General features: G+C 68.9%; 41 protein-coding genes and 2 pseudogenes (1 of these 43 running past the window's edge). 16 read left to right on the forward strand and 27 right to left on the reverse strand.

Features of this window, described 5'->3' with window-relative positions; genetic code table 11:
- Nucleotides 1-496: 496 nt before the first annotated feature.
- Nucleotides 497-733: pseudogene (locus ACFYXA_RS34440) on the forward strand (hypothetical protein); the annotation flags it as partial.
- Nucleotides 734-872: 139 nt separating this feature from the next.
- On the opposite strand, the gene ACFYXA_RS34445 reads toward ACFYXA_RS34440, so the two are convergent.
- A complete protein-coding gene (locus ACFYXA_RS34445; protein ID WP_389040440.1) occupies nt 873-3,482 on the reverse strand; it encodes a LuxR C-terminal-related transcriptional regulator in 2,610 nt (869 codons plus the stop codon).
- Nucleotides 3,483-3,971: 489 nt separating this feature from the next.
- Between ACFYXA_RS34445 and ACFYXA_RS34450 the strand changes: the two genes are divergently transcribed.
- Nucleotides 3,972-4,472, forward strand: a complete 501-nt coding sequence (locus ACFYXA_RS34450; RefSeq protein ID WP_389040445.1) for a GNAT family N-acetyltransferase — start codon at nt 3,972-3,974, stop codon at nt 4,470-4,472.
- Between the two features lie 172 nt (nt 4,473-4,644).
- Here ACFYXA_RS34450 and ACFYXA_RS34455 read toward each other — a convergent pair whose 3' ends face one another.
- Nucleotides 4,645-5,649 carry a threonine/serine dehydratase gene (locus ACFYXA_RS34455; protein ID WP_389040448.1) on the reverse strand — a complete coding sequence of 335 codons (1,005 nt, stop codon included), beginning with the start codon at nt 5,647-5,649 and terminating at the stop codon, nt 4,645-4,647.
- 150 nt (nt 5,650-5,799) lie between these two features.
- On the reverse strand, nt 5,800-6,021 hold the full coding sequence (locus tag ACFYXA_RS34460) for a hypothetical protein (protein WP_389040451.1): 222 nt from the start codon (nt 6,019-6,021) through the stop codon (nt 5,800-5,802).
- Nucleotides 6,022-6,443: 422 nt separating this feature from the next.
- Between ACFYXA_RS34460 and ACFYXA_RS34465 the strand changes: the two genes are divergently transcribed.
- Together ACFYXA_RS34465 and ACFYXA_RS34470 are read left to right on the forward strand one after the other, a co-directional pair.
- Complete coding sequence (locus tag ACFYXA_RS34465; RefSeq protein WP_389040454.1) at nt 6,444-7,325, forward strand: class I SAM-dependent methyltransferase; 882 nt, start codon at nt 6,444-6,446, stop codon at nt 7,323-7,325.
- Between the two features lie 307 nt (nt 7,326-7,632).
- Nucleotides 7,633-8,100 carry a GNAT family N-acetyltransferase gene (locus ACFYXA_RS34470; protein WP_389040457.1) on the forward strand — a complete coding sequence of 156 codons (468 nt, stop codon included), beginning with the start codon at nt 7,633-7,635 and terminating at the stop codon, nt 8,098-8,100.
- A gap of 120 nt (nt 8,101-8,220) precedes the next feature.
- Here the strand turns inward: ACFYXA_RS34470 and ACFYXA_RS34475 are convergent, their stop codons facing one another.
- Together ACFYXA_RS34475 and ACFYXA_RS34480 are read right to left on the reverse strand one after the other, a co-directional pair.
- Nucleotides 8,221-9,858 carry a cytochrome bc complex cytochrome b subunit gene (locus ACFYXA_RS34475; RefSeq protein WP_389040462.1) on the reverse strand — a complete coding sequence of 546 codons (1,638 nt, stop codon included), beginning with the start codon at nt 9,856-9,858 and terminating at the stop codon, nt 8,221-8,223.
- Nucleotides 9,855-10,271: a hypothetical protein gene (locus ACFYXA_RS34480; RefSeq protein ID WP_389040465.1), complete on the reverse strand. Its 417-nt coding sequence runs from the start codon at nt 10,269-10,271 to the stop codon at nt 9,855-9,857. The genes ACFYXA_RS34475 and ACFYXA_RS34480 overlap by 4 nt, the downstream gene beginning before the upstream one ends.
- A 165-nt stretch (nt 10,272-10,436) precedes the next feature.
- Here ACFYXA_RS34480 and ACFYXA_RS34485 point away from each other — a divergent pair, with 165 nt between their 5' ends.
- Nucleotides 10,437-11,156 carry a TetR/AcrR family transcriptional regulator gene (locus ACFYXA_RS34485; RefSeq protein ID WP_389040468.1) on the forward strand — a complete coding sequence of 240 codons (720 nt, stop codon included), beginning with the start codon at nt 10,437-10,439 and terminating at the stop codon, nt 11,154-11,156.
- Between the two features lie 684 nt (nt 11,157-11,840).
- Here the strand turns inward: ACFYXA_RS34485 and ACFYXA_RS34490 are convergent.
- The 3 genes from ACFYXA_RS34490 to ACFYXA_RS34500 all read right to left on the reverse strand — a co-directional run bounded on the left by ACFYXA_RS34490 (nt 11,841) and on the right by ACFYXA_RS34500 (nt 14,865).
- Nucleotides 11,841-12,446 carry a TetR family transcriptional regulator gene (locus ACFYXA_RS34490; RefSeq protein ID WP_389040471.1) on the reverse strand — a complete coding sequence of 202 codons (606 nt, stop codon included), beginning with the start codon at nt 12,444-12,446 and terminating at the stop codon, nt 11,841-11,843.
- A gap of 133 nt (nt 12,447-12,579) precedes the next feature.
- Nucleotides 12,580-13,440 carry a hypothetical protein gene (locus ACFYXA_RS34495; protein WP_389040474.1) on the reverse strand — a complete coding sequence of 287 codons (861 nt, stop codon included), beginning with the start codon at nt 13,438-13,440 and terminating at the stop codon, nt 12,580-12,582.
- 843 nt (nt 13,441-14,283) lie between these two features.
- Nucleotides 14,284-14,865 (reverse strand): TetR/AcrR family transcriptional regulator, encoded by a 582-nt coding sequence (locus ACFYXA_RS34500; protein ID WP_389040477.1) that lies wholly within the window; start codon nt 14,863-14,865, stop codon nt 14,284-14,286.
- 277 nt (nt 14,866-15,142) lie between these two features.
- On the opposite strand from ACFYXA_RS34500, the gene ACFYXA_RS34505 reads away from it, so the two are divergent.
- Nucleotides 15,143-16,690, forward strand: a complete 1,548-nt coding sequence (locus tag ACFYXA_RS34505; protein ID WP_389040480.1) for an MFS transporter — start codon at nt 15,143-15,145, stop codon at nt 16,688-16,690.
- Nucleotides 16,691-16,924: 234 nt separating this feature from the next.
- On the opposite strand, the gene ACFYXA_RS34510 is transcribed toward ACFYXA_RS34505, so the two are convergent.
- The 3 genes from ACFYXA_RS34510 to ACFYXA_RS34520 form a co-directional block, all read right to left on the reverse strand.
- Nucleotides 16,925-17,596, reverse strand: coding sequence for an enoyl-CoA hydratase-related protein (locus ACFYXA_RS34510; RefSeq protein ID WP_389040483.1), 672 nt, complete (start codon nt 17,594-17,596; stop codon nt 16,925-16,927).
- Nucleotides 17,597-17,653: 57 nt separating this feature from the next.
- On the reverse strand, nt 17,654-18,220 hold the full coding sequence (locus ACFYXA_RS34515; protein ID WP_389040486.1) for a winged helix-turn-helix transcriptional regulator: 567 nt from the start codon (nt 18,218-18,220) through the stop codon (nt 17,654-17,656).
- Between the two features lie 261 nt (nt 18,221-18,481).
- Nucleotides 18,482-18,757, reverse strand: a complete 276-nt coding sequence (locus ACFYXA_RS34520; RefSeq protein WP_389040490.1) for a hypothetical protein — start codon at nt 18,755-18,757, stop codon at nt 18,482-18,484.
- A gap of 152 nt (nt 18,758-18,909) precedes the next feature.
- Between ACFYXA_RS34520 and ACFYXA_RS34525 the strand changes: the two genes are divergently transcribed.
- Entirely contained in the window at nt 18,910-21,147 is a 2,238-nt protein-coding gene (locus ACFYXA_RS34525) for a LuxR C-terminal-related transcriptional regulator (RefSeq protein WP_389040493.1), read from the forward strand.
- A gap of 254 nt (nt 21,148-21,401) precedes the next feature.
- Here the strand turns inward: ACFYXA_RS34525 and ACFYXA_RS34530 are convergent, their stop codons facing one another.
- On the reverse strand, nt 21,402-21,959 hold the full coding sequence (locus ACFYXA_RS34530) for a CGNR zinc finger domain-containing protein (protein ID WP_389040496.1): 558 nt from the start codon (nt 21,957-21,959) through the stop codon (nt 21,402-21,404).
- Nucleotides 21,960-22,082: 123 nt separating this feature from the next.
- Between ACFYXA_RS34530 and ACFYXA_RS34535 the strand changes: the two genes are divergently transcribed.
- Nucleotides 22,083-22,982, forward strand: a complete 900-nt coding sequence (locus ACFYXA_RS34535; RefSeq protein ID WP_389040499.1) for a DMT family transporter — start codon at nt 22,083-22,085, stop codon at nt 22,980-22,982.
- A 301-nt stretch (nt 22,983-23,283) separates the two neighbouring features.
- Here the strand turns inward: ACFYXA_RS34535 and istB are convergent, their stop codons facing one another.
- From istB to ACFYXA_RS34555, 4 genes and pseudogenes are all read right to left on the reverse strand, one after another.
- On the reverse strand, nt 23,284-24,087 hold the full coding sequence (gene istB / locus ACFYXA_RS34540; protein ID WP_389040502.1) for an IS21-like element helper ATPase IstB: 804 nt from the start codon (nt 24,085-24,087) through the stop codon (nt 23,284-23,286).
- Nucleotides 24,084-25,481, reverse strand: a pseudogene (istA, locus tag ACFYXA_RS34545) (IS21 family transposase). Before istA ends, istB begins: the two are co-directional and overlap by 4 nt.
- Before the next feature lie 443 nt (nt 25,482-25,924).
- Nucleotides 25,925-27,055 carry an FAD-dependent oxidoreductase gene (locus ACFYXA_RS34550; protein ID WP_389040505.1) on the reverse strand — a complete coding sequence of 377 codons (1,131 nt, stop codon included), beginning with the start codon at nt 27,053-27,055 and terminating at the stop codon, nt 25,925-25,927.
- Between the two features lie 294 nt (nt 27,056-27,349).
- Nucleotides 27,350-27,670, reverse strand: a complete 321-nt coding sequence (locus tag ACFYXA_RS34555; RefSeq protein ID WP_389040602.1) for a WhiB family transcriptional regulator — start codon at nt 27,668-27,670, stop codon at nt 27,350-27,352.
- Nucleotides 27,671-28,470: 800 nt separating this feature from the next.
- On the opposite strand from ACFYXA_RS34555, the gene ACFYXA_RS34560 reads away from it, so the two are divergent.
- Nucleotides 28,471-28,686: a hypothetical protein gene (locus ACFYXA_RS34560; RefSeq protein WP_389040508.1), complete on the forward strand. Its 216-nt coding sequence runs from the start codon at nt 28,471-28,473 to the stop codon at nt 28,684-28,686.
- 406 nt (nt 28,687-29,092) lie between these two features.
- Here ACFYXA_RS34560 and ACFYXA_RS34565 read toward each other — a convergent pair whose 3' ends face one another.
- Nucleotides 29,093-29,737, reverse strand: a complete 645-nt coding sequence (locus tag ACFYXA_RS34565; RefSeq protein ID WP_389040605.1) for a hypothetical protein — start codon at nt 29,735-29,737, stop codon at nt 29,093-29,095.
- A gap of 544 nt (nt 29,738-30,281) precedes the next feature.
- Between ACFYXA_RS34565 and ACFYXA_RS34570 the strand changes: the two genes are divergently transcribed.
- Nucleotides 30,282-32,450, forward strand: coding sequence for an MMPL family transporter (locus tag ACFYXA_RS34570; RefSeq protein WP_389040512.1), 2,169 nt, complete (start codon nt 30,282-30,284; stop codon nt 32,448-32,450).
- Nucleotides 32,451-33,437: 987 nt separating this feature from the next.
- Here ACFYXA_RS34570 and ACFYXA_RS34575 read toward each other — a convergent pair.
- Nucleotides 33,438-34,271, reverse strand: a complete 834-nt coding sequence (locus ACFYXA_RS34575) for a LysR family transcriptional regulator (RefSeq protein ID WP_389040515.1) — start codon at nt 34,269-34,271, stop codon at nt 33,438-33,440.
- Nucleotides 34,272-34,343: 72 nt separating this feature from the next.
- On the opposite strand from ACFYXA_RS34575, the gene ACFYXA_RS34580 reads away from it, so the two are divergent.
- Together ACFYXA_RS34580 and ACFYXA_RS34585 are read left to right on the forward strand one after the other, a co-directional pair.
- Nucleotides 34,344-35,207, forward strand: a complete 864-nt coding sequence (locus tag ACFYXA_RS34580) for a PhzF family phenazine biosynthesis protein (protein ID WP_389040519.1) — start codon at nt 34,344-34,346, stop codon at nt 35,205-35,207.
- Nucleotides 35,204-36,214, forward strand: a complete 1,011-nt coding sequence (locus ACFYXA_RS34585) for an ornithine cyclodeaminase family protein (protein ID WP_389040522.1) — start codon at nt 35,204-35,206, stop codon at nt 36,212-36,214. The genes ACFYXA_RS34580 and ACFYXA_RS34585 overlap by 4 nt, the downstream gene beginning before the upstream one ends.
- A 439-nt stretch (nt 36,215-36,653) precedes the next feature.
- Here the strand turns inward: ACFYXA_RS34585 and ACFYXA_RS34590 are convergent, their stop codons facing one another.
- The 6 genes from ACFYXA_RS34590 to ACFYXA_RS34615 form a co-directional block, all read right to left on the reverse strand.
- On the reverse strand, nt 36,654-36,836 hold the full coding sequence (locus ACFYXA_RS34590) for a hypothetical protein (protein ID WP_389040525.1): 183 nt from the start codon (nt 36,834-36,836) through the stop codon (nt 36,654-36,656).
- A 156-nt stretch (nt 36,837-36,992) separates the two neighbouring features.
- Nucleotides 36,993-37,748, reverse strand: coding sequence for a GNAT family N-acetyltransferase (locus tag ACFYXA_RS34595; protein ID WP_389040528.1), 756 nt, complete (start codon nt 37,746-37,748; stop codon nt 36,993-36,995).
- Nucleotides 37,636-38,052 carry an HGxxPAAW family protein gene (locus ACFYXA_RS34600; protein WP_389040533.1) on the reverse strand — a complete coding sequence of 139 codons (417 nt, stop codon included), beginning with the start codon at nt 38,050-38,052 and terminating at the stop codon, nt 37,636-37,638. The genes ACFYXA_RS34595 and ACFYXA_RS34600 overlap by 113 nt, the downstream gene beginning before the upstream one ends.
- A 302-nt stretch (nt 38,053-38,354) precedes the next feature.
- Nucleotides 38,355-38,765: a winged helix-turn-helix transcriptional regulator gene (locus ACFYXA_RS34605; RefSeq protein WP_389040536.1), complete on the reverse strand. Its 411-nt coding sequence runs from the start codon at nt 38,763-38,765 to the stop codon at nt 38,355-38,357.
- Between the two features lie 90 nt (nt 38,766-38,855).
- Nucleotides 38,856-40,436, reverse strand: a complete 1,581-nt coding sequence (locus ACFYXA_RS34610; protein WP_389040539.1) for an MFS transporter — start codon at nt 40,434-40,436, stop codon at nt 38,856-38,858.
- A gap of 68 nt (nt 40,437-40,504) precedes the next feature.
- Entirely contained in the window at nt 40,505-41,707 is a 1,203-nt protein-coding gene (locus ACFYXA_RS34615; RefSeq protein ID WP_389040542.1) for an Acg family FMN-binding oxidoreductase, read from the reverse strand.
- Between the two features lie 1,357 nt (nt 41,708-43,064).
- Between ACFYXA_RS34615 and ACFYXA_RS34620 the strand changes: the two genes are divergently transcribed.
- Both ACFYXA_RS34620 and ACFYXA_RS34625 read left to right on the forward strand, forming a co-directional pair.
- Nucleotides 43,065-46,379 (forward strand): hypothetical protein, encoded by a 3,315-nt coding sequence (locus ACFYXA_RS34620; protein ID WP_389040545.1) that lies wholly within the window; start codon nt 43,065-43,067, stop codon nt 46,377-46,379.
- A 2-nt stretch (nt 46,380-46,381) separates the two neighbouring features.
- Nucleotides 46,382-50,371, forward strand: a complete 3,990-nt coding sequence (locus ACFYXA_RS34625; protein ID WP_389040548.1) for a hypothetical protein — start codon at nt 46,382-46,384, stop codon at nt 50,369-50,371.
- Nucleotides 50,372-50,868: 497 nt separating this feature from the next.
- Here ACFYXA_RS34625 and ACFYXA_RS34630 read toward each other — a convergent pair whose 3' ends face one another.
- Both ACFYXA_RS34630 and ACFYXA_RS34635 read right to left on the reverse strand, forming a co-directional pair.
- A complete protein-coding gene (locus ACFYXA_RS34630) occupies nt 50,869-51,324 on the reverse strand; it encodes an ATP-binding protein (protein ID WP_389040551.1) in 456 nt (151 codons plus the stop codon).
- Between the two features lie 350 nt (nt 51,325-51,674).
- A complete protein-coding gene (locus ACFYXA_RS34635) occupies nt 51,675-52,595 on the reverse strand; it encodes an NADP-dependent oxidoreductase (protein WP_389040608.1) in 921 nt (306 codons plus the stop codon).
- 586 nt (nt 52,596-53,181) lie between these two features.
- Between ACFYXA_RS34635 and ACFYXA_RS34640 the strand changes: the two genes are divergently transcribed.
- Together ACFYXA_RS34640 and ACFYXA_RS34645 are read left to right on the forward strand one after the other, a co-directional pair.
- Nucleotides 53,182-53,616, forward strand: a complete 435-nt coding sequence (locus tag ACFYXA_RS34640; protein ID WP_389040554.1) for a hypothetical protein — start codon at nt 53,182-53,184, stop codon at nt 53,614-53,616.
- Nucleotides 53,613-55,976 (forward strand): hypothetical protein, encoded by a 2,364-nt coding sequence (locus tag ACFYXA_RS34645; protein WP_389040557.1) that lies wholly within the window; start codon nt 53,613-53,615, stop codon nt 55,974-55,976. The genes ACFYXA_RS34640 and ACFYXA_RS34645 overlap by 4 nt, the downstream gene beginning before the upstream one ends.
- Before the next feature lie 164 nt (nt 55,977-56,140).
- On the opposite strand, the gene ACFYXA_RS34650 is transcribed toward ACFYXA_RS34645, so the two are convergent.
- Nucleotides 56,141-57,671, reverse strand: partial view of a Helicase associated domain protein gene (locus ACFYXA_RS34650; RefSeq protein ID WP_389040560.1) — the 3' portion only. It continues 875 nt past the right edge of the window; only the last 1,531 of its 2,406 coding nucleotides appear in the window; the start codon falls outside the window, past its right edge; its stop codon occupies nt 56,141-56,143.

The following is a 57,671-nucleotide window of genomic DNA, read 5'->3' on the forward strand; positions in this document are numbered from 1 at the left end:
GCGCGCGTCCTGCTCCGCAGGAACGACGCGCCGACGCTACGCGTCGGTACCGCCGTCTCCGCTCCGCGGAGACGGCCGGTCCCTCCGGGACCGACTGATCCGCTCCGCGGATCGATCGGGCCTGAACTTGCACTTCCTCTGAACCCTGATTGCAGTCAAGGTGAGTTGAAGGGGCCGTCCACTCCGTGGCCGGCCCGGCTGGCTGGGAGTACGGGGGCTGTCCCGTCGGCCCTCCTGCTGATGCCTTGTCAAGTAGGCGATCAAGGCACCCTCCGTTTGGGTGCTTCCTTGGTTCAAAACTATGGAAGATTTGAGGTTTGGGGGTCTCCCCCGCTCGCGGCGTGGCCGCATCGGTGGCACCGGCGATAATCCTGCCCAACACAGCGGGAGATCCAGGACGATGAAGAAGTTGATGGGTCGCCCGCTGACCCAGGCACCTCGCCGCCGAACATCGACACCCTCCTGATCTACCTGTTGTGGCCTGTGCGAACACGCGGAGTTGGCGGCGGCGATGTTCCAGAGCGAGCAGGCCTTCGGCACGCTCGCCGGCCGGCTGGTCGCGCAAGGGCTCGTCGACCGGCGGCCGGGACACGGCCGCCGCATCGAGCATCACCTCACCGCTGAGGGGCGTCGGCTCTTCGAGGAGCGCGGGGAGGCGATCGGCGGCCTGGAGGTGCGCCGGGCGAGCCTGGAGGAGTGCCGGTCGCGACACCAGGCGTCGCCCCACTGCTGAACGGACTTGCGGTGCAGATTCTCGGCCGTCTCGGTTCCAAAGCAGCCGCGGGGGTCCGGCATGAGGCCGCCGTTCCGACTGAGGAACAGGACGTTCCCGGTTTGAGTGGCGGGATAGTCGGGTCAACTCCAGGCGAGTTCTACTGGCGGCCCGCTTCGTATTCAAGGGCTTTTGCGAGGTCGGCCCGGGTGCGTACGCCGAGTTTGAGATAAATGTGCTGGAGGTGGTTGTCGACAGTTCGGACGGAAAGTGTGAGGTGTTCAGAAATCGTTTTGCTGGAATTCCCGGCGGCGGCCATAAGGGCGATCTCTTGTTCGCGTTTGGTCAGGCGGACGGAGGGGGTGCCGAGCGTGGACAGGAGCGGGGTCCGGGCGTCTTCGCACTGGGCCGCGAGGGCTGTGGCCCGAGTGGCGTCGGCGGTGGCTTTGCGGGGGTCACCCTGGTGGGTCCAGGCGCCGGCTGATGCGGCTGATGCTTCAGCGGCGAGGATGGGCGAGCCCATCTGCTGGAAAGTGTGTGAGCACTCCATGAGGCGGCCTGGGTCGTTGTCGGCGAGGGCGGTGGCAAACCGTGCGCGGGTGTGGGTGAGGGCTCCGTCGCATTGGGTCGCGAGTTCGGTGAGGCGGTGCTGGACGCTCGGGGCGTCACCGAGGCGTGCGATGTCGGTGAGCAGGAGGACCTCGGACAGGAGGTGGCCGGTGCGACGAGCGTCGCCGGCCGCGGTGCGCAGGACGTCGCGGGCGCGGCTGAGCTTGCCCTGGGCGGCGTGCAGCCAGGCAGTGCCGAGAGTCTCCTCGCCGGCCATGAATCCGCTCGGTGCGTATTGTTCGAGTTCCGGGAGCAGGGACTCGGCCGTGTCGATGTCGCCGGCCAGTGCCGCGCAGGCGATCAATCCCGATATGTAGAGCCTGGTGGTCCTGGTGTGCTGGTACGTACGCGCGATGGCGGCGGCTTCCGCATACCAGCGGCGGGCACTGGAGGGGTGCCCGGCCAGCCAGTCTGTTCGCGCGATGAAGTAGGCGAGCCACTGGCGGGCGAGGGGGGAGGGCGAATCATGAAGCGTGTCGAAAGCGCTCAGGCAGGTCTCGCGGGCCTCACTGATCAGACCGGCCTCCGAGAGCGCCAGCGTGAGCGGTGCCAGTTGGATTGCGGGATGGGGCAGAAGGGTTCCTCCGCCGATTGCCTGGTGCATGGTGTGCCCGTGCTCGGCCAGTGCCCTGGCTTGTGCTACGCGGCCGACAGCGGCCAGGCCCAGGGATTTGCTGGTCGTCGCCAGCAGCCATATGTCAGGGCTTTCCTGATGCGGGGCTCCGGGGAGGCTGTCGAGTAGTTGGAGCCCGGCCTCAGGCAGCCCGGAGACAGCCTGCATGGCTCCTTCCATGAAATGCAGCTGTTGCTTCGCCATCCGGCTTCGCAGCACTGTGCGGGCCTCGGCGCACACGGAGAGTGCTTGGTCGAGTCGCGGGCTGGACCAGAACAGATTCATGCTGCGGGCGGTTACTGCGGTGATCTTCTCCTGATCGTCGCGTGCGTGGGCGTCGGCGTCGGCGAGGACCGCTTCGGCGCGTTCCAGGCGACCGGTGTACGTCAGCACTCTGCCCAGCAGGATCCGGGTCTCCAGGGTGTGCTGGTCCGGTTTGATCGCGGTGAGCAGCTGGATGACCTGTTCGCTGTCGTTGGCGTTCATCGCGATGGCGGCGGCCTGGGTCAGGAGGGCGGGGTCGGCGGTGCCGATGGCCGCCAGTCGCCAGGAGGCGACCTGGAGGGCGTCGTCGCGGCGTCTGAGTCCGTGAGTCTCGAGACGCTCGGCCAGACACAGACCGAGGTCGTAGCGCTGAAGGGGTGAGATTCCGGCGGCTATGACCTCGCTGTACAGGGGGTGGGACAGCGCAACGGTGATTCTTCGTCCGTTTGCGGTGACCCGGATGATGCCTGAGTTCTCGACTTCGGCCAGGTGAACGCGGTCGATGAGAGATGCGGCGTCGGTCACGGACAGGGGGCCGCAGAGGGCTAGGGCTTGCAGGAGCGGGAGCGCTGCGGGCGGCGCTGCCGCGATCTTGGCGGTGATCAGGTCGTTGAGATGAGGGGTGACGGCGAGCCAGTGATCGGGGATCTCCCAGACTTCGCCGTTGAGGCTGAGGGTGCCTGCTTCGATGGCTCCCAGGACGAGTTCCTTCAGGAAAAGGACGTTTCCACCGCTTGCGGTGTACAGCGCGTGCAGTGTGCGGCGGCCGACGAGGCCGCCGAGTACGCGCTGGACGAGTGTCTCGACCTGGGTGCGGTCCATGTGGGACAAGTCGATGCGGCGGACGCGGTCCCCGCGTCGAAGCAGCGCCTCGACAGCGTCATTGGCTGGTTCACCGGTGCGGACGGTGCCGACCAGGACGATGACCTGGGAGTCCAGGAGCTGGTTGAGCAGGACGGTTGATGAGCTGTCCAGGTGGTGCATGTCGTCGACGAAGACCACGGTGGGCTTGCCCGGCTCTCCGGCTATGGTCCGGGCGACGGCTCGGAAGCCGCTGACCGGGTCTGCGAGATCGGCGTCGGGGGGCAGCAGGTGGGCGATCGCGCTGAGGGGTACCTGCCCGGCAGCCTTGCCGGCTACGGCCCGCGCAGTGCGGTGTCCGCTCTGGGCGGTTGCCAGTTCCAGGAACTCGTCAGCCAGGCGGGTCTTGCCCACTCCCGCCGGCCCGCAGATCATCCAGCCGCGGGTGTGTCCGTCGGACAGGTCCCGGGCGAAGGAATCCATGAATGACTGCCGCCCGATGAGCGGCCATCTGTCTGCCCAGCCCTGCATTCAAGTGCTCCCTCAAGGGGCGACCGGTCGGATAATGCTACCGGACGGCATGAGCGGCATGGTGATCGAGAGGCAGGGGATTCGCCGTCGTAAGCCTCGACATCGTCTTTATACCGGCGGCAGAGTTTCGCCTGGTGTGCTGCTGCCGGCGGCTGTTGCGCAGCAGCACGCAGAACTCGCGCTCGGGGTTCGCAAGGGACCCCACAGGATCGGCATGCCGGCCGGGTGCACGCCAGGTAGGTGTCGGACCAGAAGTCGGGAGCAGGTGTACTGCCCGCTTGACCAGTGGCGCGCTGCCTCTTGGGCGCCCTGTCCACGCCGCCGGGCCGCCTGCGCTGTGGGCGGCACCCGCCAAGGGTATCCAGGTCAGTCACAACCTGATCTTGGATGCCCTCTTCTCGTGCTCAGCCACCACCCACAGGGCTGACTACCCTGGCCCGCATGCCCACTCTCTCCTTGTCTCCGCTTGGCTTCTCTGCGCAGGAGATCACCGCAGTCGTCGAGCTATACGCGAGCAATCCGGAGTACTGCCGCGCCGCCGGCGAGTACGACCCCCATGATGTCCGGCCTGATCAAGTCGAATCCGATTTGCGGGAGGAAGCCGGCACTGACGGCTGCGAGGTGCTGCTCGCACGGGACGAGCAGCACACGGTACTCGGGCTGATCTCCCTGCTGCATCAGCACCCGAAGGACGGTCACCCGTGGATTGGAATGCTGATCGTGCACGGAACGATGCAGAGACGCGGGCTGGGCCGCCAACTGGCCGCCTCAATCGAGGACCGCTTCCAGACAGCAGGTCAGGACGACCTACGACTGTGCGTCTTCGAAAGCATGCCGTCCTCTCTGGCGTTCTGGACAGCTTTGGGATGGCAGGAAATCCGTCGCGGCGCAACCAATGAACACGGCAGGCCCGTCATCGTGCTGCAGAAAACACTGACCTGAACTTCGGAATCATTCGTCTAGGTGGTGTCAGGAGGATTTCGCGTTAAGCGATGAGGCTCGCACATTTACCTCGTGCGCTCATCCTGGGCACGCGCGCGGCAGGGGCGCAGTTCCAATGGCTCGTCCGCCTCACCGCGTGGAACATGTGCTGTGCTTCGTCCTCGGCCTTGCTTCACCTGCGGCAGGTCTGGAAGGGCAGCGGGGCTTCTTTGCATAGCAGTTCGAACAGGTCGGGATCGACGTTCCCTCCGCTGATCACCGCCACGTGCCCCCCGGCAGCGGGGAGGTCGTGCTCGTGGTACAGGTATGCCGCCGTGGTGACCGCCCCGGACGGCTCGACGATCATGCCCGCGCGCCGCGCCAGAAGGGCCACGCTCGAGCAGATCTCCTCTTCGGTGACGGTGATGATGTCGTCGACGAAAACGCGCATGTGCTCGAAGGTGTGCTCCCCCACGGTTGTCATGCGCAATCCGTCGGCCATGGTCCGGCTGACACGCTCGGTCGGCCAGGTCACGCGCCGTCCGGCGCGCAGGCTTTCGCCGGCGTCGGCCGCCAGCTCCGGCTCGACGCCCACCACCCGGATTCCGGGGCGTGTGAGCTTCAGTGCAGCGGCGACACCTGAGATCAGTCCGCCTCCGCTGACGGGCACCAGCACCGTGCCGATGTCGAGTCCCGCAGCCACCGCTTCGTCGGATATGTCGAGGCCGACCGTTCCCTGGCCCGTGATGATGTCAAGGTCGTCGAAGGGCGGCACGATCACATAGCCGTGTTCCGCGGCCAACTGCTCAGTCAGGGCCGGGCACTCCTCGGGGGAAGCGAAGCGCACATCGGCCCCGTACTCCAGGACCCCGTCGATTTTCACCTTGGCGGCCGTGCAGGGCATGACGATCGTTGCTTTCACGCCGTTCTCCCGGGCCGCGTAGGCAAGTGCTTTGCCGTGGTTCCCGCTCGATCGTGCAATGACGCCGCGGGCCTTATGCGCCTCGGACATCCGCGACAGTCGATTGCATGCGCCACGTATTTTGAACGAGCCGGTGATCTGCAGGTTTTCTGGTTTCAGAAAGAGAGACCGATGTCCGCAGGAGGCCCACGGAGCCCTGAGCAGCGACGTACGGGAGAGCACTGGCTCCAGGCGTTGACGGGCGGTATGCAGGTCGTTGAGCGTGACGAGAGTCATGGGTCGGTCATCCTTGTCAGGTATGGACGGTCATCTGGCGAGCCGCTCGCAGGGAGTGGACGCAAACCCTCGGCACTCAGCGCCGGTCGGAGCCTTTGCGCGGCCGTCATGCGCCGGGGGGTCACTCGGTCCGGGTGACCTCGACGAACATCATGGGACGACCCACCAGCAGCCGTCGGGCAGACCGGTCGCGTTGCCGGGGCGGATGACGACCGCGCCTTCCCTGGTCGTGTTGTCATACTGGCAGCCGGTGTCGTCGTGCCGATCAACGATGTCGTGCTCTGCATCGGGCAGTGCGGCACCGTCGTCCATGTGGACGGGGACTGCCGCCCTCGCCGCGACGATCGAGACGATGGGAGCGGCGAGCAGCACGCCGGCTACGGCTGCGGTGAGGGCTACTGCTTTGAGGGGCGGTCCGAGCCGGCGTGGAATCTCCGGTCGCGGCGAGGGTGAGGGAGTCTTCTGTCGTCCTGGCGGCAGTGGGAGGTGCGGTGCAAGTCATGGTGGTCACGGCCTCGGAGAGCTGCTGGGTGACTCTTCCAGGAGACGTTGCGCAGCCCTGGGGCGACTGAGCAAGCAGTACTCAAACCCGAGCGAGGCCGGTCACCAGGACGGTCTTCGAGGGGGAGGCGCGTGTCGGGGCCGGCTGTCCGCATCGGAGGGCTCAGCGCGTTCGGGCGGGCAGCTTCTGCTCCGGCCGAGTATCTCCTACTCATGTGGGGGTGCTCCTGCGTCCTGGAGAATCCCGACGCGTGGGGCCGTGCGCGAGTACGGCCAGGGACAGGAGGTTCGCGATGGCTGCAGAGGACGGCTTCGGCGTTGCGGAGGCCAGCGTGCGCGGGGGCGGGCACGCTGAGGGGTTTGCCGCCAACCTGGCGCTGTGGGATTCCCTGGCCGAAACCCACGGCACGACAGCCACCGATCAGTCCTACGACGTGGAGGCTTTTCTCGGCGGTCAGCAGACGCTGCGCAGCATCGAACGTGAACTGGCCGGTGACGTAGCGGGCAAGGATCTGCTCCACCTGCAGTGCCACTTCGGCATGGACACCTTGAACTGGGCCCGCCTGGGCGCGAGGGTCACCGGAGTCGACTTCTCCCCCGTAGCGATCGCCCGTGCCCGGGACCTCGCCGAAAAGGCGGGACTGGTCGCGGACTTCGTCGTGGCGGACACCCAGCGCCTGCCCGACGGCCTTGCGGCCGGGTTCGACGTCGTCGTCGCCACGTACGGCGTGTTGTCCTGGATCGCGGATGTCAACGCGTGGATGCGGGGGGCCGCGCGGGCGCTCAGGCCGGGAGGCCGGCTGGTCCTGGTGGACATTCATCCGGCCTTCCAGACCGTCCTCAGCTTCGAACCCTTCGTAGCCGACTGGCCCTACGGCGGCGGCGAGGCTCAGTACGTCACTCTGACCGGCACTTATGCAGATCCGAGCGTCGTGACGGCGCCGCGGCAGACCGTGCAGTTCCCCTACTCGATCGGTGAGATCGTGACTGCCGCCGCTTCGGCGGGCCTGGTTGTGGAACGGCTGGCAGAGCATACGGAGACGGAATCCGACGGCCGCCACATCCTGCCTCGAGGCGCCGACGGTCTCTACCGGTTCCCCTTCAGCGATACCTACCTGCCGATCATGTACTCACTGCGGGCTGTCGCGTCACGCACGCCGACGAGCGGCAGTTGATCGCGTCCTCCCTCTGACGTTCAGGGGGCCTGTCAGCAAAAGCCCACGACCGCCCCGCGTTTCGGCGCGGCGTTGCCACGGCCGTCACCAACCCGGGGGTAGCGGGCTGCAGTCAGACTTCGGATGGTCGGCTGCGCAGCGGCGAGTCGTGGGGCACATGAGTGCCTCTTGCTCAGGTGCTGCATGCCGGCCGCGACGCACGCTTGTCGCTGACCTTCAGACCTCTACGGCAAGGCATGTCATGCGTTCGTACAGCAGAGTTGCGTCTCATCTCGAGCGGCGCGGGGGCAGTGAATGCGGTCCGGCTGTGTTCGTCAGCGAGCTGGACCTGACGGACGTAGCGACGGCGACGGCGGTGCACCTGACCGGCCGCCGGTCGTATGCGGTCGAGGCCGCGCTGATCGGTTTCGACGAGATACCCGCTCTCCTGGAGAGCCTGGAGGAGATGCAGGCCCAGCCGTTGCGTTGGCTCGGGATGACGACGCGTGACGGTCACATTGCCGCCTTCGTTGCCTGGCAGCGCCTGGCGGGGGAAGACGGCATCGATATCGACCGGGTATGCGTCGATCCGGAATGGTTTCGCCGCGGTCTGGCTCTGAGGCTGCTCGATCACCTGCTGACCGAGCTGGCCCCCACCGGGCCGGCGCTGGTCAGCACGGGCGCGGACAATCGTCCGGCCATCGCTCTCTATGAGCGTCTCGGCTTCACCCATGTCGGCACCGTCGAGCGGGCGCCCGGCCTGCTCATGGCCGAGTTCCGGCTTGCGCGGGAATAGGACCACGGGCCGCCTCCCTGTTCATGGCATTTCGGGCGACGGCTGACTGCCTGGCGGGCCGGCCTGCGGCTGGTGGAGGCGCCGGCCGCAGGCCGGTCACGGGTGGGTCTGCGTAAGCGGTCAGTGGTGGCCGCGGCCGCTGGTGATCTCCTCGTACTCCTGGGCGGTCGGCTTGCTGATCTGGCCGTCCGCACCGTAGTACGCCTTGCTGAGCCTCGCGCGTAGCTTCTGCGTTCGTGTGGGTGGGCGCTCGACACCGTTCTCGTCGAGCCGCGGGCTCAGCGCGGCCGGTTCGTACTGCTCGTGCGCGGTGAGGGTGTGCAGCTGCTCCTGGCTGAGGGGGGCGTGGACCTCGATGAACTCACCGTGCGGCAGGCGTCTGATGATGCCGGTCTCCCGGCCGTGCAGCACCTTGTCCTTGTCCCGGCGCTGCAGGCCGAGACAGATCCGTTTGGTGAGGACGAAGGCGATGACCGGTCCGGCGAAGAAGAAGATCCGCACGAACCACGTGATCGCGTTGAGCGACAGGTGGAACTGGGTGGCCCAGATGTCATTGCCGCCTGCGATCATCGTCACGAAGTACGCCGTCAGCCAGGCGACTCCGAAGGCCGTACGGGTGGGCACGTTGCGCGGGCGGTCCAGGACGTGGTGCTCGCGCTTGTCGCCGGTGACCCATGACTCGACGAACGGGTAGACCCCGATGAGCGCCAGGACCACGGCGAAGCCGGCGAGGGGGATGAACACTCCCAAGGCCAGTGTGTGGCCCCAGAAGTTGATCTCCCAGCCCGGCATGATGCGCAGCAGTCCCTCGGCGAAGCCCATGTACCAGTCGGGCTGGGAGCCTGCCGCGACCTGGTCGGCCCGGTAGGGGCCGAAGGCCCAGATCGGGTTGATCTGGGCGATGCCCGCGATGACCGCGAGGACGCCGAAGACCAGGAAGAAGAAGCCGCCCGCCTTGGCCGCGTACACCGGCAGCAGCGGCATGCCGACCACGTTCTTGTTGGACCGTCCGGGCCCGGCGAACTGCGTGTGCTTGTGGTAGAAGACCAGGATCAGGTGCGCCACCACGAGGCCGAGCATGACCCCGGGCAGCAGCAGCACGTGGACGGAGTAGAACCGCGGGATGACGTCGTGCCCGGGGTATTCGCCGCCGAAGAGGAAGAAGGAGAGGTACGTTCCGACGACCGGGATCGACAGGATCGCGCCCTCCATGAAGTGCATGCCGGTCCCGGAGAGCAGGTCGTCGGGGAGCGAGTAGCCGGTGAACCCGGTGAACATGCCCAGGAACAACAGCAGGACGCCGAAGACCCAGTTGACCTCGCGCGGCTTGCGGAACGCGCCGGTGAAGAAGACACGCATCATGTGCACGATCATCCCGGCGAGGAAGACCAGCGCCGACCAGTGGTGCAGCTGGCGGATCAGCAGCCCGCCCCGTACGTCGAAGCTGATGTCGAGCGTGGACTTGTACGCCTCGCTCATCATCTGTCCCTGCAGCGGGACGTAGCTGCCGTGGTACGCGACCTCGGTCATCGACGGGTGGAAGAACAACGTCAGATAGACACCGGTCAGGATGAGGATCAGGAAGCTGTAGAGGCAGACCTCGCCCAGCATGAACGACCAGTGGTCGGGGAAGATCTTGCGCATGTTGGCCTTGGCCAGGGTGTAGATCCCCAGTCGGCCGTCGGCCCAGTCGGCCAGGCGCTCGCCTGCCGGCGCCTTGCTGCGCGCGGGCGGTTCGGTGGTGGATTCGGTGCTCAAGCGCGCTCCCGGAATACAGGGACGACGGGCTCTTCGAAGTCGCCGGGCGCTTCGAGGCAGCCTTCATCTGTTCGTTGTGGGAAGGGGGGCATCGCACCCGCGCGGGAAAGCTGGATGCGTGCCCAGCGGCGAAAACCCGCACCGAGGCAGCTCAGGGCGACGCTCAGCGTCAAGCCCAGCGCGAAGTTTAGCGCTCTGATGCTCCCCATGGGCATGACGAGGATCGATGCATCGTTCGGGATCGCCGCGTAGGAGACGACGAAGCCGGCGCCTGCCAGCGCCGCTGCGGTGAACAGCGCTGCGACCATGCGATCGGAACGCCCGGTGGTCTGTGCGTCGCGGGGTGGGGTGAGATGATCGCGGCGCGGGTGCCCCTGATCGGCACGCGGGTTGCGCCAGACCGGCACGGTCACGAATGCATGGACATATGGCTCCTTCTCCCTCCTCACTCGAACGATCTCCCGTGGAATGTCTTGTCTGTGCATAGCTCGTCCGCCTTTGCGGCCCACTCCCCAACCTCTCTAGAGGCTCTAGATAATTCTAGACCCTCTAGATCGATGCGATGAAGGCAGGTGTTCATGGACCGGCGACCGACGGGCGACGGCCGACGCGACCGGGTGCGCGAGGCCACCGTGCGGGAGATTCACCAGAGCGCTCGGACACTGCTGGTCACCAAGGGGTCGGCAGCGGTCACGATCAACGCCGTCGCCCGCGAGATGGGCATGAGCGGGCCCTCTCTCTACCACTACTACGCCAGCCGGGACGCGCTGGTGGACGCGGTGACTGCGGGGTTCTTCCATGAGTTGGCCGACGCCATGGAACACGACCGGGACAAGCGCACGGGCGCCCCGCCCGCGGACCGGTTCCTGGGAGCGTGCCGCGCGATGCGCGCCTGGGCCGTATCCCATCCCGCCGAGTTCGAGTGGATCTTCGCCAGCCCCGTCAGCGGCACGCAGCACCAGCCCGATTCCGCCCGGCATCAGGCCGGCTTGCGCTTCGAGAACGTCTTCATCGACATGATCGTCGAGGTGTGGAACACTCGTCCGTTCCCGGTGCCGGAACTGGAGGCGCTGCCCGAGGGCCTGCCTGAACAACTGCACGCGTACTCTCGTCTGATCGACCGGCGTCTGCCCCCCGAAGCGGTGCATGTGTACGTGACCTGCTGGAGCCGGCTCTACGGACTGCTGTGCCTGGAAGTCCTTCACCAGATGGACTTCGTCCTGACCGACATGCAACCGCTCTACGAACAGTGCCTGAGTGAGCTGAGCGGCATGCTGGGCCTCACCCGGGAGCCCTGACGGGGCGTCGCGTGCCCGTGAAACGGAGCAACACGCGCAATCCGCAGGTCGCGCCCGCCTGAAGGATCGCGCCTTTCCGCACAGCGGTGGGCGGGAAGGCGCGGCAGCCGCTCCGTCGAGCGGCTCACTGCTGCACGCCGCCTTGAGCAGACAGCCCATGCGCATGAATATGGGTCACCCGCGAGATCCCGAAATGAGTAATCGGTACTCATTTTTCCCGTCACCGCACCTCAGGGGCGCGCGGCGGCAGGGACGCTCGAGGGCGAAGAGGACGAGAACTCGGCCGAGGCGCAGAGGCAGAGCCGTCCAGCGCCGAGGCGGGCGACCTGCTCGCTCGGCATGCCGGCCGACTGCAGGTGCAGGAGGAGCGTCGCGGCACAGGTCATCACGTAGGCGGCCGCGGCAGATCCGGCGGGCTGCCGGTGCCGGCGTCATCGGCAGGTCTACCGGCCTGGAAGGTGCAACGTGCGCGCAGTTCTGTACACAGGAGGGTGGAAACCGCGGTGACCAGCGCGTTCGCCATCGCCCACGGCATCAGTGCGGCCATCGGCGCCACGGCTGGGCCGGAAGCGAGAGGAGCCTTTGGCGCGACGGACCGTCCGGGCCGGGCGTCACGCCGTGCTTCACGCGGCCTACGGGCGGGCGGCGGCGTCCCGGATTGCGCCGGCTCCCGTCCCGGCTCTCTCATTCATCGGCGGATCGGGCCGGAGGGAGTAGTGCACCAAGTCCTGGAGCCAGGAGGCCGATGATCCGCTCGGAGTCCATGGCGGCCATCGGGTTCAGCCTGAGAACGTAACGGCTGGAGATCAGTCCGAGAGTCGTCGTCAGCACGGCCCCCGCTCGTTCTGCGGCGTTGGTTCCACCGATGTGTTCCGCCAGCCGGGCGGTCAGTTCCCGCTCGACGTACTCGCGGAACGCGCGCATGAGCGCCGGGTCCCGCTGGGCCTGGGTGACCAGGAGCGTCAGCGGACCACCGAGTTCCGGATCATCCCATACGGCCAGGACAGCCCGGATGATCCGTTCGGACATCTGCCCGGGATCACCCTCGAGCACGCGGGCCATCACCTGGCCCGGGCTGATCCCGAGCGCCATCGCCCCACCGAACAACCCTTGCTTGGAGCCGAAGTGATAGCTGATCAGGGCCGGGTCCACGCCGGCTGCCGAGGCAACGGCTCGCATCGTCGTCGCGTTGTAGCCGTGCCGCATGAACGCCGTCTTGGCCGCCGCCAGAATCCTCTCCTTGGCGTCGGAGCCTCCACGCGGACGTCCACGAGATTTATTCATCACCATTGAATATCACGGGTCCCCAGCCTCGTGCGGCACGCAGGTGCTCACACAGCCCAGGTCGCGCCTTGCCGGCACCCAGCGGGCGGCCGGGGGCGACGGCCGCGGCGGTGAGCGCCGCTGCCGCCGCCCTGCAGGCTCAGCGGGTGATGTCGACAAAGACCATGGGCCGGTCGGCGACGGTGTGGAACGCGGCCTCGTTGCGGCCCCACCAGTGACCGGTCGGCTTGCCGGTGAGGGCGTCGGCCTGGATGAAGATCGTTCCCCGGCCGGCACCGCTCCATTCCTTCGCGGTGAGTCCCGGAGAGCCCTCGACCCGGCTGTCCCGGAACGCCCAGTGCGTCGACGTCTTGGAGGAGAAGGCGACGCCGTGCGGGTTGGAGGTGCTGTCGGAGACCCTGACCGCGTACTCCTGGGTGGCGCTGTTGCCGTCGCGCTCGAACGGTGCCACGGACTGCACGACCATCATGTGCCCGGTAGCGTCCCCGTCCGAGCCGTCCAGGTACTTCACCGCGATGACGGAACCCGCATGCAGGTCGCTGACCCGCTGTGCGGAGGGGCGGCTGACGTGATCGCTCATGTCATCGAGCGCGCCGCCGGCGGAGGTGTCGGTGAAGGCGTCGTAGTACTGCTCCGAGGTCGGGCTGCGGAAGCCGATACCGGAGGTGAACCACGTGTCGGTGGCCCAGGAGTAGGCATGTTTCAGAGAGGCGGTGAGGAACTGCGCGCACTTGGCCTCGACCTGATAGGAGCTGGGATCGCCGGGCGTGCCCCAGACGACCGTGGCTGTGGCGGAGTCCGCGTGGGCGCCGGCACCGGGGTAGAAGTTCTCCGGGTCCTGTCCCGGCCAGCCCAGCGCCGCGAGTTGGTCGATGATCTCGTTCTCGGCGGCCACCAGAGGGGCGCCGTCTTCGATTCCGTCTGCCTGCGCCGCAGTGGGCATGACCGCCAGAACAACGGCTGCCGACACTGCGCCCAGGGAGCCTATGAGCTTGTTCATCGGGGTGATCTTCCTTCTTTCTGTGATGCTGTTCTGCCGGCGGAGTTGGCCATTGCCCGCGGGGCGGGTGGCCGGGGCACAGCCGGATGTCGTGCAGTGCTGCGGGCGGGATCCGCCACCGCGCGGCCCCGTGCAACGGGAACCGGCCGCCCTGCCGTCTCGGCGACCCGCTGACATCGGGAGCGGCCGGAGTCCGGGCCCCCGCGCTAAGAGGCGTTCCGGGCGGGCGGCCCTCTCTCACCGCGAACTTGCCCGCCTCTGGCACCGCTTGCTCGGGCAAGCGGGGCCAGTCAACCGTGAGCCGGGGAATCGGAGATGAGTAATGCCTGCCCATCCGGGCGGCCGGGGGCAGGCCATACGTCTCACAGGAGGTGCTGGCCCTGATCTCGGACATACGAGGTGCCGAGTCGGTCTGAAACGTGGATCGCGTGGTCCTGCAGCGTGGTTGCGCCGGGTCCGAGGTGGCCGCGGCCGCGCTGTGCCGATCACGTCCGGCGGCGACGTATCAGGGAGTTCGCCGCTGATCAGGCCCCACCGTGCAGCCGATGCCGGACCCGCCACCCGGATACGCGAGGTGCACCGCGTCGCGGACGGCACCCGGTGGCGCCCAGATCACCGCCGAAGTACGGGAGAGGGGCAAGCGTGTCACGACGAACGGGCGGCCGGTCATGCAGCGGGCCGGCCGACAGGACTGGACTGCGCGGGAAGCACGGTCCCGCCGTGAAGGCCGCCGCACAGGCAGGCGACCTGACCGCTCACGGCTTCAGCCCCGCGGCGGTGGACACGAGGTGGCCGGCGGCACCGCCTGGGGCTTTGACCGGTTCCGTCGTCTGATCTGCCTGTTCAATGGGCGGATGCCTGCGGTTCGAGGATGCTCCGGACGGCGGGCGTGTAGGCGGCGACGATCTCTTCAGGCGTCATGCGCACTACGGCTGGGATGCGCAGCAGATAGCGGGTGAGGGCGAGGCCGAGCAGCTGGGCGGAGACCAGCCCGACGTTGTCTTTGGTGGCGGGGCCCAGGGCCGGGGAGACCTGGGCGGCGAAGATCTCCCGCATGCGGCGTGCCGCCTGGTCGTTGGTGACGGCGGAGCGCAGAAGCAGCAGGAGCGCGTCGTCGGCGCCCTCGTGCTCCCAGCGGTGCAGGAAGTGCCGCACGAGGGCTTCGGCCCGTTCCTCTGCCGGGGTGGCGGACAGGTCGGGAAGGCGCAGGTCGATGTCGAGGGCGGCGTCGAAGAGCTGGGCCTTGCTGCCGTAGTAGCGCATGACCATGGAGGGGTCGATGCCCGCGTCGGCCGCGACGGCCCGGATTGTCGTGCGTTCGAAGCCCTGGGCGGCAAAGCGCTGGCGGGCGGCGTCGAGGATCGCTGTCCGGGTGCGGTCGGAGCGCCGGGGGCCGGGGGGAGCTTCTGTGCTGTCGGCTGTCATGCCAACAAATGTAGGCCATCGCTCGTTGACTTTCCATCCCCCTGGATGCGTTAATGTCAACGGGGGTTGGCCAACAAACGTTGACATAAGGCGTCTTCCCTGGTGCAGCCCGTTGCGGTGCCGGGGCGGCAGCGGTCTGCGCCGGTCCCCCTCACACTGCGCGCTCGCGCGTCATGACCTCTGCGCTGCTGCTGCGCCGTGCCTCCATGGCGGCTGCATCCGCCATGGATCCGTCCATCGCACCAGCGCACCTGTCCAGCGGGAAAGGACGCCTCTCATGAACCGAGGCCTCACAGAACAAGGTCACAAAGCGGTGCGTCACGGCGCAGTGCTGGCCGTCACATGCCTGGCTCTGGCAACCGTCGTCTCGGCGATGGCATCGCTGAATGTGGCCCTGCCCGACATCGCCCGTGAGACCCACGCGAGTCAGACGCAGCTGTCGTGGATCATCGACGCCTACAGTCTGGTCTTTGCCGCCCTTCTGCTGCTGGCGGCGACTCTGGGCGACCGGTTCGGCCGGCGCCGGGCCTTGCTGAGCGGCCTCGCTCTGTTCGCGGCCGGATCGGTCGCGGCCGCGTTCTCCTCGGAACCCGGGGTTCTCATCGCCCTGCGAGCTCTGCTGGGGGTGGCGGCTGCCTTTGTCATGCCCGCCACACTTTCGACCATCACCAGCACCTTTCCCCGTGAACAGAGGGCAAGTGCGGTCAGCATCTGGGCGGCCGTCGCGGGAGCGAGCGCCATATTGGGCCTGCTGGCTTCCGGCGCCGTGCTCGAAGCATGGTCCTGGCGATCTGTCTTCTGGGTGAACGTCGTTCTCGCGGTCGTGGCGTTCGTCGGCAGTTACGTCTTCGTGCCGGAGTCGGCCGAAGCGAACAAGCAGCGCGTCGACACCGTCGGCGCCACGCTCACGGTCGTCGGTCTGGGAATTCTGGTCTACTCGGTCATCCAGGCGCCCGAGCAGGGCTGGGCGAGCGCCCGCACCCTGATCGGCATCACGGCGGGATTCCTCGTGCTCGCCGGTTTCGTCGTCTGGGAGCTACGCCACCCCCACCCTCTGCTGGATCCCCGGCTCTTTTGCAACAAGCCGTTCGCCGCCGGGACTTTGTCGATCACCTTGCAGTTCTTCGCGTTCTTCGGGTTCATCTTCGTCGTCATGCAGTACCTGCAGCTCGTGCGAGGCGACAGCGCGCTGATCGCCGCCCTGAGTGTGCTGCCCATGCCCGCCGCCATGATTCCGAGCGCCCGGCTGTCCCCGAAACTGGCAGCACGCGTCGGCGCTCGCCGTCCCTGGATCGCAGGGCTGATAGCCGTCGCCGTCGGTCTGAGCCTGCTCGCCGAGCTCGACAAGACGAGCTCCTACTGGCTCATCGTGACGGGGCTCATTCCCCTGGGCGCCGGTATGGGCCTCGCCATGACGCCCGCCACCGCGGCCATCACCGACGCCTTGCCCTCCCGCCTGCAAAACGTGGGCTCGGCGGTGAACGACCTGTCCCGTGAACTGGGCGGCGCCCTGGGAATCGCCGTCCTCGGCAGTGCGCTGAACGCCGGCTACCGCAACACTCTCGACACCGAGGGGCTCCCGGCCCACGTGGCTGAGGCAGCTCGCTCATCCCTCGCCGCAGCCAACATCGTCGGCGCCAGGACAGGCGACGCCGCCCTGGTCAATCAGGCCCGCGATGCCTTCGCCTCCGGTCTGCACCTCGCTCTCGTCACCGGAGCAGGAGCAGCCCTCCTGGGTGCGGCATCGGTCGCTTTCCTCCTGCGGCGCTCCCCCGGCACCCGTGACAGCGCCGACGGTTTCGACGGCGCCGCCACGGAGGGATGACCGGCTGCCGCCCTCCTCCCCCGCGCTGCCTGTGCCCGCCTCGTGCCGGCACAGGCAGCGTCGTGCTCGGCCAAGGCCGTGAGGGCGGGACGGCGCATTGCGGCTTCTGCACGTCGCGGTCCCCCTCGCGGCTGACCGCACTGCGGCAGCCGGGGACGCGCTGCCGGTGTGCCCCGACCGGCGTTCCTTCGCCGAACGCCCCGCACCGGCCGCCGCGACGGCGTGTACGGCGCTTCATCTGAGGGGAAGGGTGGTGTCGCGCAACGCGGTCAGGGCCGGGGCGTACATGCGGGCCTTGATGGTGCCGAGGGTGACCCCCGCCCTGCTCGCCTGCGACCGGGCCAGTGCGATGGCCGCCGTACGCACTTCGTTCTCGGCGACCGCCCGGTCGACGATGCCGGCGGCCACCGCGTCGGCTCCGCCGTAGCGGTGCGCGGTGAGCATGGCCCGGTGCGCGGTGTGCGGGCCCAGCCGTGCCTGGATGAGTGCGGACATGCCGGGGCTGAAGGGGATGTCGATGTCCGCCTCGGGCAGGCACCAGTACCCGCGGTCTGCGCGCATGATGCGGAAGTCGTGCGCGAGGGAGAACATCGCTCCGGCCGCGAAGGCATGTCCCTGCAGAGCCGCGACGGTGATCACCGGCAGGGACAGCATGCGCGCGAAGAGCTCCTGGACGCATACGACGTAGCCGGGGTGCTCGTCCAGGTGGGCCAGCAGCCAGTCCAGGTCCAGGCCGTTGGAGTAGAACTTTCCCGTCGCGGTGGTCACCAGAGCGCGCGGGCCGGTCTCTTTCTCGACCTCGTCCAGTGCGGTGGCGACGGAGGCGAGCCAGTCGGGGTGGAAGCGGTTCTCTCCGTCTCCGAGGTCGAGAACGAAAACGTCGTCGTGACGATCGAGCGTGGGCATGTGGCTCCTTCGAGTGAGGCGGGGTCGGGTGTGAGGGGCGAGGTTGGTCGGGGCGCTCTACCGGTTTGCCAGGCGTGCCGCTCGCAGCGAGGCCCGGGCGCGCCTGCTGTCACGAAGCCCTCGCGGCGCCGGCCTCGCCGCCTGCTCGCCTTCCCGTCCTTCACGGACGTGCCCTCGATCAGCGGCGTGGGTGTGGCGCCAGCTGAGGCCAGGAACCTGAGCCGGGTGCCTCAGCGGTCTCCTGCGACCGGCCTTGGCCTCAGGGACGCCGGCGCAGAGGTGGTCCTCCGCCCACACGGTCAGAGCGGCCAGCGGGATGAGGAGGGCCTTACCGTGGGCGGAGAGCGCGTAGCGGGAACGTGAGGGCGTGTCCGGCGCGGCGGTTCGGGTCACGAGGCCGAGGGTGGTCATCTCCCGCAGGCGCCGGGTGAGCACGCCTTCGCTGAGACCGGAGAGGCGCTCGCACACCTGGGCGACATCGGCCGGGCCCCGGGCGAGAGCGGTGATGATCAGCCCGGTGCCGCGTCTGCCGAGCAGGGAGAAGGCCCGGGTGAGGGCCACCAGGGGTTCGGGGAGTTGCACAGGGTGGGGCTGATGCGGCGGCTGAGGATACGGCAGCGTCATGGCCGGTTCCTTCCTGGTATGTCGCTGAGGGCAGCGGGGTGCGGCCCTCGCGCCGTACGTCGTGGTGGCTGTCGGACGGTCGACGGTGGCCCTTCGCCGTGTCGCTGTGGGTGCCGCTGCTCGCCGTCTCTTCCTGGTCCGTGCCGGGCTTGCCGGTCCGGCGCAGCAGGAGGGCGACGACGACGGCCAGGACGGTGGTGGCTGCGCCGCTGAGGAGGGCGAGGTGCATGCCAGAGGCGAAGGCGTCGCGGGCCTCGTCGATCAGTGCGGGGTTGCTTGTGGCGTGTTGTGCGGGTTGCACGCCAGGACGCCGGCGGCGACAGCCCGTTCGGTGCCGGACATCGAGGTCCAGTCGTGCCAGAGGTCGTACGGATCACCGGATCCGGCACTGAAGGCACCGTTGGTGGCGACGCGGAGTCCGCCGACGCCCACGCCGAGGACTGCTCCCGAGCCGATGCCGAGGCCGACCGGTTCCAGCGCGTCCCCGCCGGTCACGGCTGTCTCTGGGGGTTCGTCTGGGACGGTGTGCGTGGCCATTGCGTCTCTCCCCTCGCGCGGCCCCGGATGGTGGCAGGAGCTTCGCGTGGGACAGGGTGCTCGCGCACCACCCCGCCGCGAGATGTACCCGGGGTGCCCGAGCTGGCAGAATCGACGCGGGTTGCGGTGCCAGGCCGCAGGTCGGGAGTGTCGTGACGTCGGACATACCTACGCGGCCCCTGCTGGCCGTGAAGCAGGTGATCCCGCCGGCCCGAGCCGGCGCGGTCCCGCGTGAACGCCTGCAGCGGCAGTTGCGTCTGGCCGGGACCCGGCTGACCGTGGTGGTGGCTCCCGCCGGCTGGGGCAAGACGAGTCTGCTCAGCGGCTGGGCGGCGGATCCCGAGGAGAAGCGCCGCATCGCGTGGGTCTCGCTCGACGAGAGCGACGACGAACCGGTCCGGTTCTGGAGCTACGTGCTCACCGCGCTGCACAACGCCGGCGACGCGATCAGCACGGGCCCGCTGCAGGCGCTGGACGCGGCCGCCGTCTCCCCGGTCGACCTCGCGCTGCCGATGCTGCTGAACGAGCTCGCCGCATCCGAGGTACCGCACGTATTGGTCCTCGACGACTACCACCTGCTCACCGAGCCTCGGATCCACGAGGCGGTCGAATACCTCGTCGCCTACCTGCCCGCCTCACTGCGGATCGTGATCGCCACGCGAACCGACCCGCCGCTGCCGCTCGCGCGGCTACGGGCCCGCGGCGACCTGACCGAACTGCGGGCGGCACAGCTGCGGTTCTCGCCGGACGAGGCGGCAGCCCTGGTGTCGGCAGTGTCAGGGCACGACCTCGACAAGAGCACGGCAGCAGCCATGTGGGAACGGACCGAAGGGTGGGCGGCGGGCCTGCAGCTGGTCGCCCTCGCGCTGCGCGCGAACCCGGCGAAAGCCCACGCCGACGACCGGCACCTGCTGGACTACTTCGCGGCCGAGGTACTGCCGGGCCTCGCACCGCGCCACCGCGACCTCCTCGTGCGGGCCGCGCCGCTCGAACGGCTCTCCGGTCCGCTGTGCGACGCCGCACTACAGGTGACCGGATCGGCCCAGGTACTGGCCGATCTCGTCAGGGCGGACCTGTTCATGGCCGCCCTGGACGACGAACAGCAGTGGTACCGGTGCCATCACCTGCTGCGTGAGGTCCTGGGACGCGAGGCCACCACGGACCCGCGGGAGGTCCTCGGCCACGCCGCGGCCTGGTTCACCGACCAGGACCGGATCGACGACGCGGTGCACCACCTGCTGCGCGCCGGCCGCGACAACGACGCCGCCGAGCTGATGCTGCGCAACGCGGAGACCTGGTTCTTCCCACGCGGGGCCGCCGCGACCTACCTGCGGTTCGGCGAGCGGCTGCCCCGCCGGGCGGTCGGCCCGGCGCTGGCGTTCTCGCTGGCCTACACGGCGGCGCTCTGCGGCGATCAAGCAGGGACGAACCGCTGGCTGGACGTCTGCGAGGCGAGTGGTGCCCCGGACACCGCCGTCCCCGGTTGGCACAGCTTCCGCAGTGCCGTGCTCTGTGTGCGTGCAGGCTTCGGCATGTCGGATGCCGAGGCCGCGCAATCCGTCGCCATGGTGCAGCAGGCGCTGGACGAGGAAACCGAAGCGGGCTCCGCCGGACATCCGACTACTCGGGCGGCGCTGGGGGCCATGCTGGCCCGCGACGGCCGCTTCGACGAGGCCGCGACTCTCCTGCTCCACCTGTGGTCGTCACCGCGCGACCGCAAGGCGTGGCCGCCGTCGCTCATGCTTCAGGGCGCCGGCACGCTGACGATCAGCCTCGCCGAAGCCGGCCACGGCGAAGACTGCGACCGGGTCCTGCGCGAGGCCCGTCCGCTCGCCGACGCCGTCGAGCGCGACGGGCGGGAGACGAGTACGCCGGGCCTGGCCCCGCTGCGCATCGCCCAGGCCAGACGCAGCTACCAGAACGCCGACATGGAGGGGGCCGCCGTCCTGCTGCGCCGCGCCGTCACCCTCGCCGAACTGCATCCGCGGCCGACCGTGCTGTTCCTCGGCCTGCTGTATCTCGCCGACGCCGAACTCGCCCTCGGGAACCGGCCCGCCGCCCGCGCCGCGCTGGCGCGGGCCCGCGAGGTGGTGGACGAGGAGCCGGTGAGCGGCTACGCGGTGCGGCGGCTGGAGGAGAGCGAGGCGCGGCTGGGCCGGGTCGGCACCCGCACCGCCGTACGCTCCGGTGCTCTCGCGGAGGAACTGACCGACCGCGAGCTGTCGATCCTGCGGGCGCTGCAGGGGTCGGCGACCCAGCGGGAGATCGGGGCGGCGCTGTTCCTGTCCATCAACACGGTCAAGGCATACAACAAGAGCCTGTACCGCAAGCTCGGCGTCGCGTCCCGCCACGACGCCGTCGCAGCTGCGCGCGATCTTGGCCTGATCTGAGGCCATCCGGGGTGTTCTTTCCGAGCGGGTGGTGCGCGGGCACCCGGCCACAGGTTTTCTGGACGGCATGACCTGGCTTTGGAGGTGAGAGCCGACACCGGTTGTCGACGACTTCGGGCAGCACTTGCCGATCACCGGACCGCTAAATGTTGATGAGAACTGACACCACCACTCTGCGAAGGGGTGTGCTGTGGGTGGGCGAGGCCAGCGGCGCCGTCTTGCCGTGGGAAGTGCAATGGCGGCGTCCCGGACGGTCACGTTCGACGGGTTTTCCGCGCAGTTGACGGCCGGGCGTCACCGTGGACCCGCTCGCGGTGACGTGCCACGGCGTCGTTGTTGGCGCAACGCACTGAGCAGTAGACGCGTCGGCCGTTGCGGGAGGTGTCGACGAACGCCAGACCGCAGTCGTGGCGCGCGCAGCGCCCCAGCCGTTCGGCGCTGGCGGAGCACACGACGTAGGCAAGTCCGGCTGCGGTGACGGCTCGGATGTGCGCGGCTGCGTCGGCGCCAGTGGCGCTGTAGTGCAGATGGGGTCTGCCGTCGTGCAGGGAGATCCGGGGACTGCTGGAGGCGTCGGCGAGAAGTGTGTTGACTGCCTGGCACCGCTCTTCGAGGTCCTGCGGCCCGAAGCAGGCGGCCAGGCGCCGGCTCCATGTCCAGATCGTCTCGGCCTGCGCGGCGGTAAGTGTGCGGTGCACCACGCCGTGCGTGGCGAGTAGTGATTCCAGGTGCTCAGGGGGTGGTGGCGCGGTCAGGTTGACCAGGTCCGCGGCCAGCCGGGCGGCCTCCCCGCCGTAATGGTTGAAATGCATAAGGCAATTACATCATCGTATGCGTCCGAGCCGTAGTGGTGCGCGGCGGCAGGCCGGGTGGCCAGCACGGTCGTCAGGCAGAGCCTGGCGGTGCCGACCACGGAGAGGACCCGGAGGAGCACGATGGTGAAGATCCCCCGCGCACCGTGGCAGGGCGCCGCGACGGCTCCGGCGTTGATGCTGGCTCAGATCGTCAGCCTTCAAGCGGGTTCGGCCGTGGCCAAGGACGCCTATGGGACAGTCGGCCCCACGGCGCTGGCCGGTATGCGGCTCTTCTTCTCGGCCGCGATCCTGTGGATACTGGTCCGGCCGCGGCTGCGGGAGGTCACGGCCGTGCAGTGGCGGGCGGCGATCTCACTTGGTCTGGTCTTCGCGGCCATGAACTTGGCGTACTTCCAGGCCATCAGCCGCCTGCCGATCGGGGTGGCCGCAACCTTGGAGCTGCTCGGGCCGCTCGCTTTGTCGATCGTTCTGTCCCGTCGGCTTGAGCACCTCGCGGTGGCGCTACTAGCGCTTGTGGGTGTACTCCTGCTGGCCACCCCGGGAGCCTCGCTCTCCGCCGCCGGGCTGCTGCTGGGGGGCGCTGCCGCGCTGTGCCGGGCCGGGTATGTGGTCCTGAGTCAGCGGGTCGGGCGCCTGTTCCCCGACTGGACTGGCCTGACCCTGGCGCTGACCTGCGGCGCCTGTATGCTGACACCGATCACCGCCGTCACAGACGGTGGCACGGTGGCGGCCCACCCTGCCGTCCTCGGCACCGGGCTCATGGTGGCCCTGCTGTCCTCCCTGATCCCGTACTCGCTGGATATGACGGTCCTGCGGCGCATCGATGTGCGCGCCTTCGGCGTGCTGCTCGCACTGAGCCCCGCCGTGGCGGCAGGGGTCGGTTTCGCCTTGCTGCGCGAGCAGCTCACAGTACGTCAACTGTGTGCCATGGCGCTGGTAGTCCTGGCCGGCGCCTGGTCGGTGCGCCGCGTCGCTCAGCGTGTCGGACCTGCCGATCGCTCCGGCGCTCGTCCCGAGTGAGCCCCGCCCAATGTAATGGTTGAAGTGCTTTAGACGGTGACGCCATGTTGGTGGAATGACTCCCGCATCCGCAGTGACGCCGTCGGACGATCGCTGCCCCGTCTGCCACAAGCCGACTCCGGCGGAAACGCAGTTGTGGACGCTAAGGTCCCGCCACCGCACATCTGAAGGTGAGGTCGAATACTGCGTCGGCGGCTGTGGCTGTCTCGTCATCCTGGTCAACGGCGAGATGATCAAGAGCCTCTCCGTCGACCTTCGGTAGCCCTTGCTGGAACTCCACCAGCAGGGCGCGGCATACGGGTCAGCCTGCGGTAGTGTCCTGAGCGGCGGCCCTGGCTTGGGTGAGGGCGAGGCGGTAGGAGTCGGTGCCGGTCTGGATCAGGTTTCCGCCGAAGGTGAGCCGGTCGACGATGGCCGCGCAGAGCCGAGGGTCGGTGAAGGTTTTGGTCCAGCCGCTGAAACTCTCGTTCGAGGCGATGGCGACGCTGTTCTTCTCCTCGCGCTCGGTCAGAACCTGGAACAGCAGCTCAGCGCCCCTGCGGTCGAGTTCCATGTAGCCCAGCTCATCGATGCAGAGAAGATCGACTCGGCCGTAGCGGGCGATGGTCTTGGTCAGCACCTTCTCGTCCGCGGCCTCGACCAGCTCGTTGACGAGTTTGGTGGCGAGTGTGTAGCGGACCCGGTAGCCGGCCATCGCGGCTTCGGTGCCCAGCGCGATCAGCAGGTGCGACTTGCCGGTGCCGGAGTCGCCGATCAGGCAGAGCGGCAGGCCCTTCTTGACCCACTCGCAGGTCGCCAGGGTGTGGATGACCGCCGGGTCCACGCTGGCGTTCGCCTCGAAGTCGAAGGCCCGCAGTGATTTCTCGCGTGGGAACTGGGCGGCCTTGATCCGCCGTTCCGAACGGCGGCGGGCCCGGTCGTCGCATTCGGCCATCAGCAGTTCGGCGAGGAAGCCGCGATACGACATCTGGTCACGGGCGGCGGCCTCGGCGAGCTCGGGGAACTGGGCCCGGATGGTTGGCAGCCGCAGCATCCGGCATGCCTGGTCGACGGCAGCGTCGGCGGCTTGTTCGGTCAGCCCACGGTGGCGTTTGAACGTCGTCATGGCGTTTCTCCCTCGACGGCGGATCGGTCCGGCCGCTGCTTCGGTCGCAGCAGCTGGTCGTAGGCCGCGACCGAGGGCAGCGGCCGGTTGTCGGGCGGCAGGTGGGCCAGGCGCCGTTCGGTCAGGAACGTCACACTCGCCCGGTCCGGCTCCGGAGCTGCCGTCGTGACCGGCGCATCGTCGGCCTCGGCGGCCTTGCGGGCCTCCAGCGCGACCGCGGAGCGGGCCTGTTCCAGCGCGGTCGCACCAGGGAAGGCGCCGGGCTTGCGGACCAGGGCCTCCAGGTAGTGGTCCAGTTCCAGGCGGGCCTGGCCCTTGGCGATGAGCCGCTCGTGCCGGGCGACTTCCTTGCGGCCGTCGTAGACGACGACTTCGGAGGCGTGCAGTATCACCCGAACGGTGCGGCCGATCAGTCCCACCGGCACCGAGTAGCGGTTCGTGCGGACACTGACCTGCGCGTATCGGTCCACCCGAAGGCTGAACAGCCGACCGGTCTCGAACGGCTGGTCGGGCAGCGGCTGCAGCAGCGGGCGTTCGACGGCGAAGTACTCGCCGATCGTCCTGGGCCGCGACCGGATGCGGCGGTCATCGTCCTCGGCATCCCACCGCTCCACCATCGCGTTGAGTTCGGCGAGGGAGTCGACTTCCGGGACAGGGACCAGGTGGTTCCGACGGAACCAGCCGATCTGGCCTTCCACCCCTCCCTTCTCATGTGCTCCTTCGAGGCCCGGGCGGCAGTACATGCTTTCGATGCCGTAGTGCGAACGGAACGCGGTCCACCGCTCGTTCTCCACCCGCGCTCTCGACAGGCCCAGCACCCGGGCGACCGCGGCCCGCAGGTTGTCATAGCGCACCTTGCCGCAGGGGACGCCGCCCAGCACGCTGAGAGCGTGGACGTGGCCTTCGAAGAACGCCTCCTGCCCGCACGAGGCGAAGATGCGGTGCACCGCCTTGCCGGAGTACGACAAGCGCATCGAAAACAGGTAGACCTTGACCTGCTCGCCAGCCAGACGGATTCACGTCGCCGAAGTCGACCTCGGCTTCCGCCCCCGGCATGTGGGTCTGGGGATGAACGCGTTCAGCGGCCCGCGTCCCGCCTCGATCCGTATCTGCGGCCGGCGAACAGCGACATAGGCCCGCACCATCGGATAGGTCACCTCCACCGCACCGTGCTCGTCCAGCAGCCGGTCGAAGATCCGCTTGACGGTGTGCCGCTGCTTGCGCGGCGCGTCCAGATCCGCCCGCAGCATCTGGTCGATGGCCGGCTTGAAGGCGTCGAGCCGCGTCTTGCGGGGCGGCAGCTGCTTGCGCGGCTCCGGCCAGACGGACTCCATGGCCGCCTTCACCGTCCGGAAGCCCACCCCGTACTTGCGCTACAAGGCCCGGTTCGACATCCCCGCCCGGGCATCGCGGCGTATCGCCGCGTACAGATCGACCTTGGACTTCGGTGGCACCGGCGCCCCCTCACCACGCAGAGCACTCCCAGCGTCCCACCGCAAGCCCCCAAGTGGTGTCAAAACTCGGCGATATCACTCTCCGCCAACACCGGGCGGTGTCGCCGCCGATCGACAACCGGTGTCAGGACTCACCGATAAAGCCACGCGGCGGACCTGCCGCGGCGGGAGTCCCACGACATACCGGTGGGCGGCATCCGGGTGAGAAGGACTTCGCCGACCCGAACGGCAGTGGGGCACCACGTGCTTCCCGGTGTCCGCCGATGCCGCCACGGGCTTGCGGGCACGCGCGACGGCTGCTCGGTGCGGCGCACGTTCCTTCTTCCTGTGCCGGCGCGTCGGCACAGCCCGTTCACCGTGAACGGCGGCGAGGAGGGCGATGTCTAGCGGTAGTTGAGCTCGGCAAGCTCGGTGGCGAGCTTCCTGGGCATCGGGGTATGCCCCAGCAGAGGCAGTGCGAGGTTGCGGACACTGCGGGCCACGGAGCTGCGCGTGGTGGCCACACGGGTCATCCGGTGGGTGAAGGCGACCACCCGCTGGGCGACGGGACGGCGTTGCGCCTCGTAGCCGTCGAGCCGGCCGGTGGCGAGCGCCCGGCCCAGGGCGTAGCCGTCCTGGATGCCGGTGTTCATCCCCTGCCCGCCGGCGGGGCTGTGCACATGGGCGGCGTCGCCGGCCAGCAGCAGACGGCCGGCGCGGTAGCGGTCGGCGACCCGGTGGTGCACCCGGAACCGTGACGACCATGCCATACCGGTGACCTGGGCCTGGCCGGGGGCGCGCTCGTCGAGCAGCTTCTGGACGAAGGCGATGTCCGGTGCGGCGGGCGCGTCGTCCACGGTGGCGACGACCCGGTAGTGGCCGCCGGGAAGCGGGGCGACGACGGCGAGCCCCAAGGTGCCGAAGGTAAGCGAGACTTCGTCCGGTCCCGGGACCCAGTCCATCACCACGTCGGCGAGGACGAAGGACTCGGCGTAGGCGTTGCCGGTGAAACCGATGCCCGCCGCCTCACGCACGGTGCTGTGCATGCCGTCGGCGCCGACGACGTGGGCGGCGCGCAGTGTCTCGCCTGTGGTCATGGTGAGCGTCACGCCCTCCTCGTCCTGGACGACGGAGGCGACCTCGTAGGGGCGGTGCACGTCCCCGCCGAGCGCCCGCAACCGGTCCAGCAGCACGCTCTCGGTCTCGTACTGCGGAACCATCAGCGTGTACGGATGGGGCGTGGGCAGCTGGTCGAACGGCACGGTCAGCAGTCGGCGCGCGCCGTCGCGGACGGCGAACCGGGTGACCTTGATGCCTCGCGCGATCAGCGCCTCGGAGGCCTCCAGCTCGTCCAGGACCTCCAGCGTGCGGGCATGCACCACGGCGGCGCGCGACGTGTTGGCACCCTCCGTCAGCTTGTCCAGGACAACGAAGTCGATGCCTGCGGAGGCGAGTGTGACGGCGAGGGCGAGACCGGCCGGTCCGGCACCGACGACGGCGACTTCGGTGCGGGCGGGAAGTGTGGTGGCGTTCATGGCGGAGCCTTCCGTTTCTGATCCGGGAAGTAGGTCAACAAGCGTTGGCCGACGCTCGTTGACAGGATGCTCGAATTTCCAGCGAGAGTCAACACGTGTTGGCCCACACTTGTTGGCGCGAAGGATCGGGGCCCCGCAGTGGCACTGGGATCGAGGGATGGCTGGTGGGTGGCACCGAGATGCACGGGCTGCGGGCGGACTGCTCGCGCAACGGCCGGCAGAGCACACCGAGACAGAGTCCGACGGCCGCCTCACCAACCACGGGACCCCGACAGCACTCGATCTGCCTGGGGTTCATCCGTCTGCTGCCCAGCCCGCCCCGGAGGCTGGAAGGGGCCTGGCGCGTCCCGGTTCGGTTCGGCCGCGCCTCCTCCTCGTCGCGTCATACCCGGCGGTTCGGAGCAGCTCCACGCGTTCCTCCTCGCCGGTTCCGCCCCACACACCCGACGTCTGTGCGGTGCCGAGGGCATAGGACAGGCACTCGGAGCTCACCGGGCAGCGGGCGCAGACGCGTTTGGCGGCAGCGGCCTCCCGCAGCGCCGGCCCGATCGTGCTCACGGGGAAGAACAGGTCAGGGTCCTCGCCCACGCAGGCGGCGGCGCGCAACCACTCCATCTCACTCCGCGGCATTGCTTTGCCTTCTTTGCTGTAGAACGCGTGGCTGCGGCATTCCCGGCCTTCACCGACCGTGCGTTTCACGCTCACGGCGGCCATGAGGGTGGTGACTGTCGAGCTTCGAGCTGTCGAGCCGATGCCCAGGCCAGCCGGCTTCAGGGCGGCCCCGCGGGTCACGGCTGTCTCTGAAGGGGTCGTCCGGGACGGTGTTTCAGCCATTGTGTCCCTCCTGTCGCGCCCCGGTTTGTGGCAGGAGACTCGCGTCACACGGGGTGTTCGCGCACCACCCCGCCCCAAGACCTACCCGGGGTGCCCGACTGGCAGAATCGGCGCCGGGTTGCGGTGCCGGTTCGCAGGCCGGGAGTGCCGTGACATCGGACAGGCCTATGTGCTGGTTCTCGACGACTACCACCTGCTCACCGACTCCCGGATCCACGATGCGGTCGCTTACCTGGTCGCCCACCTGCCCGCATCGCGTGGGTCTCGCTCGACGAGAGCGACGACGAACCCGTCGCGACCTGACCGAACTGCGCGCGGCGCAGCTGCAGTTCCCGCCCGGCGAATGAGCCTCTCACCGCGCTGCACAACGCCGGCGACGCGATCAGCACGGGCCCGCTACAGGCGGGTCCCGCCGGCCCGGGCCCGGTTCTGGAGCTACGTCTCTACCGCAAACTCGGCGTCGCCTCCCGGCACGACGCCGTGACAACGTCATGCGAACTCGGCCTGATCTGATCCCACCCCGGGTGTCTTTGCCTCGCGGGTGGTGCGCGCGCCCACGGGCGACGGGTTTCCTGTCCGGCATGGCCCCCACCCGCTACGAGCTGACCCTGCGCGCACCGATCGCCCGCACCCTGCTGGACGTGATCCGGACCAGGTTCGACCATGTGTCCACGCCTGGCGAGGACGGCACCGTGCTGATCGTCGAGAACATCGACCAGGCATCGGTGCGCGCCCTGCTGATCCTGCTCTGGGACACCGGCCACGACGTACTGGCCTTCCAGGAGACAAGGGCCTGAGACGTCCACCGACATGCGTGATGGCCTCGGGCGTGCGGCTGTCACCGGTTGACGTGCGGCACGACCTCGCTGTCGCCGCGGGTGGCGGACCGATGCCGGAGGGCGGTCGGCCGGTTGCGACCGCGGCCGGCCTCGCCGGTGCGGTCGGCTGCGGCAGAGGCTTGCGGTCTACGGCACGCCAAGGCCTTTGTCATCTCCTTGCGCGAAGTGCCTTCCGCGCCCGCACACGGGGCCCGCAGAGCCAGCATCACCGGCCGGCCCCTGCATCGTTGACTCCCCCGGCCTCCGCGCGAAAGCGTGTCGCACCCTCCGGGTACAGGACTGCCGCTCACGCCGGGGACACCGCGCGCGAAGGACGGAAGACCCGGGGCCGGACCCGGTACGCCGGCCACCGCCACGGAAGCGATCAAGACACTCGGGTGAACCCCTCGCACAGCGACTGGTCCGGACGAACGCCCGTCCCGCTGACGCTGGTTATTCCGGTCGGCATCGTGGCCGCCCTCGCGCCATGCAAGATGACTCGCTCGCTCACCGGCTGCGGGGTCGTCGGCCACGGCGCAGTCGCGATGGACCAGGACGCGGCCTCGCTCGCTTCCTGGACCCCCGCCGGGCTGCTCTCCTGCACGGTGGTCGAACTGCCGGCGAAGACGATCAGGCGCAGAACGAGGAACCGCCCGATTCCGGCGAGCCCTGAAGCACTGAGATAGACGGCCTGCTCGCTCAGCGTCCCGGCCGACGGCTGTATGAGGTGCAGGACGAACATCGCCGCGCACGTCACTGTGTAGGCGGCCAAGGCCGACCCGGCGGACTGCCAGTGCCGGCGCCATCCGGCATGCCGCCCGGCCTTGAAGGTGAAGCGCGCGTGGAGTTCTGTGCACAGGATGGTGGAACCTGCGGTGACCAGTGCGTTCGCCGACGCCCAGGGCATCAGCGTGGCCAGCAGTGCCACGGCCGGCCCGGAAGCGAGTCCGACACCGCCGCCGCACAGGACGAACCGGGAGAAGGAGGTGAGCGGGCCGGGAGCGGCTGCGGTCCGGCGCGCCTCGTCCATGGTGGCTTCTGCCCGGCCGGTGCGCTGCGCCTCGTACACCGCACCGGGCTTCGAGGGGAGCAGCGACTTCATGGCGGTTGTCCTTCCGGGCCGGGGCACACCGGTCTCCGGGCCGGGCGCAGAGCAGAGTGCCAACAAGCGTTGGCCACTATTTGCTGACAGAGTGCCCACCCCCGATCGGAAAGTCAACACCGGTTGGCCTACATCTGTTGGCGTGATGTGGAGGCCGGAGAACCCACTGCCTCCGGCGCTCCGACCGCACCCGGGTCCTCTTTCTCTTCGGCCGGCCGTGAGGGCCGTTCACCGCCCTGCTATCGCGCAGGGGCCAGGGCATCATGATCCGCCGTCAGGTCCGCCGGCGAACCTTCCGTACTCCGCGGGGATATGGGCATCGTCTACTCATGTGAGGGGCTTGGAGCCGCAAGGACGATGAGTACCCGAGAGGACCCGCACCCGAGGTGCGGCGCAGTTCTCTGACCTGAGTGGTCAAGGAGGCAGGCCGACCCTGTTCCTCTCGTCCCCCTCAATGAAACAGGGAGCCCTCGTGGCCTCGATTCTCTACAGACTCGGGCGGCTGGCCTTCCGTCGCCGCAAGCGGGTAGTCCTCATCTGGCTGGCCCTCCTGGCGCTCGCCGGTTTCGCCGCGGCGTCCGCGCCGGCGGCCACCTCGTCGTCCTTCTCCGTTCCCGGCACGGAGGCCCAAAGGGCCTTCGACCTGCTGGAGGAGCGTTTCCCCGGTGGCAGTGCCGACGGTGCCACCGCCCGCATCGTCTTCAAGGCGCCCGACGGCGCGAAGATGACGGACGCCGGCTTCAGAGCCGAGGTCACCGGCGTGGTCGCCGCGCTGAAGTCCGGCTCCCGGCAGGTCGCCTCCGTCACCGACCCTTACACGACGCAGGCTGTGTCGAAGGACAGCTCGACGGCGTACGTGTCCGTCACCTACCGGGTCGGTTCCATGGAACTCACCGACGACACCCTCCACGCCCTGAAGAAGGCCGGCGCACAGGCCCGGCATGACGGGCTCACCGTCGAGATCGGCGGCGACGCGCTGCAGGCCACGCCGGAGACGGGTGCCGGGGAGATCATCGGCGTGGTGATCGCCGGGGGGGTCCTGGTCGTCACCTTCGGGTCGCTGATCGCCGCGGGTCTGCCGCTGCTCACCGCGCTCGTCGGCGTGGGCATCGGCATTTCCACGATCACGGGACTGGCCGCCGCCCTCGACCTGGGCACGACCACCTCGACGCTCGCCATGATGATCGGCCTCGCGGTCGGCATCGACTACGCGCTGTTCATCGTCTCCCGCTACCGCTCAGAACTCACCGAGGGACGCGAGAAGGAGGAGGCCGCCGGACGGGCCGCCGGCACTGCGGGCTCGGCCGTGGTCTTCGCCGGCCTGACCGTGGTCATCGCCCTGGTGGGCCTGGCCGTCGTCAACATCCCCCTGCTCACCAAGATGGGCGTCGCCGCGGCCGGCACCGTCGTCCTCGCGGTGCTCATCGCTCTCACCCTGATTCCGGCCCTGCTGGGCTTCGCCGGTGACCGTGTCCTCGGCCGCAAGGCCCGCCGGGGCAGGGCCGCAGTCCCGCCCAAGCCGAACAGGGGCGCCCGCTGGGCACGTCTGGTGCTCCGCCACCCGGTCGCCGTCCTGCTCATCGGCGTCGTCGGCCTCGGCACGATCGCCCTACCGGCCGCCTCGCTGGAGGTCGGGCTGCCCGACGACGGCTCGCAGCCCGTCAGCACCACCCAGCGCAAAGCCTACGACCTGCTCTCCGACGGCTTCGGCCCCGGCTTCAACGGACCGCTGACGGTCGTCGTCGACGGCAACAAAGCCGAGGCCGACCGGGCGATCACGCTCATCCGGAGTCTCCACGGCACGGCGGCCGTCACCGAGCCGACCCCCAACAAGGCCGGCGACACAGCCATGATCACGGTCATCCCGAAGGACCGGCCGTCCTCACTCGCGACCGAAAACCTGGTCCACGAGATCCGGGACAAGACCAGCGACCACGTCTACGTCACCGGCGCGACCGCACTGAACACCGACTTCTCGCAGAAGATGAGCGACGCACTGCTGCCCTATCTCGCACTGGTCGTCGGCCTCGCCTTCCTCCTGCTGATGGTGGTGTTCCGCTCACTGCTCGTGCCGCTCAAGGCAGCGCTCGGCTTCCTGCTCTCGGTCGTCGCCGCGCTCGGCGCCGTCGTGGCCGTCTTCCAGTGGGGCTGGCTCGGCTCGCTGTTCGGCGTCGAGCAGACCGGCCCGGTCATGTCGATGATGCCGATCTTCATGATCGGCGTGGTCTTCGGCCTCGCCATGGACTACGAGGTCTTCCTGGTCACGCGGATGCGAGAAGCCTTCGTCCACGGCCAGCAGCCCCAGAACGCCATCGTCACCGGCTTCCGGCACAGTGCCCGCGTGGTGATCGCGGCGGCGGTCATCATGATCGCGGTCTTCGCGGGCTTCATCGGCTCCAGCGAGCAGATGATCAAGATGATCGGTTTCGGACTCGCGATCGCGGTGTTCTTCGACGCCTTCGTGGTCCGCATGACGATCGTTCCGGCCGTGCTGGCTCTGCTGGGCCGGCGGGCCTGGTGGCTGCCGCGCCGGCTGGAGCGGAGTCTGCCCAACGTCGATGTGGAGGGCGAGCAGCTCGACAAGGAACTGTCCCAGAGCCCGAGCGGTTCGGACCAGGACCGCGGACTGATCCCCGTCTGAACCAGGGACGATCCGGAAAAGATTCGGGGCTCTGTCGGGGCGGTCGGCGGCGCCGCACACGCCCGGGCATCATCTGCTCGCGGCGCGCCCCGAAGGCGGCGGCCCGTGGGGACGAGACCGCCGCTGGAAAGGATGGCCGTGCTGTCGCTGCAGACAGCACGGCCATCACCCACTGGAACACAGCGGGACGGATGCAGTTCAGCGGGAGGGACGGCGCGGAGCAGCAGGACGGCGGACGCCCCCGTGCCGGCGTTGTGGCAGCTGCGCCTGGCCTGAGCGATGCGCAGCGGAGCCAGCCCCGGCGTACTCGTCTCCCGCCCGTCGCGCTCGACGCGGCGTCGGCGAGCGGACGGACCTCGCGCATGACCCGGGTCGCAGTCTGCCAGCGGCCGGCTTCGACGAGAGGTGGTCGTCAGCGTGCCGGAGCGCCCTGCCGCATCAGCGGCGGCGGCCACGCCTTGCGCTGGCGCGGCGACCGCAGATCGCGCGGCCCTCTCGGGCCGGCATAGCCCCCGGCGCCGCCCGTACGGCCGGATGCCCGGCGGAGTTCGCTGCGGTCTCCTCGTCCAGCGCCTGCTGCATCACCACGACGGATGCGCGTCGTCGGCATCCGGCACCGAAACCCGCAGGCACACAGAGCACAGCGCTGCGCAAGCGGTGCCGGCCGGAGAGGGCGGGCCGCGGGCGTCCCCCGCCTCGCAGACGTCCAACGGTGTCGAGGTGGCGGTACCTGCAGTTCGGCGAGCGGCTGCCCGGCCGGGCGGTGGGCCCCGCGCTGGTGTACTCACCGGACTGCACAGCGGTGCTCTGCGGCGATCAGGAGTCAGGCAACCACCGAGAGCCACGGTGTCGCCGCTGACCAGGGCGACGTCTGCCTGCCCGGAGGCAGCTCGTCCTCGTGGTGGAGGCAGGCCGCAGTCGTGACGGTGCCCGAGGGCGAACCGTCCAGGCACCGCTTCCTCGCGTGCCTGGCCCTCGTGCGTTGCGTCAGATCAGGCTCTTCAGGAGTTCTTCGACCGCGTCGACAAGGAGATCGCCCTCGGTTCCCGGACGTCGGACCATTCCGAGTTCCACGTCGGGCAGTTCGGGCAAGCCGCGCGCCGCCATGCCGGACTCGACCTGGGCGGGAAGGAGGGCCGCGACGCCCAGCCCGGCGCGAACCGCGCTCTGCACGCCGGCCAGGCCGGTGCTCTCAAAGGCGATACGCCAGTCACGTCCGCTGTCTTTCAGAGCGTCGAGTACGGGCATGCGCCAGCGGCACGGCTGGGAGAACAGCACGAGCGGCAGCGGGTCCAGGCTGAGGTCCACCTCAGGTCCGGCGGCCCAGACGAGGGGCAGCCGCACGGTCCAGCGCGGAGGTTCGGGCAGATACGACGGGTCACACAGCGCCAGGTGAATACGGTTGGTCGTGAAGGCCCTTCTCATTGCCGGGCCGGGCGCGCTGACCAGTTCCAGCGTCGCCTGCGGATGCATCCGGCCGAAGTCGGCCAAGGCCTGTGCGAGCGGAGCGGCGGCGAGGTCCTCGATCAGACCTACGCCGCAGTGCCCGGCCACGGTCTCCCCGGTGGCCGTCACAGCCTGTGCCGACAGGGTGAGGATGCGTTCCGCGTACGGCAGCAGAGCCTCCCCGGCTCTGGTCAGCGACACACCTGTGGCAGACCGGTGCAGCAGCGGTTGACCGACGGCGCGTTCGAGTTTCCTCAGCTGTCCGCTGAGCGCCGGCTGGCTGTGCCCCAGCACGCTCGCAGCCCTGCTGATGCTCCCCGAACGGACGCAGCTGACAAAGGCCCGCAGAAGCGATGTCTCAAGATCCGGCCCCATAAGCACAGGTTATATCCACCCTAGGAAAGTCGCCGGTTCCTTGAACCCGCGACGGACCGTACTGTCCGAAACATGCGCTACCTACACGTTGACGTCTTCAGCAACCGGCCGTACAGCGGCAACAGCCTGGCGGTGTTCCCTGACTCCGCACAGCTCAGCGCCAAGCAGATGGCGCGCATCACCCAGGAGATGCGCCACTTCGAGTCGGTCTTCCTGGCCCGGGACCCCGCCGGTGACCGGAGCCGGCATGCGCGCGTCTTCGACCTTGCCGGGGAACTCGACTTCGCCGGCCACCCTCTCATCGGGGCAGCATGCGTCCTGCACGCGCTGCACGGTGGCGATGAGACCGAGACCTGGGGCCTGAAGCTCAAGGCCCGAGCGGTCGACGTCACCACCCGACGCCGAGCAGCGGGCCGCTACAGCGCCGTTCTCGACCAGGGCCCCGCCGCATTCCTCGGCCGCCCCGACATCGCCGAGCTGGCCGCCTGGTTCTCCTTGGACGCCGACGACCTGGATCCGGACCTTCCTGCGGAAGTGCTCTCCACAGGACTCCGGTACCTCATGGTCCCTGTGCGTGGCGACGCGCTGGAACGCGCCCGGATCGCCCAGGACCTCGAAGCTCCCCTCGCTGCGCATGGTGCGCAGTTCGCCTACCTGCTCGACGCCACCGCACTGGAGGGACGTCACTGGAACAACGACGGCGTCCTGGAGGACGTCGCCACCGGTTCCGGCGCCGGTTGTGCCGCCGCCTACCTGCGCCGACACAGCCGGATCGGCGACGGGGAGAGCGTCACCCTGCACCAGGGGCGCCTCACCGGCCGCGCCAGCCAGATGACGATCAGCGCACACGGCGAAGGGCAGGACATCCGCTCCGTCACGGTGGGCGGCGAAGTGGCGTTCGTCGCTGAAGGACATCTGAGGGAGCTGCCCGCATGAACCCCTCCGCGCTGCCCCACGTCGGCCCCGACGCCATCCGCGCCGCAGTCGGATACGAAGACGTCCTGGAACCGGTGGCCCAGGCACTTGCCGACTACAGCCGGGGCCTGGGCGACTCTCCGGTGGCGGTCTTCGCACCGGCCGGGCAGGACGGCGACGTTCACGTCAAGTCCGCCTGGCTGCCCGGGCGCCCCGTGTTCACCGTGAAGGTGGCGACATGGTTCCTCGAGCGATCCCGGCGCGGCGCTACGCCGGCATCCGGGATCATCGCCGTCTTCGACGCCCAGACCGGTGATCTGCGGATGCTGCTGGAGGACGAGCACCACATCTCCGACATCCGTACCGCTGCTGCCGGCGCCCTTGCCGCACGTACCCTGGCCCGACCGGATTCTGCCGTGCTCGCCGTCCTGGGCACCGGTGTCCAAGCCTATTTGCAAATCCTGGCGGCCGCCCATGAACTTCCCCTGCGGGAGGTACGCGTGTGGGGGCGCAACCCCGACCATGTGCTGCGACTGACAGCCGCTGTCACAGCCCGCCACCCTGAACTGCACGTGAGGGCCGCGACCGGTGTCCGAGAGGCCTGTCAAGGGGCCGACGTCCTGGTCACCGCAACCGCCAGCACCGAACCGCTGGTCGAAAGCGCGTGGCTCACGCCAGGCATGCACATCACCGCAGTCGGCGCCGACGATCCTTCCAAGGCCGAACTGTCTGCCGACTGCCTGCTGAAAGCCGATCGGATCGTCGTCGACAGCCGTGAACTGGCCGGCATCCACGGGGACCTGGCGCGAGCCGGAATGGACACCGCGGAGCATGCAGAGCTCGGAGAGGTCCTGGCACGGACCGCACCCGGCCGGTCGGACAACGCCGAGATCACTGTCTGCAAACTCATCGGCCTCGGGGTGCAGGACCTCGCCGCAGCCGAGGTCACCCTCAGGTACATCGGCGACGGCGCCCCTTCACGCAAAAGGCCACCGGCGAGTGCAAAGGACGTGGGCGGCGCGCGGTAGGAGACCCAGCGGACCTGCAAGGCCAGGTCGCATCGCCGGTTGTCCCCGGAGTGTGTCCAGCAGCGGGAGCGACGGCTTGACGTCGCTGCGGTTTCCGCCGGTCGGCGACAGCGGGAGCGGGATGTCGGGGGTGCCGGTGACGACGGGCTGCTTGCCGCCCCGTGCGCGGTCGACCGGACTGGGCACGCTTTGGGTCCGCACCGGACGGCCGGGACACAACAGAAGTCGATCACCAGTTGGATGCCGATATGCGGCATGAAGAGGGTCCCGCGCAGCGCCTGCCGGTCCGGCACCCGCGGTCTGCCTTCCACCGACTTCGCTGCCGGTCAGGGCAGCAACGGCTCGATCGGCGACCACAGTTCATTCGACACGATCCAAGGACGCGACTGCCGTTTCCTCGCGACCAGGGCAACGACCATCCGCGCCGAAAGCCACATGGTCAACGGCTTCTGGGGATGCTCTGGACGAAGAGTGCCGGCGTCTCCTCCATCCCCGGGGTGGCGCGCAGCGCCTCCCTGGCCTTCACCCGGTCCGCGGCCGGGCAGGCATGGCGGTGTCTGCCCCACTCCGGCAGCTGCGCCGCGAACACCTCGGCTTCTTCGACCCGCTGGTGGACCGTCATGACCGTACGCAGGTGGGGCGCGACGGTGTGCTCCAGGAGCGCCGTCTACAACAGGGCCGGGCTGCGGTCCCGCGGCACTTCCTCTCACACGCCGAGGGTCGGCGAGGGATCGCGGATCTCAGTACGTCTATCTCGAAGTCCGCGATGATGCCCTTCTCAATCGCCTCCGAGAGCCCGAGTTCTGCCAGCCACGCGCCGTACGTCCCGTCCGGATCGTTGGCCATGCCGGCGATCTCCAGCTTCCTGTCCGCGCCGCACTGAGATGGTCGGGGCTTCGCGAGCAAGCCGGTAGAGCACATGCCGACGCAAGACGTGCCCGGGTGGAAGCCGTGGATGGTCGAAATCCTCGCGTGGGTCGTGTGTCATGCCCAAGCGTTCCATGACCGCCCGGGAGCGTCGGTTGCCCGCAACGGTGAAGGAGACGATCTCTGGTAGGTCCAGCACGTCGAAACCGAAGCGAACGGCCGCTCTTGCTCCTTCGGTGGCGTAACCATGCCCCCATGCTGGTCTGGCCAGCCTCCATCCGACCTCCACCGCCGGAGTGAAGGGTGCATCGAACGCCGTCCGAGACAGCCCTGTGAAGCCGATGAAAGTACCGGTAGAGACCAGTTCAACCGCCCACCAGCCCCATCCTTCACTCTCAATTATCGCGGATATCCGGTCAGCTGAAGCATCGCTGTCCTTTCGCTCCAAGGGGCCTGGAAGATACTCCATGACCTCATCGTCAGCGTTCAAACGAGCGAACGGCTCCACATCAGACGGCTTCCAAGGGCGCAGCACGAGACGGGCCGTGCGTAGCTCAACCGGTGGAGACAAGGTCACCCTGCTCCTGAGTACTCGAGCTGTGCAGGCTCTGGTGCGGCAGCGAGGTGGCGGCTGTGGACGTCGGCTCTGCGAGCTTCGCCACCGCATCGACCCGCCTCCCAGCCATGCGGCACCCAAGGCAGTCCGGGTGCCCCTGCCGGGCGCCGAGATCCTTCACCCGCCAGTCCCACTGGTCGGCTGGGCGGGGACCGCTGGGCTTCCCCCAGCCCGCCAGGTGGAGAAGCCAGGTGATGACCGCCGCCAGGGCGATCACGGCGATACCGGAGATCACCAACGCCGCGGAAACAGCGATCACTCCGAGACCTGCGACACAGAAGCCGGCCACTGCGACGGCTGTCCCAGTCCAGCCGGCCACCGTATGCCCCAGGTCCACGTTTTCGTGTGCGCTCATTGTTCTCTCTCTTCAAAGGATTCAGCGAGTCAGGTTCTGTTGACGTGACACTGCACACCAAAGGGATCGCATCGGCCGGTCGAACACTGCTTTCCTGAAATTCAGCCTGGAGACGTGATGCGATGTTGCTCAGAAATCTCCGAGTTTCGTGAACAGCGGTTGGGGAATGACGGACGAACCGGTGGCAGGGGTCCGAAGAGGACGTCGTCGATCCACTGCTTTGTTCCAGGTGCTCTCGACGAGGTGGTGGCCCTCACGCCTAAGAAGCAGCAGCTTTGCCGTCTCCATGCCCTCACGCCGTTTCACAAGTCCGCCTTGGCCTGGTCGCGTTGGGCAGAACGGGCTTCCTCGGAGGCGTTCGCGGGGAGATGGTCCTGTGCCCACACCGTCAGGGCGGCCAGGGGAATGAGGAGCGCCTTGCCGCGGGAGGCGAGCGTGTAGACGGAGGTCGTGGGTGTGCCCAGGCGGGTGGTTCGGGCCACCAGGCCGAGGGCGGTCATCTCCCGAAGGCGTCGGGTGAGCAGGCCGTCGCTGAAGCCGGGGACGCGCTCGCGAATCAGGTGGAGGTCGGCCGGGCCCTTGGCCAGGGCCGCGACGATGAGGCCGGTGCCGCGTGTGCCGAGGAGAGCGAAGGCGCGGGTGAGGGCTTCCAGGGGCTCCGGCAATCGGGGAGGGCCGGGTTGGTGCGCCGTCTGAGCGCGCAGCAAAGTCATGTCAGTTTCCTTACCGGTACGGCGCGAGGGACGAATTCTGGTCGCTCGCGCCGCACGTCGTGGTAGATGTGCCCGACAGTCGGTTGGTGGTTACGCCGTCGCCTTCGCCGTGTCGCGGTCCGTGCCGTCGGTCTGCGTCTCCACGGCGACCGTGCCGGGCTTGCCGGTCCGGCGCAGCAGGAGGGTGACGACGACGACGGCCAGGACGGTGGTGGCTGCGCCGCTGAGGAGGGCGAGCTGCATGCCGGAGGCGAAGGCGTCGCGGGCCTCGTCGATCAGTGCCGGGTTGCCGGTGGCGTGGCCTATGTGGTTGGCGGCGGCGAGGGAGGAGCGTGCCGCGTGGGCGATCGGGGCGGGGAGCCCGTCGGTGTCGAGGGAGTCGCGGTACTGGGCGCTCATGAGGCTGCCGAGGACGGCGATGCCCAGGGCGCCGCCGAGTTCGCGGGACAGGTCGTTCACGGCGGATCCCACGTTCTGCAGACGTGGCGGCAGGGCGTCGGTGATGGCGGCGGTGGCCGGCGTGGTGGCCAGGCCCATTCCCGCGCCGAGCGGCACGAGCCCGCCCACGATCAGCCAGTACGAGCTGCCGGCGTCGAGTCGGGCCAGCACGGCCAGGCCGGTGGTGACCAGGAGGAGGCCGGCGGTCCAGGGTGCGCGGATGCCCCGCCGGGCGACCAGGAGCGGGCTGAGGCGGGCACTGGGGATCATCGCCGCCGACATAGGCAGCACGCTCACCGCGGCCATCAGGGCGCTGTCGCCGCGTACCAGCTGGAGGTACTGCATGGTGACGAAGATGAATCCGAAGAACGCGAAGAACTGCAGTGTGGTCGAGATCGATCCGGCCGCGAACAGCTTGTGGCGGAACAACCGCGGATCGAGCAGGGGATGCGGGTGCTTCAGCTCCCAGGCGACGAAGACGACCAGGACGACGAGCCCGATGGCTATGCCGGCCAGGGTGCGTGTGCTGCCCCAGCCGTGCTCGGGCGCCTCGATGACCGAGTAGACCAGCACCCCCAGCCCGGCCACGGTGAGAACCGCCCCGACCACGTCCACCCGGTGTTTGCCCGGCTGTGCGGACTCCGGCACGAAGAGGTGGGTGCCGATGAACGCCACCCCGGCCATCACCGCGTTCAGCCAGAACACCGACCGCCACGACCACGCCTCCAGCAGCGCGCCCGAGGCGAACAGTCCCAGCGCGGCGCTGGCGCCGGCGACCGCCGCCCAGATGCTGATGGCGCGGGCCTGCTGGTCGCTGGGGAACGTGCTGGTGATCGTGGACAGCGTGGCGGGCATGACGAACGCGGCGGCCACGCCGAGCAGGGCGCGCAAGGTGATCAGGACGCCCGGTTCGTCCGTGAAGGTCGCGGCGAGCGATATCACGGCGAACAGTCCGACGCCGCCGAGCAGGGCCTTGCGGCGGCCGAAGCGGTCGCCGAGGGTGGCGGCGAACAGCAGAAGCGAAGCGAAGATCAGGCTGTAGGAGTCGATGATCCACGACAGCTGGGTCTGGCTGGCGTGCGTCTCCCGGGCGACGTCGGGCAATGCCACGCTCAGCGATGCCATCGCCGATACGACGGTCGCCAGGGCCAGGCAGGTCACGGCCAGAACGGCGCCGGGGCGCAATGCGCGCACCGGTCCTGCGGCCGGGCCCGTGACGGGTGAGGCGGGCATGGGGGATCTCCTTTGTACGAAGAAACTGGTGGGCGGGCGGCGCTTCGGACCCGCCGCCCGGGCAAAGGTCAGCGGGTCACGACGTCGTCGAGGCTGCGGCGCGGGCTCAGGCCCGGCGTGCGCTCGGGGTGGCCGATGCGGAAGGACAGCAGGCCGCTCGAGGCGGGGCGGCCGAGCAGAGCGGCCCAGCGTGCGGAAAAGGCATCGGGGTTGCCGGACGCGGCGTCGCGGTCGATGCGTTCGGTGATCTGGTTCATGTGGTGCAGGCCGAGGCCGAGAGCGGTCGCGGTCAGATGCATCCGGGCCAGCAGCCGTCCGCCGTTGACCTGCGCCGTTCGGTCGGTGACGTCGTCCACGGTGATGACGCCGTACGCGGCGGCGGTCGCGGTGTGCACCTCGCGGGTGGCCTTGACCCAGTAGGCGTCGCCGTCCTTGCGGGACTGCGCCGGCAGGAGTTTCGCCGCGAACAGGGTCAGGCGGCTGAGGCCCTGGCCGTCGAGGGTGAGCCCGTCGCGGTGCTTGTCGATGGTGCTGCGGGCGCTGCGGAACCAGCTGAAGGCTTCTCTCGACTGCGCGGAGTCCGCGGTGATGGCCTCGGTGGCCTCCACGTAGAGCCGCCCCAGCTTCTGACGCACCGTCTCGTCGGTGAGCCACAGCACGCTCGCTCCGTCGACGCGGGAACTCTGCTCGGTGAAACCGCTCAGGTCCACGGGCGTGGACCTGTACGGGCCGCGGTTGGTGTGCCGGCGCGGGATCGCGGCGGCCAGGTCGCGGTCCCGCCCTCTGCCGCCGCCGCTCAGGGCGATCCGGGCGACCAGGTCCGAGGCGACGCCGTCCGGGAAGAGGGTCACCTGCGCGGTCAAGGCGGCCGATCCGGCGGCGATCACCATGTTCTCGACGGCGCAGCCGAGTCCGGCGAAGTGTTCACGGCCGCTCGCGTCGTTGAGGGGCATCCGCCGGCTGGGGTCGGAGTGGACGTCGATGACGTTGCCGTTGACTCTCATGCGCCAGGGCTGGGTGTTGTGCGGGTTGCAGGCGAGGACCCCGGCGGCGACCACGCGGTCGGTGCCCGACATCGAGCTCCAGTCGTGCCAGAGGTCGTACGGGTCGCCGGATCCGGCGCTGAAGGCACCGTTGGTGACGGCCCGGACTCCGCCGACGCCCACGCCGAAGGCGGCTACCGAGCCGATGCCGAGGCCGGCCAGCTTCAGCGCGTCCCTGCGGGTCACGGCTGTCTCCGGAAGTTCGTCCGGGACGGTGTTCGTGGCCATTGCGTCTCTCCTGTCGCGCGGCCCCGGATGGTGACAGGACACTCGCGCCGAACAGGGTGCTCGCGCACCACCCCGTGCCCGGGTGTACCCGGGGTGGTGCGCGCGACGTGAGCGTTGTCGGTCGCTCGTCCGGGGCCCGGCCTCGTCCTGGGCCACCAGGGGCGGGGCGAGGACGACGGCGTGGGGCTCGGCGGTGTTCATGGCGGAGTCCTTCGTCTCTCACGGAGAGCAGATCAACGACCGTTTGCCAACATGTGTGTGCAAACAATCGTTGACATGATGCACAGACACCCCCCCGAAAGTCAACATACGTAGGCCTACAGTCGTTGACATGGCGTGGCGAGATCGCCGAGACGGTCGGCGCCGGCGGCTGGCTCCGATCGCACCAAAGCTGCAGCTGCGAGGGCCCCCGCAGACCCCGCCCGACGCCACCCGCCCGTTCACGGAGCCCCGTGGCCGCACCCCCCGGCCGGGCTCTGACGGCTGACGATGCCTCCCGACAAGGGCAGCAGCCCGGAACCGGGCCCGCTCTCAGGCCTGCGTGTCGCCTTGCCCCGGCTCTCCTCAGACGGCCACCGGCCCAGCGAGATCAGACCCGTCACGCGGACGATGAGGTAGCCGGCCCATGGCAGCTCCACGAACACCGCGAGCGCCGCCGACAGCCACACGCCAGAGGTGCCGAACGTGAGCGACACATCGAATCAGGCGTCACAGATCTACCGCTGTTCGCTGTTGTACGCCCAGGGGCGTCGCCATGCCCAGCACGGAAGCTGAGGCCACCGGTCCGGGGCTTCGGGTGACTTGCGCCGCCGTGCGGACGCCCGGCCACTTCAGTGCGCGTCGAACCCGCCGCCGCCACAACGCCGTGCGGGGCAGACGCGCGGCTGCCGCCAGCTCGCGGGTAGGCCACCGGCCCGATCCGCCGCCCGTCCAACACGTCCGCCGACAACCGGGACGGCCGATCCTTCCCGGAGCCGACGCCGAAGCGGATGCCGTCCGGTCTGCGAGGGCGCTGAGTAGCGGTTACTCAGGCGGTTCCGGCCGCACGCCGGTTGTCTTGTTCCAACCCGTCGCCGCCTGCGGACGGGGTGGACGTCAAACTCGCCGGGCCGCCGGCATACACGGCACCGCGAGGACGGTGGATGCGGGAGCGTGCTGACCCGGTGAGTGATGGTCGCGTGCGCTCCGGCCGCTTGCGTCGTCAGTGCCCTGCCGGCTCCTCATGGGCCGGCAGCGGTCCCGGGCCGGTCGTGTCGGGAGTGCCCGGCTCCGCTCCGGCGCGGTGCCCCTGCCGTCGTGCGGGTCTTGTGCCAGGCCCCGCGCAGCGTCATCTCATCACCGACCGAGGAAGGTGGCCGTGGCACCTACGCCCCCGCCGAAGAAGAATGTCTCCCGCCGGCTGTTCCTGCGCTACTCCGGGGCGGCGGGTATAGCCGTCGCTGCCGCTGTGGGCACAGTGCACGGCGTCGACTCCCTCGCGGGAACCGGTTCTGCTGCGTCGGCCACTGCGGTGCCGGTCCGCACGGTGCTGCTGCGTCGCCGCGACGACATGATGAACCTGCAGATTCTGCTCGTGAACCTTCAGGTCGGCGGCAAGACCGGGGCGCCGGCGCTGGTCAAGCAGGACGCGACCCAGCCCGCCTTCCTGGTGGTGGACTTCGGCCCACAGTCGACGCAGGAGCGTTCCTTCCCCGATCCGGGCACCGTCGGCCAGGCCCCTGTGTCGCTGGAGTGGGGTGCGGCGAGCCGTCTGGCCTTCGACGTGAGCGATCACCTTCCCCTGCCCTACACCACGTCGGGCTTGCTGCACTGGGCCGGTTTCCCCGCCAGGCTGGTGCCGAACGCGCTCGGACGCGACGTACCGGACTCGTTCCAGGGCGAGCTGCGCGCGCCCACCAGTCACGAGACGTCGCTGGAAGTGCCGTTCGGTGTCGTCGTCTCTCCCGACAGCAGCAGCGGGTGGTGTCATGTGGAGACCGCCGCTGTTCCGTCTTCGCCCAGCGGCTGGACCGAGTTGTGGAACACCCGGCTGGGCACCCGAGTGGAGGACGGCGAGGACGGCGAGCGGACCGTGCGGGAGGACGATTCAGCCCGGCCCCTCAGAGCGGTCTGGCTCCGTGACTCGCGCTTTCCGACGTGGCTCGGCAACCCCTCCTCCGTACCCACCTCCAGTCCTTATCCGACCTCGCTGACCCCCCGCAACCGTTACGACCTGGTGCGCTTGTCGTCCGACTTCTCGGTGCGGACCGCCTCACTGCCCGCCCCCATCGAGGCTGATCTGCTGTCGCTGTCCGCCCTGGGCGCGGGACTGGAAGCACACGGCTCCTGGGACACCACGGGCAGTTCCTTCTCCTCAGGACTGTCTGAGTGGTCGCACAGCATGGGCTTGGGACGCGACCACAAGGTGCGTGTCGCCCAGCACGGCTATCTGCTGCCCTTTGGTCACCGCGCGGCGTATGTTCAGGTCACGGAGCGCCAGATGGAGCCGGACGGAGCCGGGACCGTCGGCGGCATCCTGCGTACCCGCACGTTCCTGGTCGTCCTCGAGCGTGAGCGTCGCTACGAAGGCGATCAGAACATGCCCAACGGCGGCAGATCGTTGCCGTTCCGCCGGATCCAGGCCGTGACCCGTACCACTCCTGCACTCGACCAGGCACGGCCCTACGTCTGGATGTCCTCCGACCCGGTCGCAGGAGCCGATACCGCCTACGCCTTCCTCGCAGAATCCGGTTCCGCCCCGCTGCCGCTGCATTTCACCGGTGTGGACTGGCAGGGGCGGCGTGTTTCGTTCGCGGCTCCAGTGATCTTCATCAGTGAACGGGGCTCCCGTAACAGCTTGCTGCGTAGCTCCGTGGCGACGAAGTACAACACCGAGACTTCCGCCGATGATGCTGCACGGCTTGGACGGGTCGGAGGGCAGTCCGTCGCTCTCGCCGCACCGTCGAAGCCCGGCGACACCAGTCTGCTGGTCCGGACACTGTCGTTCGGTATGGCGATGGCGGATCCGGCGACGAAGGGCGTGCCGGCTTTCCCGTCGGTGAGCCAGGTAGTCGCCGAACTCCCGGCGAGTGTCGTTGCGTTCGCGCCTGACGCACCGGCGGCCGCACTGCAGTATTTCGACGGCTACATCACCCATGGTTTCGACGGCGCACACAACGCGGCAGGTGTGTACCTCGCCAAGGCGCAGGGCAGCGCACGCACCGCTCTGGAGTTCGCTGCCGAGCGCAGCGGCGGCATCGCCACCCCGGGACTGATCATGGACGGTCTTTCCAGGAGGTTCGGACCGGTGGCCGGCGACCTTGTCCAAGTGGCGCGTGAGCGGTTCGACGTGTCCCAGATGCTGTCCGACCTGGACGTCAACCTGCTGGGTGGCGTGCGGCTGTCGGACGTGGTGGAAAACCTGGCGGGCGATGTGCCGAACCCACAGCAGGCCATCAAGGTGGTGACCCGGGAGTTCGACCGTCTGGAAGGTGCCGTCCGCAAGCTGGAGCGGGTCGAGGCGCGGCTTTCCTGGAGTCCTGAACTCAAGGCCGGCCCGGGAAGTCTCAACATGTTCGTTCCAGGCCCTCGTGGTCGGTTGGACATCGAGGCCGTCTCCGTCGTACGGCTGCTGCCGCCGCTGAACGCGGACTACACGGTCCGGGGGCGGCTGGGCGATGTCGCCATCAACATATGGGGCGACAGCGGCGCACGTCACTTCGTCACTGTGGGAATCAAGTCCCTGCAGTTCACCGCGGCCAAGGGGCGTCCCACCGACATCGACTGCGAGCTGGGGCAGGTCTCCTTCCACGGACCGCTGAAGTACCTGGAGGAGATCGCCAAGCTCTGCAGACTGTCGGTTCCCGGTACGCCTTCAACCGCTCGCACCGGCAGCCTGACGAGTCGTGCTGCCGCGGCCCCCGCCGGCTCCCGGTCGCCGCTGGATGTGCGCGTGGTCGGGCAGCAGGTCCAGGCCGAACTGTCCCTGGCCCTGCCGTCGCTTGCTTTCGGTGTCTTCTCCCTCGGCGCGCTCAACCTGTTCGCAGGCCTGTATCTGCCCTTCGACGGATCGCCTGTGCGGCTGCGGTTCGCCGTCAACTCCCGGGACGCGCCGTTCTCCCTGACCATCTCCTTCCTCGGCGGTGGCGGCTTCTTCGCCCTGGAAGCCGGAGCCGACGGGGTGGAAAGCCTGGAGACGGCCCTGGAAGCGGGGGCGGGCACGTCCTTCAACGTGGCCGGAGCGGTCTCCGGCCACGTGGAAGCGAAGATCGGCGTCTACTTCGGCGTGCGCACCGTCGAAGCCGGCGAGTCCACCGCACAGCAGGTGGAACTCTCTGCCTACGTCCGCCTCAGCGGGCGGGTGCGTGTACTGGGGCTGGTCTCCGCCTCCTTGGACTGCCACCTCGCGCTCACCTACTTTTCGGGCCCCGACCGCCTGGTCGGTGAGGCACGGGTGACCATCTCGATCGACCTGTGCTTCTTCGACACCTCGGTGAGCTTCAGCGTGCGCCGCGAACTGGCCGGCGGTCACTCCGCGACGGCCCGCACCAGTGCGGCCAAGAAGGCGAGCCGCGCGCGACTCGCCGCCGTCGCCGGGGCCACCGCCGGAGCCTCGGCACAGGGCTTCTCCGACGCCTACACCCAGCAGCACTGGGATTCCTACTGCACCGCCTTCGCCCCCGTGGGAGCCTGACCATGCCCCGACAGAACACTCTGTGGACCGTCCTGCCCCGAGGCGGCCGATCCGGCAAGCTCCGCTTCACCGTGCATGTCGCACCCCGCCTCGTCATCGACACCGGCAACGGCCGGCTCAGCGACTTCCCGGACTGGGTGAACTGGCCTGCCACGCTCGCGGACGCACGGTTCAGCCTGCACCTTCCCGAAACCGGCGCCAAAGCGGCCCGGCTGGTCTCGGCCCCGGACAGTGCCCGCTGGCGTGCCCTTTTCGACCAGGCGACCCTGGTGCGCGGCCATTCCTTCACCGGACGCGAGAACCGGCTGGTCCGCTCCTACCCCGTCAGCCATGTCCTGTCGTTCCTCTCCGACCGCTGGGGACGCTTCGGGGCCACGGCCGTCGACGCCCCGCCGTCCTACGACGACCTCGCTCAGGACGGGGCCTTCGGCCCGATCGGATTCGAGGAGGTGACCGTCGGCAGCCACGGCAAGAGCGGCTACACCCGGCGAGCCGAGCTGACCGAGACGCTCGAGAACAAACTGGAGGCGAACGGGGCTGTCCCGTTCAACCCCGCGGACGTCGACACCGCAGACGGCCTCGGCCGTGCCTTCCTCCAAGCCGAACGCTTCCACCAGCGAGGGCGCAGGCCCGGATCCGGTCCCCTGCCCGTACAGCCGCGGGAGCACCTGGACGTGCACCAGGTGATCGCCGCGACCCGCGAATACCGCGGACTTCAGCGGGTCCTGGGGCTCGCCCTGGAGTTCGAGGTCGACGACCCGGCCGTGACCGCGCTGCTGACCGGGCCCGCGACACAGACCTGGGCTTCCCTGCAGATCACCTGGTCGACCAGTCCGCCACCGGCAACCGGCCGCGCGGACGTGCTGCCCCGCACCCGCTGCCTGATCGGTGGCAACCGTTTCGAGGCCGCGCCGCGCGATGCCGACGCCAGCGACGTCGACCGGGGGATGCTGCGCGTCGGCCTGGGAGACCGGTTCACGGTCGTGCCCGTCGACCCGGACGGCGGAGCGCTGCTGTCTCGTCAGTTCGCCGACAACGTCACCCGTTCACGCGTGGTGGACGGCAGCCGGCTGAAGAAGCGCAGTGAGGCGGGTGCGGACCGGTTCTCTCTGCCCGCACTGCGGTCGGCGGGTCTGTCGGTCGCACGCGCAGGCCGGGCAGCCGAGCTCGTCAAGGCGTTCGACCGGGCCGCCGAGGCCAACTCCGCAGCCTACGACCAGAACGGCAACCCACGGTCCGCCACCTTGGACCTGTATGCGGACGACCTCGTGCGAGGCCATCGCTGGGACGTCCGCGACCTCGCAGACCCCTCATGGCGGTCTCTGATGGCGCGTGAGGGTGCCTACGTTTTCGAGCGTGACGGACAGTCGGTGAACACGGCCGAAGAAGGGCAGGTCACCCTGGCGCCCAGCACGTCCGGGGATCCTGACGACACCGACCTGTATCTGGGCGAGTCGCTGATGCGCTGGGCCGGCTGGAGCCTGGCCGTCGACCGTATCGGCCGGGCCCTTCAGCCCGACGGGACGCTCGCCGACCCTGAGCCGGTCCAGGACGAGGACTTCCCCTTCACCACGCGGTTCACTGTGCCGCCGGGCAGCCTGCCCCGGCTCCGCTTCGGCCATGCGTACACCTTCCGTGCCCGTGCGGTGGACCTCGCCGGCGACAGCGTGTCGTTCACACAGCAGGACCTTTTCCCGAACGAAACAGGGTTGCGAACGCCTGAAGTCACCTACCGTCGCTTCGACCCGGTGCCGCCGCCCCATGTGCTGCTGCGCAAGCCACAGACAGTCGGTGAATCGGTGAACAGGATGGTGATCCGCAGCGAGAACGCGGGCGGCTCCACAGCCGAGTCCCACAGGCATGTCCTGCCCCCGCGTACCTCGCAGGCGATCGCCGAGCAGCACGGCATGCTCGACGCCGACGCGAACGGTCATCCCATGCGAACCGACCTCTACCAGCTGCTTGCCATCCGGGACGCGGCTCGGCTGGAAGACCTGCCGGGCGCCCAGCAGGGCACCGGGGCGAACGCGGACACCTGGTTCTTCGACACCGACTCGCTGCCCGTCACCTACCTGCCGGACCCCCTGGCCAGGCAGCTGCTCATCAGGGGGCTGCCCGGAAGCACCACGGAGCTGGCGGCGCCGGCCCTGGGAAGCTGGCCGGAGGCGTCCTCGCTGCGCCTTCGGCTGATCAGCGGCACATCCGACGGCTGGTCCTGGGCCGGCGGGGTGCTGAAGGTGGCAGTGGCACCAGGTCACGAGTACCGCCTGCTGTTGTCCTCCAGGCTCGCCGACGGCGATCTCAACATGATGGGGGTGTGGGACTGGATCAAGCGCTGGGCCACCGCGTGGAACGCCGCGCACCCCAGCAGCACACCGATCGATCTCGCCGCGCTCCGCACAGCGGTTGCCGAGGGACGCCACCCGATGATCACGCCCGGCCAGGCCGTCACACTGGTGCACGCGGTCCGTGCTCCTTTGGCCAAGCCGTCCGTCAAGCACATGGAGACACCTGACCGAGCGCCGGCGGCTACCCGTCTCGCGCTGAAGGGGGAGGTCCTGTTCGACCGGCGTTCCACCGGGACACTGGATGTGCTGGCCTCCTGGAAGGAGCCCGTCGACGGTGGGCCCGGGACTGCGGACCCGGTCACGCCGCGCACCTTCCAGGACACACCACTGTCGCTCCGGATCGGCCGCGCGCCGGAGCCCAGCCCCGGAGACGACCGCAAGGACATCGACGGCGGGCACGACTTCGGGGACACCCGTCATCGCGTTGTCACGTACACCGGGCTGGCGACGAGCCGTTACGCCGAGCACTTCCGGGAGGAGACGACCGTTCTCCTGGCCGGTGGGCGGGTGACACTCGGCGCGCTGGAGCCTGCGACGCTGAAAGTCACAGATGCCGTCAGCGGCCTGCCTCTTGCTCCGGCGCCGACGGGCAGCACCGATCCCGCCACGGCCGAGGGCGACTACATTCTCGACCCAGCGACCCGGGTGCTGACGCGCACCGCCGGCGGCACGCTCTCAGATGACGCCGAACTCGTGGTCAGCTATGTGGCACCCGGCATCTACGCGTCCTCGGACGAGGAAGAACGCACCATCCTGAGCACCGCGCAGCCCGCGCCTCCGGTTGTGCGACAGGTCGTACCACTGTTCCGTTGGGACGCCCCGGCAACCGACCAGAGCAGGCGGCGCGGTAACGCCGTCCGAATCTATCTGGAGCGTCCCTGGTGGTCTTCGGGCGCCGGGGAAAAGCTCGGTGTGGTGCTGGTGAGCAGCAGCACCGAACCGCCCCAGGCCCTGCGCCCGTACCTCACCATGCAGGGTGTGGACCCCACGGTGACGGACTACCTCCTGCCTCCCTACCCGCGTCTGGCGTCATTTCCTCGCACGACGAAGTCGGCCACCGGAGTGACCTTGGCAGAGGTTCCAGGCACAACGGTCACCATCGCCGGCCATGACGTCTCCTTCGATGCGGCCCGCGACCTCTGGTACGCCGACGTCGAGCTGGTCGCGCCGAACGGGGCGCCGCCCGCGGCGTGGCTTCCGTTCGTGCGACTGGCACTGGTGCGGTACCAGCCGAACTCGCTCGACGGCTACTCGGTGTCCAAGGTCGTCCACGCCCCGATGGCCCAGCTGAGTCCGGAGCGCAAGGCCACCCTTGTGCGCGGCTCCGGCACGGCGACGATCTCGGTGACGGGGCCGGCGTACACGGGGAACTCGTGGCTGGCCACGACCCGTCCCTCGATGCGGGCTGTGGTCGAGCAGGCGAACCCGGCCGTTCCCGACCCTCACCTGCGGTGGGAGGAGATCACAGGCTCGGCTGTCGCGCTGAGCGCGACCGGAAGCAGCGCGCAGACGACATGGACAGGCACCGTGGCGACCACCGGCGGCCCTTATGGCAACGCGCCGCGAAGGGTGTGCATCACCGAGACCGAACGCCACCTGGGAGGCACGGGCCGCGTCGTGTACCTGGATGTCCTGGCCCTCTGACCCCGGCCGGCCCGCGGCCCGTGACCATGAATGATCACGGGCCGCGCCCGGCTTCGGCAGACATGCGAACCACCCACCAGTAGGCCACGGAAAGCAACACGCTGACAGACTTCGGTGGCGGCCAGTGGGAGACAGCGCTGACCATCGCATCGGGCCACCACCAGGAGGAGGACGCCGTCCCCCGGGATCAGCGCACGCTGGATGCCGGATGCCGCACCCACCCCGCCCTGCGCCTATGACGAAGCGCAGGAAGACAGCTGCCGGACGGTTCGCCGGCCGGTGCGATGCCGGCTCTCACTCACGAGTTGCCTCCGGGGCGGCGGCGCAAGCCGGGCTCCAGGCTGCCGGGCAGACGAGCTGAGGTCATGCGCTGGTCCCTGCCCTCCCCGGGGAGGTACAGCGGCGCAGATGCGCTGGGGACCGAGGGGACGCCGGCCCGTTGCCGAGGCTGGGCCACCTGCGGGCGCGCCCTCGAGATCGCCGGCGGGCGCGCGTCGTCAGGCCGCGTCGAAGCTCGCCCAGCGGTCGATGAGATCTTCGCTTTCGCGTCCGGATCCGGCCTGGCTTGTGAGGGCAGCGACGATCATGCCGCCACGGCCGTGTTCGTCGGCAGGCCGGGCAGCTGCCCAGTTGTCCGGGGCGGCCTGGGGGCCGCCGTCGCTGACATGGACTTCCACGGCTCCCACGCCTTTGACACAGGCGCGCAGGTGCAGCACGACGGGCGGCATCGCATGGCAGACAGCGTTGGTGACGAGTTCGGAGATCACCAGGAGGGTCTCGTAGATCTGGTCGTCGTCCAGTCCCCACGCGGCCAGAACAGGGCGGGCCTCATGACGGGCCGAAGCGGGAGCGAGAGGCCCGTGATCCAGAAGCAGACCGAACACGTGCTCACCGGTGCAGGCCGCTTGCAGCTCGGGACACTGCTGCCGGCGCGAGATCGTGGTCGTGTTCATCGAAATCACTGCCTGAGGAGCCGGAATGGGTTTTCTGTCCCTTCCAGAACACCTCCAGACGACACAGAGACCATGAGCAATCGCTACCCAAACGCGAAAGCCGGGAGCGCCGACCCGCCCTCGACCGCCCAGGGATCCAGCCGCCGGAACCGGCGGCCCCGGAGAAGGCACGGACACGACCGCCCGGCGCCCCGGGCGCGGTGAAGACCATCTGCCCCTCTGCGTCCATGCCGATCATGGACTTCACGGCGTCCCCCACGTCAAGACTCCACGGGGGACACACCGTCCGCCCTTGCACCGAGAACGCCGACCGGTTTGCAGCACGGCACGCGCTTGTCGCGCGCATGCATCTACGGAATCAGAACGATCTTCCCTGTGGTGCGGCCCTCCTCGCCCAGGCGGTGGGCGTCGGTCGCCTGATCAAGAGGAAATGTGCGATCGATGTGGACCGTGATCCGACCTTCTCCGGCGAGCAAAGCCAGGGCTTCCAGGTCGGCCCGATCGGGTTCCACCAGCATGAAGCCGGCCCGCAGACCGCTCTGCGCGGCCCATTGAACCGCGTCCGCATCGGCGCCGTTGAGTGCGACGACCCGGCCACCGGGCACCAACACCTCAGCCAGGTCCCGGATCTGCCCGGGCACGGTAGCCAAAAGGATATCGACGTCTCTCACCTGGGAGCTCACTACAGAGCTCGTGTAGTCGATGACCTCATCGGCGCCAAGGCCCCGCACGAAATCGTGCTTTGCTCCGCTGGCGGTCGCGATGACATAAGCACCGCGAGCCTTGGCAATCTGAACGGCGAGGTGGCCGACGCCTCCCGCCGCGGCCGGAATGAGTACCCGCTCTCCCACAGCGACCCCAGCCACCGTCACCAGCGCCTGCCAAGCGGTAAGACCCGCCAGGGGAAGGCCCGCCGCTTGGACATGGCTCATGCCGGGCGGCTTGAGAACAAGGTGTCTCGACGGAGCGGTCACGAACTCCGCGTACGCTCCTGCCTCGGCCGGAAACCGTGGCATTCCGAAGACCTCGTCTCCCGGCCTGAAGCGCGTCACACCGGCTCCGACGGCCGCCACCGCCCCTGAGACGTCCCAGCCGACTGAGAAGGGCAGTTCGCCCATGCCTCCCCCGCTGCGCACCTTCCAGTCGACCGGATTCACGCCGGCGGCATTCACCTCGACCAGGACCTCTGCCGGTCCTGGTTGCGGCACATCAACCTCGACAACCTCGAGAACATCCGGACCACCCAACCTGCTCTGCATTACTCGGCGCATGTGTTCATCGATATCAGGCCGGCACCGTGGACAGGTGAGTAGCACATACTCAACATCCGCCTCCGCCATTCCTTCAGATTCATGCCGATCCCAGGAAGAACGCTCCCGTCGGGAGCGTTCAAGGTCGCCAGACGCGTTGCGTCTGCGGCGATGGACCGCGCTGTCCTGCGGGCCTGCTTTCGGACGAGCGGTGACGAGGGATCCCGACCACAGGATGAGCGCGTTGATCGAGCGGGCCAGGGGGCCGCCGTGCCCCGAGCAGCCCGGCCTGCGGGCGCTCGCTGCGGGGAAGAGGCAGGGCTCTCGCTGTACGGCGGCCCGTCTCGGCGCTGCTTGGCAGGGCTGCACGTTGTGCCCGGCCGAAGATCGGCCCTCGCCTGGTTGCCCGCAGAACCGGCTTCAGCCCGCACGGGAGGTTGGCCATTTCTCCGTATGTGGCCCGGGCCGGTCGGGCAAGGGCCGCCGGGAGTCGCACCGCAACTGCCAGGAATTTTGGTGCGGCGGCGGCATGTTCCCACCTGATCGGGAGCCCTGACGGGGGAGGGCGGGAAGCGCGCCATAATGCTCGTGCAACGGGAGGGGTTGTATGAGTGTGTCGTTCTCTCACCAGTTCAACGTGCAGGCGGTCGCAGCGGAAGGTGGGTCCGCCCAGTTCGGGACGAACGTGCTCGCTGGTCTCGTCGACGGGATCGACACGTTCCGGCACGAGTTGGAGCGGAAGCGGCGATCACGCAGCCTGGGGCCCGGGATGCTCGGGGCGTTCTTGTGGGTGGACGACGCTGAACTGCTGCGCCGGATCGCCGAGTTCCAGTTCGGGCTGTGGACGCAGGATCCCGGCCTCATGAAGGCTGCACAGAAGTTCCTGGTTGAGGTGGTGGCCCAGTCCGAGGAGCTGGATCCTGACAGCAACACCCTGACTCCGGACCTGGTCGAACCGGACTACGACGACGAGGAGATGTGGGAGGCGTACACCGCGCTCGCCGACGGCGCACCCGACGAGGGCCCTAGGAACGGCGAGTGACGAGCCTGAGCGACACCGTCGCCCCCGGGTCGCCTCGTTTCGCCTTGCATACCCTGGGCTGGCGTGCCTTTCAGGACCTGTGCGCGGCTGTGCTGCGGGAGGTATGGGGGCAGTCGGTGCAGGCGTTCGCGGACTCCAACGACGCGGGCAGGGACGGCGCCTTCTACGGCACCTGGCAACCGCCGGACGAGCTGGGAGGCGTGCGCGATCTGCTGCCGGGCCCCTTTGTGCTGCAGTGCAAGCACACCAAGAAGGCGGATGCCACACTCGCCCCGTCGGAACTCGAGGACGAGTTCACCAAGGTCCGCGCCTTGGTCGAGCGCGGGGTGTGCGCAACATATGTGCTGCTGACGAACGCCCGGGTCAGCGGCCAGTCCGAGGAAGAGATCCGGCGGCGACTGCGTGCCTGCGGAGTGGCGCATCCCCTGGTCCTGGACGGGCAGTGGCTGAGCGACATGATCGCCTCACATCGAGGGCTGCGGATGTTCGTCCCTCGTGTCTACGGGCTCGGTGACCTGTCGCAGATCCTCGACGAACGCGCCTACACCCAGGCCCTGGTGCTGATGAGGTCTGCGCCGGAGCAGGTTTCCACGTTCGTCGTCACCAGTGCCTACCGCAAGGCCGCCCGCGCCCTGCGCGACCACGGGTTCGTGCTGCTGCTCGGCGACCCGGCCGTGGGCAAGTCCGTCATCGCCCTGATGCTCGCCATCAGTGCCGCCGACAACTGGGGCTGCGTGGCCATCAAGCCGCGGACCTCCGACGAGCTGGTGCAGCGCTGGAACCCGCACGAGAAGGATCAGTTCTTCTGGCTCGATGACGCCTTCGGCGCGGTCCGTCATGAGGAGATCCTCACCCACGCCTGGGCGCGGGACCTGCCGCACGTGATGAGCGCCGTGAAGAACGGGGCCCGGGTCGTGCTGACCTCCCGCAACTACATCTACAACGAGGCCCGGCCCCTGCTGAAGCCGTATGCCTACCCCCTGCTGCACGAGCAGCAGGTCACCGTCGACGTCGCCGACCTCGCCCGCGCGGAGCGGCAGCAGATCCTCTACAACCATCTCGCTGCGGGCGATCAGCCGGCAAGCGTGCTCAGCCAGATGAAGCCGCACCTCGAAGCCGCAGCCGACGCCGAGCCATTCCGTCCCGAAGCAGCACGCCGTCTCGGACTCCAGGCCTTCACCACCGGGCTGTCCCAGACCCGCGAGAGCATCACGTCCTTCATGGCCCAGCCGCGGCAGCTCCTGATCGATATCTATGACCAGCTGGACGTGGACGCCCACGCAGCTCTCGCCCTCGTGTACGCCACAGCCCAGGACAAGGGGCTGTCCAGCCCGCTCGCCCTTGATCCGGTCCAGCGCGACATCATCGAACGGGCTGGTGCCTCACCCGGTGCCACCAGCCGGGCCATGGCCACGCTCACCGGTACCTTCCTCACCGAGGCGACCGCCCTTGACGGGCAGGCGTATTGGTCATTCCACCACCCCACTCTCTGGGAGGGCTTCGCTGCCTGGCTGACCACCCAGAGTCACTTGCTTCCCATCGTCCTCACCGGCATGACCGACCAGGCCCTGCTCTCGCGCACGGACTGTCTGCCCGACGGTAGCGAGCAACGTCAGGGCACTCTCCTGCGCATTCCGTCACCTCTGTACCAGGCGACGGCCCAGCGGATCTCCCCGCTACTCCGACTTCGCCGCGACCCTCACATGGTGTTTCGGGATGAGTACGAGCGTGAGCAAAGCATCCTGTCCTACTTATGGCGGGGCAGTAGCAACGGCTTCCTACGTGCCTACCTCGTAGAAGATCCGGAACTACACACGGTGCTCCTGGACTTCGAGGCACCGGCCAAAGACGATCTCCGCCCACGGGTACTGGCCCGCCTCCACCACGCCGGCCTGCTCCCCGAAGAGATCCGGCAGGAGGCGATCTCCCATATGACGGACCTGGCCGTCACGGCGCCGGACGCCTCGTGGATCGAAGACAACGACTGGCAGAAGGAGGCTTGGCACGTCCTCCTCACCGATGAAGAACGCGAGAGCCTGTTCGATCACGTGCGCCGTGAACTCGTTCCCTGCCTGGAACGGCGGGTAGACGACTGGGCCTACGAGTTCAATGGCGACACAGACAACGACCCCGTCGATGACGCACTGTTCTGGTACAGCCAAGCCTTTGAGCGACGACTAGACAATCGCACAGCCGGTGAGTTCGACCGCGCGCGCGACATCTACCAACAGGTCCGCGAGGAGCCGGACGAAGCCCCCCGCGGCGGGGCTCCCGGCCCCGCCCCCTACCGACGGGAGACCCCGCAGAGCACCCAACCGATTCCAGAACAGCGCAGTCTTTTCGACGACATCGACCGCTGATAGACGGCCAGAACGCCCATCATGGACCCCGCCTGCGCAGCGTTCCCTTGGTTTCCGCCACGCTCTGCAACAGGACCCGTGCCATGACACCGTTCCCCAGCCGATCACGCGGGGCAGCACGAAGTACGAGGACTGGCTACCGAGTTGAGCTCGGCGGCCGGTCCTCACCCGTTCTCGGGCTCGGTGGTGCCAGGAGCGGAGATTGCCTTGATGCCGTACTCGGCGAGGGTCGCGGTCAGCATCTGCGTCTGGCCGGGCGGGAGTTGCCCGGCGTTCAGCCTGGTGCGGGCCTTGGCGAGCCAGGGGCCGATCATGACGCGTTCACCGTCGACCTCCATCCACTCGCGGGCGCCGGGGGTGCGTCCCCAGCGCTCGACGAACAGGCCGAGGATCCGCGCGGTCTGGGCGAAGGTGCGCCGCCTCGGGGCGCCGGTGCTGGGAGGAGCCTGGTCGGGGGTGAGGCCGATCCGGGTGAGCAGGTCGCGCTGCCCGGGGGCGAGTTGGGTCCAGGTGGTGAATTGGCGGTGCAGCCAGCTGCCGGCCTTCACTGTTCCGATGACCGTGTCGCGGGTCAGGGTGGCGGGGTGGGTGCCGGCTTCGATGTGGCGGCGGATGGCGTGGTACTTGCGGTGCCAGTCGGGACCGTGCGGGAGTTTCCAGTCCGGGTCAAGGGCGGTGAGTTCGGCGGCGCGGGCGGGGGCGAGACGGCCGTTGCGGGCGGCGGTGCGCTGGTCGGCGAGGAACTGGCCACCGGGCTGATGGGCGGGAACGGCGAGGTGGCCGTGCTCGGCGTGGAAGGCCTCGACGGTGGCCATGTGCCCCTGCCAGAGGGCCTCGTGCTCGTCCCAGACCATGCCGAGCGCCTCCAGCTCGGCGATCCACGCCGCATCGAGGGCGCCCGCGCGGCAGGCGGTGCGCTGGCCGGTGATGAAGGAGCCCAGCCGATAGCCGTAGGCGTCCTCGTAGTCGGCAGGCACCCGCAGGTGGCCGTGTTCGGCGTGGTAGCGGATGGCGGCGGCGAGACCGGCGCGGCGGGGGGCGGACAGCACGGCGCCGCTGGAGGGCCACACCAGCAGGTCGAGGGCACGGGCGATCGCCGAAGGGTCGAGGGTGTGGTCGAAGCGGAAGCGGCGGGTGATGTAGGTGTGGGAGTCGCGGGCGGGATGCTGGTTCTTGGCCCGTGGGGCGCGGGCGGCGATGGTCTGATCGTGGTGGCGCAGGGCGGCGGTGACCAGCCAGAGAGCCTCGTAGGGGGTGCCGAGGAGGTCGGTGGGGTCCGCGCCGGGCGGGATGTAGGCGGGGATGACGAGGCTGGCCGTCTTCGTCTTGAGGGTGGGGGGTTTGCGCAGGGCGCGGCCGAGGGCCTGGACGATGCGGCGGACGCTGGCGGTGCGGTCGGCGAAGACGACGCCGTCGACGGCCGGCAGGTCGACGCCTTCGCCAAGGATCTTGGCGTTGGCCAGTACTCCCCGCTCGGCGTCGGTGAAGCGGGCGATGATGTCGGCGCGCCGGTGGGGGCTGTGGGTGCCGTCGATGGACTGCACGACGGTCTCGCCCGCCCAGTCGGGGCGCAGTTCCTCGGGGAGGGTGCGCAGGGTGTGGGCGAACTGGCGGGCGAAGTCGGCAGCGTCGGCGATCTGCTGGAAGTAGACGAACACGTGCCGCAGGTCCTGCTCGCGCATGGCTTTGAGGATG

It is taken from the genome of Streptomyces sp. NPDC002566, assembly GCF_042889585.1.
Lineage (GTDB): Bacteria > Actinomycetota > Actinomycetes > Streptomycetales > Streptomycetaceae > Streptomyces.

What these genes read in the sequence shown, in the direction of transcription:
- ACFYXA_RS34445 (WP_389040440.1), bottom strand. Translation starts at nt 3,482, where the DNA reads ATGGATTCCTTCGCCCGGGACCTGTCCGACGGACACACCCGCGGCTGG.
- ACFYXA_RS34450 (WP_389040445.1), top strand. Translation starts at nt 3,972, where the DNA reads ATGCCCACTCTCTCCTTGTCTCCGCTTGGCTTCTCTGCGCAGGAGATC.
- ACFYXA_RS34455 (WP_389040448.1), bottom strand. Translation starts at nt 5,649, where the DNA reads ATGACTCTCGTCACGCTCAACGACCTGCATACCGCCCGTCAACGCCTG.
- ACFYXA_RS34465 (WP_389040454.1), top strand. Translation starts at nt 6,444, where the DNA reads ATGGCTGCAGAGGACGGCTTCGGCGTTGCGGAGGCCAGCGTGCGCGGG.
- ACFYXA_RS34485 (WP_389040468.1), top strand. Translation starts at nt 10,437, where the DNA reads ATGGACCGGCGACCGACGGGCGACGGCCGACGCGACCGGGTGCGCGAG.
- ACFYXA_RS34490 (WP_389040471.1), bottom strand. Translation starts at nt 12,446, where the DNA reads ATGGTGATGAATAAATCTCGTGGACGTCCGCGTGGAGGCTCCGACGCC.
- ACFYXA_RS34495 (WP_389040474.1), bottom strand. Translation starts at nt 13,440, where the DNA reads ATGAACAAGCTCATAGGCTCCCTGGGCGCAGTGTCGGCAGCCGTTGTT.
- ACFYXA_RS34500 (WP_389040477.1), bottom strand. Translation starts at nt 14,865, where the DNA reads ATGACAGCCGACAGCACAGAAGCTCCCCCCGGCCCCCGGCGCTCCGAC.
- ACFYXA_RS34505 (WP_389040480.1), top strand. Translation starts at nt 15,143, where the DNA reads ATGAACCGAGGCCTCACAGAACAAGGTCACAAAGCGGTGCGTCACGGC.
- ACFYXA_RS34510 (WP_389040483.1), bottom strand. Translation starts at nt 17,596, where the DNA reads ATGCCCACGCTCGATCGTCACGACGACGTTTTCGTTCTCGACCTCGGA.
- ACFYXA_RS34515 (WP_389040486.1), bottom strand. Translation starts at nt 18,220, where the DNA reads ATGACGCTGCCGTATCCTCAGCCGCCGCATCAGCCCCACCCTGTGCAA.
- ACFYXA_RS34520 (WP_389040490.1), bottom strand. Translation starts at nt 18,757, where the DNA reads ATGGCCACGCACACCGTCCCAGACGAACCCCCAGAGACAGCCGTGACC.
- ACFYXA_RS34530 (WP_389040496.1), bottom strand. Translation starts at nt 21,959, where the DNA reads ATGCATTTCAACCATTACGGCGGGGAGGCCGCCCGGCTGGCCGCGGAC.
- ACFYXA_RS34535 (WP_389040499.1), top strand. Translation starts at nt 22,083, where the DNA reads ATGGTGAAGATCCCCCGCGCACCGTGGCAGGGCGCCGCGACGGCTCCG.
- istB (WP_389040502.1), bottom strand. Translation starts at nt 24,087, where the DNA reads ATGACGACGTTCAAACGCCACCGTGGGCTGACCGAACAAGCCGCCGAC.
- ACFYXA_RS34550 (WP_389040505.1), bottom strand. Translation starts at nt 27,055, where the DNA reads ATGAACGCCACCACACTTCCCGCCCGCACCGAAGTCGCCGTCGTCGGT.
- ACFYXA_RS34555 (WP_389040602.1), bottom strand. Translation starts at nt 27,670, where the DNA reads ATGGAGTGGTTGCGCGCCGCCGCCTGCGTGGGCGAGGACCCTGACCTG.
- ACFYXA_RS34560 (WP_389040508.1), top strand. Translation starts at nt 28,471, where the DNA reads ATGGCCCCCACCCGCTACGAGCTGACCCTGCGCGCACCGATCGCCCGC.
- ACFYXA_RS34565 (WP_389040605.1), bottom strand. Translation starts at nt 29,737, where the DNA reads ATGGACGAGGCGCGCCGGACCGCAGCCGCTCCCGGCCCGCTCACCTCC.
- ACFYXA_RS34575 (WP_389040515.1), bottom strand. Translation starts at nt 34,271, where the DNA reads ATGGGGCCGGATCTTGAGACATCGCTTCTGCGGGCCTTTGTCAGCTGC.
- ACFYXA_RS34580 (WP_389040519.1), top strand. Translation starts at nt 34,344, where the DNA reads ATGCGCTACCTACACGTTGACGTCTTCAGCAACCGGCCGTACAGCGGC.
- ACFYXA_RS34585 (WP_389040522.1), top strand. Translation starts at nt 35,204, where the DNA reads ATGAACCCCTCCGCGCTGCCCCACGTCGGCCCCGACGCCATCCGCGCC.
- ACFYXA_RS34590 (WP_389040525.1), bottom strand. Translation starts at nt 36,836, where the DNA reads ATGACGGTCCACCAGCGGGTCGAAGAAGCCGAGGTGTTCGCGGCGCAG.
- ACFYXA_RS34595 (WP_389040528.1), bottom strand. Translation starts at nt 37,748, where the DNA reads ATGCGGTGGCGAAGCTCGCAGAGCCGACGTCCACAGCCGCCACCTCGC.
- ACFYXA_RS34600 (WP_389040533.1), bottom strand. Translation starts at nt 38,052, where the DNA reads ATGAGCGCACACGAAAACGTGGACCTGGGGCATACGGTGGCCGGCTGG.
- ACFYXA_RS34605 (WP_389040536.1), bottom strand. Translation starts at nt 38,765, where the DNA reads ATGACTTTGCTGCGCGCTCAGACGGCGCACCAACCCGGCCCTCCCCGA.
- ACFYXA_RS34610 (WP_389040539.1), bottom strand. Translation starts at nt 40,436, where the DNA reads ATGCCCGCCTCACCCGTCACGGGCCCGGCCGCAGGACCGGTGCGCGCA.
- ACFYXA_RS34615 (WP_389040542.1), bottom strand. Translation starts at nt 41,707, where the DNA reads ATGGCCACGAACACCGTCCCGGACGAACTTCCGGAGACAGCCGTGACC.
- ACFYXA_RS34625 (WP_389040548.1), top strand. Translation starts at nt 46,382, where the DNA reads ATGCCCCGACAGAACACTCTGTGGACCGTCCTGCCCCGAGGCGGCCGA.
- ACFYXA_RS34630 (WP_389040551.1), bottom strand. Translation starts at nt 51,324, where the DNA reads ATGAACACGACCACGATCTCGCGCCGGCAGCAGTGTCCCGAGCTGCAA.
- ACFYXA_RS34635 (WP_389040608.1), bottom strand. Translation starts at nt 52,595, where the DNA reads ATGCGCCGAGTAATGCAGAGCAGGTTGGGTGGTCCGGATGTTCTCGAG.
- ACFYXA_RS34640 (WP_389040554.1), top strand. Translation starts at nt 53,182, where the DNA reads ATGAGTGTGTCGTTCTCTCACCAGTTCAACGTGCAGGCGGTCGCAGCG.